General features: G+C 71.8%; 51 protein-coding genes (1 of these 51 only partly in view). 37 read left to right on the top strand and 14 right to left on the bottom strand.

All coding sequences use genetic code 11. The features are described from left to right. A protein-coding gene (locus ODJ79_RS20165; protein ID WP_263025048.1) for an alkaline phosphatase family protein crosses the window boundary here: on the bottom strand, positions 1-175 show its 5' portion. Its footprint begins 401 nt before the window's first position; the window shows 175 of its 576 coding nt (coding positions 1-175); the start codon lies at positions 173-175; the stop codon falls past the left edge of the window. 52 nt (positions 176-227) lie between these two features. Here ODJ79_RS20165 and ODJ79_RS20160 point away from each other — a divergent pair, with 52 nt between their 5' ends. Continuing rightward, the gene (locus tag ODJ79_RS20160; protein WP_263025047.1) at positions 228-374 is read left to right on the top strand and encodes a hypothetical protein; all 147 of its coding nucleotides are present in this window, start codon (positions 228-230) and stop codon (positions 372-374) included. Here the strand turns inward: ODJ79_RS20160 and ODJ79_RS20155 are convergent. After that, positions 371-1,030 carry a response regulator transcription factor gene (locus tag ODJ79_RS20155; protein ID WP_263025046.1) on the bottom strand — a complete coding sequence of 220 codons (660 nt, stop codon included), beginning with the start codon at positions 1,028-1,030 and terminating at the stop codon, positions 371-373. The two genes, ODJ79_RS20160 and ODJ79_RS20155, sit on opposite strands and share 4 nt — an antisense overlap. Before the next feature lie 40 nt (positions 1,031-1,070). After that, positions 1,071-2,171: a sensor histidine kinase gene (locus ODJ79_RS20150; RefSeq protein WP_263025045.1), complete on the bottom strand. Its 1,101-nt coding sequence runs from the start codon at positions 2,169-2,171 to the stop codon at positions 1,071-1,073. Between the two features lie 86 nt (positions 2,172-2,257). Between ODJ79_RS20150 and ODJ79_RS20145 the strand changes: the two genes are divergently transcribed. The 8 genes from ODJ79_RS20145 (at position 2,258) to ODJ79_RS20105 (ending at position 14,333) form a co-directional block, all read left to right on the top strand. Beyond that, complete coding sequence (locus tag ODJ79_RS20145) at positions 2,258-2,977, top strand: ABC transporter ATP-binding protein (protein WP_411267353.1); 720 nt, start codon at positions 2,258-2,260, stop codon at positions 2,975-2,977. Beyond that, a complete protein-coding gene (locus tag ODJ79_RS20140; protein WP_263025044.1) occupies positions 2,974-4,446 on the top strand; it encodes a DUF1349 domain-containing protein in 1,473 nt (490 codons plus the stop codon). Before ODJ79_RS20145 ends, ODJ79_RS20140 begins: the two co-directional genes overlap by 4 nt. 46 nt (positions 4,447-4,492) lie before the next feature. Further along, on the top strand, positions 4,493-5,215 hold the full coding sequence (locus ODJ79_RS20135) for an ABC transporter permease (protein ID WP_263025043.1): 723 nt from the start codon (positions 4,493-4,495) through the stop codon (positions 5,213-5,215). Between the two features lie 12 nt (positions 5,216-5,227). Further along, the gene (locus ODJ79_RS20130) at positions 5,228-5,812 is read left to right on the top strand and encodes a TetR/AcrR family transcriptional regulator (protein ID WP_263025042.1); all 585 of its coding nucleotides are present in this window, start codon (positions 5,228-5,230) and stop codon (positions 5,810-5,812) included. A gap of 64 nt (positions 5,813-5,876) precedes the next feature. Then, positions 5,877-7,490 carry an MFS transporter gene (locus tag ODJ79_RS20125; protein WP_263025041.1) on the top strand — a complete coding sequence of 538 codons (1,614 nt, stop codon included), beginning with the start codon at positions 5,877-5,879 and terminating at the stop codon, positions 7,488-7,490. 220 nt (positions 7,491-7,710) lie between these two features. Continuing rightward, entirely contained in the window at positions 7,711-12,393 is a 4,683-nt protein-coding gene (locus ODJ79_RS20115) for a DUF4011 domain-containing protein (protein WP_263025040.1), read from the top strand. Between the two features lie 14 nt (positions 12,394-12,407). Continuing rightward, positions 12,408-13,805, top strand: a complete 1,398-nt coding sequence (locus ODJ79_RS20110; RefSeq protein ID WP_317620680.1) for a hypothetical protein — start codon at positions 12,408-12,410, stop codon at positions 13,803-13,805. A 120-nt stretch (positions 13,806-13,925) separates the two neighbouring features. Next, positions 13,926-14,333 (top strand): nuclear transport factor 2 family protein, encoded by a 408-nt coding sequence (locus tag ODJ79_RS20105; protein ID WP_263025039.1) that lies wholly within the window; start codon positions 13,926-13,928, stop codon positions 14,331-14,333. A gap of 112 nt (positions 14,334-14,445) precedes the next feature. Here ODJ79_RS20105 and ODJ79_RS20100 read toward each other — a convergent pair whose 3' ends face one another. Continuing rightward, on the bottom strand, positions 14,446-16,026 hold the full coding sequence (locus tag ODJ79_RS20100) for a serine/threonine-protein kinase (RefSeq protein WP_263025038.1): 1,581 nt from the start codon (positions 16,024-16,026) through the stop codon (positions 14,446-14,448). Positions 16,027-16,405: 379 nt separating this feature from the next. On the opposite strand from ODJ79_RS20100, the gene ODJ79_RS20095 reads away from it, so the two are divergent. Further along, positions 16,406-16,570: a twin-arginine translocation signal domain-containing protein gene (locus ODJ79_RS20095; protein ID WP_263025037.1), complete on the top strand. Its 165-nt coding sequence runs from the start codon at positions 16,406-16,408 to the stop codon at positions 16,568-16,570. A gap of 27 nt (positions 16,571-16,597) precedes the next feature. Continuing rightward, positions 16,598-18,097, top strand: coding sequence for an alkaline phosphatase D family protein (locus ODJ79_RS20090; RefSeq protein WP_263025161.1), 1,500 nt, complete (start codon positions 16,598-16,600; stop codon positions 18,095-18,097). Between the two features lie 96 nt (positions 18,098-18,193). Here the strand turns inward: ODJ79_RS20090 and ODJ79_RS20085 are convergent, their stop codons facing one another. From ODJ79_RS20085 to ODJ79_RS20075, 3 genes are all read right to left on the bottom strand, one after another. Continuing rightward, positions 18,194-18,757 carry a hypothetical protein gene (locus ODJ79_RS20085; protein ID WP_263025036.1) on the bottom strand — a complete coding sequence of 188 codons (564 nt, stop codon included), beginning with the start codon at positions 18,755-18,757 and terminating at the stop codon, positions 18,194-18,196. Between the two features lie 20 nt (positions 18,758-18,777). After that, positions 18,778-20,088 carry an MFS transporter gene (locus ODJ79_RS20080; RefSeq protein ID WP_263025035.1) on the bottom strand — a complete coding sequence of 437 codons (1,311 nt, stop codon included), beginning with the start codon at positions 20,086-20,088 and terminating at the stop codon, positions 18,778-18,780. A 93-nt stretch (positions 20,089-20,181) separates the two neighbouring features. Then, a complete protein-coding gene (locus tag ODJ79_RS20075; protein ID WP_263025034.1) occupies positions 20,182-21,090 on the bottom strand; it encodes an AraC family transcriptional regulator in 909 nt (302 codons plus the stop codon). Positions 21,091-21,266: 176 nt separating this feature from the next. On the opposite strand from ODJ79_RS20075, the gene ODJ79_RS20070 reads away from it, so the two are divergent. From ODJ79_RS20070 to ODJ79_RS20035, 8 genes are all read left to right on the top strand, one after another. Then, the gene (locus ODJ79_RS20070; RefSeq protein ID WP_263025033.1) at positions 21,267-24,053 is read left to right on the top strand and encodes an alpha-L-rhamnosidase; all 2,787 of its coding nucleotides are present in this window, start codon (positions 21,267-21,269) and stop codon (positions 24,051-24,053) included. 1 nt (position 24,054) lies between these two features. Continuing rightward, entirely contained in the window at positions 24,055-25,365 is a 1,311-nt protein-coding gene (locus tag ODJ79_RS20065) for an ABC transporter substrate-binding protein (protein ID WP_263025032.1), read from the top strand. Between the two features lie 11 nt (positions 25,366-25,376). Next, complete coding sequence (locus tag ODJ79_RS20060; RefSeq protein ID WP_263025031.1) at positions 25,377-26,294, top strand: carbohydrate ABC transporter permease; 918 nt, start codon at positions 25,377-25,379, stop codon at positions 26,292-26,294. Then, positions 26,291-27,133: a carbohydrate ABC transporter permease gene (locus ODJ79_RS20055; protein ID WP_263025030.1), complete on the top strand. Its 843-nt coding sequence runs from the start codon at positions 26,291-26,293 to the stop codon at positions 27,131-27,133. Before ODJ79_RS20060 ends, ODJ79_RS20055 begins: the two co-directional genes overlap by 4 nt. Before the next feature lie 89 nt (positions 27,134-27,222). Beyond that, complete coding sequence (locus tag ODJ79_RS20050; protein WP_263025029.1) at positions 27,223-27,645, top strand: hypothetical protein; 423 nt, start codon at positions 27,223-27,225, stop codon at positions 27,643-27,645. A gap of 94 nt (positions 27,646-27,739) precedes the next feature. Further along, positions 27,740-28,183 (top strand): GNAT family N-acetyltransferase, encoded by a 444-nt coding sequence (locus tag ODJ79_RS20045; protein WP_263025028.1) that lies wholly within the window; start codon positions 27,740-27,742, stop codon positions 28,181-28,183. A gap of 10 nt (positions 28,184-28,193) precedes the next feature. Beyond that, positions 28,194-29,081, top strand: coding sequence for a hypothetical protein (locus tag ODJ79_RS20040; RefSeq protein WP_263025027.1), 888 nt, complete (start codon positions 28,194-28,196; stop codon positions 29,079-29,081). Between the two features lie 52 nt (positions 29,082-29,133). Then, complete coding sequence (locus tag ODJ79_RS20035; RefSeq protein ID WP_263025026.1) at positions 29,134-30,438, top strand: zinc metallopeptidase; 1,305 nt, start codon at positions 29,134-29,136, stop codon at positions 30,436-30,438. Here ODJ79_RS20035 and ODJ79_RS20030 read toward each other — a convergent pair whose 3' ends face one another. Next, the gene (locus ODJ79_RS20030; RefSeq protein WP_263025025.1) at positions 30,439-31,224 is read right to left on the bottom strand and encodes a phosphatase PAP2 family protein; all 786 of its coding nucleotides are present in this window, start codon (positions 31,222-31,224) and stop codon (positions 30,439-30,441) included. Positions 31,225-31,586: 362 nt separating this feature from the next. Between ODJ79_RS20030 and ODJ79_RS20025 the strand changes: the two genes are divergently transcribed. The 5 genes from ODJ79_RS20025 to ODJ79_RS20005 all read left to right on the top strand — a co-directional run bounded on the left by ODJ79_RS20025 (position 31,587) and on the right by ODJ79_RS20005 (position 36,609). Further along, positions 31,587-31,856: a hypothetical protein gene (locus ODJ79_RS20025; protein WP_263025024.1), complete on the top strand. Its 270-nt coding sequence runs from the start codon at positions 31,587-31,589 to the stop codon at positions 31,854-31,856. Beyond that, the gene (locus tag ODJ79_RS20020; protein ID WP_263025023.1) at positions 31,853-34,474 is read left to right on the top strand and encodes a transglycosylase domain-containing protein; all 2,622 of its coding nucleotides are present in this window, start codon (positions 31,853-31,855) and stop codon (positions 34,472-34,474) included. Before ODJ79_RS20025 ends, ODJ79_RS20020 begins: the two co-directional genes overlap by 4 nt. A gap of 88 nt (positions 34,475-34,562) precedes the next feature. Further along, a complete protein-coding gene (locus ODJ79_RS20015; RefSeq protein WP_263025022.1) occupies positions 34,563-35,081 on the top strand; it encodes a VOC family protein in 519 nt (172 codons plus the stop codon). 43 nt (positions 35,082-35,124) lie between these two features. Next, positions 35,125-35,964, top strand: a complete 840-nt coding sequence (locus ODJ79_RS20010) for an AraC family transcriptional regulator (protein WP_263025021.1) — start codon at positions 35,125-35,127, stop codon at positions 35,962-35,964. Positions 35,965-36,027: 63 nt separating this feature from the next. Further along, complete coding sequence (locus ODJ79_RS20005) at positions 36,028-36,609, top strand: dihydrofolate reductase family protein (protein ID WP_263025020.1); 582 nt, start codon at positions 36,028-36,030, stop codon at positions 36,607-36,609. On the opposite strand, the gene ODJ79_RS20000 is transcribed toward ODJ79_RS20005, so the two are convergent. Then, complete coding sequence (locus ODJ79_RS20000; RefSeq protein WP_263025019.1) at positions 36,591-37,418, bottom strand: N-formylglutamate amidohydrolase; 828 nt, start codon at positions 37,416-37,418, stop codon at positions 36,591-36,593. The two genes, ODJ79_RS20005 and ODJ79_RS20000, sit on opposite strands and share 19 nt — an antisense overlap. Positions 37,419-37,449: 31 nt before the next feature. Next, entirely contained in the window at positions 37,450-38,457 is a 1,008-nt protein-coding gene (glnII, locus tag ODJ79_RS19995) for a glutamine synthetase (RefSeq protein ID WP_263025018.1), read from the bottom strand. A 243-nt stretch (positions 38,458-38,700) separates the two neighbouring features. Between glnII and ODJ79_RS19990 the strand changes: the two genes are divergently transcribed. Beyond that, positions 38,701-40,176: an APC family permease gene (locus ODJ79_RS19990; protein ID WP_263025160.1), complete on the top strand. Its 1,476-nt coding sequence runs from the start codon at positions 38,701-38,703 to the stop codon at positions 40,174-40,176. Beyond that, positions 40,173-40,601 (top strand): hypothetical protein, encoded by a 429-nt coding sequence (locus tag ODJ79_RS19985; protein WP_263025017.1) that lies wholly within the window; start codon positions 40,173-40,175, stop codon positions 40,599-40,601. The genes ODJ79_RS19990 and ODJ79_RS19985 overlap by 4 nt, the downstream gene beginning before the upstream one ends. A 21-nt stretch (positions 40,602-40,622) precedes the next feature. Here ODJ79_RS19985 and ODJ79_RS19980 read toward each other — a convergent pair whose 3' ends face one another. Both ODJ79_RS19980 and ODJ79_RS19975 read right to left on the bottom strand, forming a co-directional pair. Continuing rightward, positions 40,623-41,177, bottom strand: a complete 555-nt coding sequence (locus ODJ79_RS19980; RefSeq protein ID WP_263025016.1) for a hypothetical protein — start codon at positions 41,175-41,177, stop codon at positions 40,623-40,625. A 4-nt stretch (positions 41,178-41,181) separates the two neighbouring features. Beyond that, the gene (locus tag ODJ79_RS19975; protein WP_263025015.1) at positions 41,182-41,589 is read right to left on the bottom strand and encodes a hypothetical protein; all 408 of its coding nucleotides are present in this window, start codon (positions 41,587-41,589) and stop codon (positions 41,182-41,184) included. 107 nt (positions 41,590-41,696) lie between these two features. Between ODJ79_RS19975 and ODJ79_RS19970 the strand changes: the two genes are divergently transcribed. From ODJ79_RS19970 to ODJ79_RS19920, 11 genes are all read left to right on the top strand, one after another. Continuing rightward, positions 41,697-42,233 (top strand): hypothetical protein, encoded by a 537-nt coding sequence (locus ODJ79_RS19970; protein WP_263025014.1) that lies wholly within the window; start codon positions 41,697-41,699, stop codon positions 42,231-42,233. Further along, positions 42,230-42,727 (top strand): hypothetical protein, encoded by a 498-nt coding sequence (locus ODJ79_RS19965; protein WP_263025013.1) that lies wholly within the window; start codon positions 42,230-42,232, stop codon positions 42,725-42,727. Before ODJ79_RS19970 ends, ODJ79_RS19965 begins: the two co-directional genes overlap by 4 nt. 117 nt (positions 42,728-42,844) lie before the next feature. Beyond that, the gene (locus ODJ79_RS19960; RefSeq protein ID WP_263025012.1) at positions 42,845-43,939 is read left to right on the top strand and encodes a YbdK family carboxylate-amine ligase; all 1,095 of its coding nucleotides are present in this window, start codon (positions 42,845-42,847) and stop codon (positions 43,937-43,939) included. Between the two features lie 152 nt (positions 43,940-44,091). After that, complete coding sequence (locus ODJ79_RS19955; RefSeq protein WP_263025011.1) at positions 44,092-46,785, top strand: LuxR C-terminal-related transcriptional regulator; 2,694 nt, start codon at positions 44,092-44,094, stop codon at positions 46,783-46,785. A gap of 1 nt (position 46,786) precedes the next feature. Then, positions 46,787-48,016 (top strand): YihY/virulence factor BrkB family protein, encoded by a 1,230-nt coding sequence (locus ODJ79_RS19950; protein ID WP_263025010.1) that lies wholly within the window; start codon positions 46,787-46,789, stop codon positions 48,014-48,016. A 184-nt stretch (positions 48,017-48,200) separates the two neighbouring features. Next, on the top strand, positions 48,201-48,710 hold the full coding sequence (locus ODJ79_RS19945; protein WP_263025009.1) for a DUF6069 family protein: 510 nt from the start codon (positions 48,201-48,203) through the stop codon (positions 48,708-48,710). 23 nt (positions 48,711-48,733) lie between these two features. After that, entirely contained in the window at positions 48,734-49,174 is a 441-nt protein-coding gene (locus tag ODJ79_RS19940) for a hypothetical protein (protein ID WP_263025008.1), read from the top strand. Position 49,175: 1 nt separating this feature from the next. Continuing rightward, a complete protein-coding gene (locus ODJ79_RS19935) occupies positions 49,176-49,670 on the top strand; it encodes a hypothetical protein (protein ID WP_263025007.1) in 495 nt (164 codons plus the stop codon). A 176-nt stretch (positions 49,671-49,846) separates the two neighbouring features. Further along, the gene (locus tag ODJ79_RS19930; RefSeq protein ID WP_263025006.1) at positions 49,847-52,600 is read left to right on the top strand and encodes a cation-translocating P-type ATPase; all 2,754 of its coding nucleotides are present in this window, start codon (positions 49,847-49,849) and stop codon (positions 52,598-52,600) included. Continuing rightward, the gene (locus ODJ79_RS19925) at positions 52,597-53,055 is read left to right on the top strand and encodes an RDD family protein (protein WP_263025005.1); all 459 of its coding nucleotides are present in this window, start codon (positions 52,597-52,599) and stop codon (positions 53,053-53,055) included. The genes ODJ79_RS19930 and ODJ79_RS19925 overlap by 4 nt, the downstream gene beginning before the upstream one ends. 54 nt (positions 53,056-53,109) lie before the next feature. Then, positions 53,110-54,951 (top strand): hypothetical protein, encoded by a 1,842-nt coding sequence (locus ODJ79_RS19920; protein ID WP_263025004.1) that lies wholly within the window; start codon positions 53,110-53,112, stop codon positions 54,949-54,951. Positions 54,952-55,077: 126 nt separating this feature from the next. On the opposite strand, the gene ODJ79_RS19915 is transcribed toward ODJ79_RS19920, so the two are convergent. Then, entirely contained in the window at positions 55,078-56,235 is a 1,158-nt protein-coding gene (locus tag ODJ79_RS19915) for a hypothetical protein (RefSeq protein ID WP_263025003.1), read from the bottom strand. Then, positions 56,232-56,396, bottom strand: a complete 165-nt coding sequence (locus ODJ79_RS19910) for a hypothetical protein (protein WP_263025002.1) — start codon at positions 56,394-56,396, stop codon at positions 56,232-56,234. Before ODJ79_RS19910 ends, ODJ79_RS19915 begins: the two co-directional genes overlap by 4 nt. Positions 56,397-56,802 lie beyond the last annotated feature (406 nt).

Here is a 56,802-nt window from a genome sequence, read left to right as displayed (position 1 = left end):
TCCGGTCGACGAACCCGGCCGGGATCAACGGCGAGATGGCGACGGCCGGAACGCGTACGCCGGCGATGTTTCGCGAGGAACCCGAGGACCGAGATCTCGCCCGGCCGAGGTGGTCGAAGGACCGGTTCTCCATCATCAGGACGACGATGTGCTTGATCTGTTCCCGTCCCGGCAAAGCAGCCTCCCGGTGGACGCGCGGGGTCGTCGATCGGGCGTAGCGTACGGGCATGAGCAGGCCGATGCGCTGCCGCCTGGGCTGGCACCAGTGGCGTACCAAGTCCACCGAGGACGGTGGGCGCTTCCAGCAGTGCACCCGGTGCGACAAGGTCGACGACCGTAGCAAGCTACCGCCCATCGCGGGCGGCCTCGGCTAGTCCGCGATCCGGTAGCCGACACCCGGCGTGGTCGTGATGACCGGCGGGTCGCCGAGCTTGCGCCGAAGCCGGCCGATCGTGACGGTGACCGTGTTGGTGAACGGGTCGGCGTTCTCGTCCCAGACCTCCTCGAGCAGGGCCTCACTGCTCAGGAACGCCGGTGCCGCGCGCATCAGCGCCTCCAGCACGGCGAACTCCTTGACCGACAGGTGCAGCGGCACGCCGTCGCGGCTGGCCGTGCGGGTGATCGGGTCCAGTTCGAGGCCGCCGGCCCGCAGGGTGCGTGGCCGGGCGGCCGGCTGCCGGCGGGCCAGGGCGCGGATCCGCAGCACCAGCTCCGGGAAGTGGAACGGCTTCGCGAGGTAGTCGTCGGCGCCGAGGGTGAGCCCGCGAACCCGGTCGTCCGCGGAGCCGGCCGCGGTCAGCATCAGTACCATCGACCGGTCCTGGCGCGAGGTGATCATCTGGCACAGCGTGTCGCCGTGCAGACCGGGCAAATCCCGATCAAGGACCACGACGTCGTACGGGTTGAGGTCCAGCTTCTCGGCCGCGCTGAGCCCGTCGTACGCGAGATCGACGGCCATGCCCTGGTCGCGCAGCCCCTCGGCGACCACCTCGGCCAGCGACCGGGCGTCCTCCACCACGAGCACCCTCATGCCGGCACCGCCACCGCGAGCGGAAGGTCCACGAGCAGCCTCATGCCGGCACCGCCACCGCGAGCGGAAGGTCCACGGTCACGGTCAGGCCGCCGGCCGGCAGTGCGGTCAGCGATACCGACCCGCCGTGCGCCGACGCCACCGCCGCGACGATCGAGAGCCCGAGCCCGGTCCCGCCGTCGCCGGTCCGCTCCGCCCCGAGACGCTGGAACGGCCGCCCGAGCCGCGCCACCTGCGACGGGTCGAGCACCGGCCCGCTCGACTGCACGACCAGCCGGGCCACGCCGGAAACCCCGGACACCGACACCCGCACCCAGCCGCCTGACACGTTGTGCCGGATGGCGTTGTCGATCACGTTGCCGACGAGACGGGCGAGCAGGACCGGGTTCCCCTCGGTCACCACGTCGGCGTCCAGGTCGGCGTACACCTCAAGGTTTGTGCTTGAAGCCGGCAGCGCCTCCCGCGCCAGCGCGCCCAGGGAGACCGCGGAGCGGTCGTCGAGCGCACCGTGCTGAGCCCTCGCCAGCACCAGGAAGCCTTCCAGGAGCCGGTCGACCCGGTCGAGTTCGGCCCGGATCCGGTCCGCCAGCACCGCCGTCTCGGCCGGCACCGGCGAGGGCTTGGCCATCGCCACGTCCAGCGACGCCCGCATGGTCGCCAGCGGCGTGCGCAGCTCGTGCGACGCGTCGGCGACGAACCGGCGCTGGGCGGCGAACGACTCCTCGAGCCGGCCGAGCAGCCCGTCGATGGTGTCGGCCAGGTCCTTCACCTCGTCGGCCGGTCCCTGCACGGCGAGCCGCTGGTGCAGGTTGTCCGCGGAGATCCGCCGGGTCGCCGCGGTGATCACCCGCAGCGGCTTGAGCACCCGGCCGGCCAGCAGGCGGCCCAGCACCAGCGACAGCAGCAGCGCGACCACCATGCCGACGACCAGGCCGAACACCAGCTGCTGGGAGTGCGCCTCGTCGGACTGGGCGAGCCGCCGCTGCAGCCGCTCGATCTGCTCGGCCGCCGGCGCCGGGTAGTCACCGCCGGCCCGGGTGGTGCTCCGGCTGCCGAACGCGCCGATGATCGCGATCAGGCCGAGCCCGGTCACCAGGATCATCGCCCCGTACAGGATCGTGTACCGCGTCCGGACGCCCATCGGCCAAGCATGCCGTCCCCGGCCTAACAAACACATGACGTTCGCCGTAGCGCCCGCGTTAGGCCCGCCTCCGTAGAACTTCCGGCATGGCATCCATCATCGAAGTCAGCGAATTGCACAAGCGGTTCGGCCCGGCGGTCGCCCTCGACGGGATGACCTTCACGGCCGGGCCGGGGCAGGTCACCGGGTTCGTCGGGCCGAACGGCGCGGGCAAGTCGACCACCATGCGGGTGATCCTCGGGCTGGACCGGCCGGACTCCGGGACCGCGCGGGTCGGCGGCGCTCTTTATAAAGATTTGAAGCAACCGCTGACCCACCTGGGCGCGTTGATCGACCCGGGCGCGCTGCATCCGGGCCGGTCGGGCCGCAATCACCTGCTGTGGCTGGCGCACTCGCAGGGGCTGGGCGCACGGCGGGTGGACGAGGTCCTCGACCTGACCGGGATGCGGCCGGTCGCGCGGCGCCGGGCCGGCGGCTACTCGCTGGGCATGCGGCAGCGGCTCGGGATCGCGGCGGCGATGCTCGGCGATCCGCCGATGCTGATGCTGGACGAGCCGTTCAACGGGCTCGACCCGGAGGGCATCGTCTGGATGCGCGGCCTGCTGCGGTCGCTCGCCGCCGAGGGCCGCGCCGTGCTGGTCTCCAGCCATCTGATGAGCGAGTTGCAGGACGTCGCCGGGCACGTGGTGTTCGTGGGGGCCGGGAAGGTGGTCGAGGCCGCGTCGACGGCCACGATGATCGCACGGTACGGGTCCCTCGAAGCCGCGTACCTCGAGCTCACCCGCGGGACGGGGGTGCTGCGGTGATCCGGGCCGAGTGGACGAAGTTCCGCAGCGTGCGGGGCTGGGTGGCGGGGATCGTGGTGGCGTTCGCGGCGATCATCGGGCTCGGGCTGGCCGGCGCGTACGGCATCCAGCAGGACTGCATGGGCCAGATCTGCCCGGCGCCGCCGGTCGGGCCGGGCGGCGAGGCGGTCCGTGACAAGTTCACCTTCGTGCACCAGCGGCTCGACGGCGACGGCGAGCTGACCGCGCACCTGGCCGCCTTCACCGGGATCATCACCTATCCCCCGCCGAACCACGACTCGATCGTGTCCGGGCTGGTCCCCTGGGCCAAGGCCGGGCTCATGGTCAAGGACGGGACGAAGGAGGGCGCCGCCTACGCCGCGGTGATGATGACCGGGCACAACGGCGTGCGGCTGCAGCACAACTTCACCGGGGACGAGGCCGGGCCGGCGACGGCGCAATGGCTGCGCCTCGCCCGATCCGGTTCGACCGTCACCGCGTACTCGTCGGCCGACGGCGCGGCCTGGACGACCGTCGGCTCGGTCACGCTGACCGGCCTGCCGGCGTCCGTGGACATCGGGTTCTTCGTGACCTCGCCGAGCGACATCACCAGCAAGGACAGCCCGCGCGGCGGCAACATCGTCCAGGCCCGCTTCACCCAGGCCACCGCGGTGTTCGACCGGGTCGACCGGACCGGGGCGTGGACCCTCACCAAGGTCGGCGACACCGGCGAGCAGACCGACTGGCAGAAGTACCACAAGGCGGACGGCCTGACCCAGGCCGGCGGCCGGCTGTCGGTGACCGGCAGCGGCGACATCGCCCCGGCCGGCCACGAGGGCGGCCCGACGATCGACTTCACCCTCACCGGCCTGGTCGTCGCGCTGATCGCGGTGATCATCGTGGGCGCGCTGGTCATCACCGGCGAGTTCCGGCGCGGCCTGATCCGCACCACCTTCACCGCGATGCCGGACCGCGGCCGGGTGCTGGCCGCCAAGGCCGCGGTGCTCGGCGCGGTCACCTTCGTCCCGGCCCTGGTCGCGACCGCCATCGTCGTGCCGGTCGCGTCGCGGGTGCTGCACTCGCACCACGTCACCCTGCTGCCGGCCTCCGCCGGCACCCAGATCCGGGTCGTCGTCGGCGCGGCCTTGCTGCTGTCGCTCGCGGCGATTTTCGCGTACGCGCTGGGGGCCGCCCTCAAGCGCGGGACGATCGCCATCGCCCTCGCCGTGGTGCTGGTCGTGGTGCCGTATCTGCTGGCCACGACCTCGCTGCTGCCGGCCGGGGCGGGGCGCTGGCTGCTCCGGGTGACGCCGGCGGCCGGGTTCGCGTTCCAGCAGGTCCTGCCCGCGTACCACCAGGTGACGCTGCCCTACACGCCGTCGGACGGCTACTTCCCGCTCGCGCCGTGGGCCGGGCTGGGCGTGCTGGCCGCGTGGGCCGCCGCGGTGCTCGGGCTGGCCGTGCTGCGGGCGCGACGGAGCGACGCGTGAGGGCCGGGTGGGCCGCCGCTGTGCTGCGGGCGCGACGGAGCGACGCGTGAGGGCCGCGCTGCGCGCCGAGTGGACGAAGCTGCGCACCGTCCCCGACGCGGCCGTCGCGCTGGCACTGATCGCCCTGTGCACGGTGGTCGTCTCGGTCGCGGCGAGCACCGCGGCCAGCGCCGACGTGGTGCGCTCCAGCCTGCTCGGCGTCCAGCTCGGCCAGGCCGCGGTCGCCGTCTGGGGGGTGCAGATCCTGGCCGGTGAGTACGGGTCCGGCCTGATCACGGCGACCTTCACGGCGCTGCCCCGCCGGCTCGACGTGCTGGCGGCCAAGGCCGTCCACCTGACGGCCGGGGTGCTGGCGGCGAGCGTGCCGGCGGTGCTGATCTCGGTGCTGGCCGGGCACCGGCTGGCGACCGGCTACCCGTCGCCGGCCGGCGGCGCGGTGCTGCGGGCGGCCGGCGGCGCGGTCGCGTACCTCTGCCTGATCGGTCTGCTCGGCCTGGGCATCGCGGCGCTGGTCCGGAGCCCGGTGGCCGGCACCGGCGCGGTGCTCGGGCTGCTGCTCGCGCCCACGGTGATGCAGGCGCTGCTCAATCCGCACTGGCAGCGGTGGGTCTACAAATTGTCGCCGTCGATGGCCGGGCAGACCATCCAGTCCACGGTGGACGTGCGGGCACTGCCGATCGGCCCGTGGGCCGGGCTCGGGGTGGCCGCGGCCTGGGCGATCGTCGCCCTCGGGGTGGGAGCGCTCACACTGCGGGTCCGGGATGTGTAGCCTGACAAGCCCATGGAGGTCCGGTCGGCGTCCGCCCGCGAGGTGCATCGCGCGCTGCTGCGCGAGGCGCTGATCCGTGCCGCGCGCGAGCTCACCGTGGAGCGCGACTGGGACGGCGTGCGGATGGCCGACGTGGCCGCGCGGGCCGGGGTGAGCCGGCAGACCGTGTACAACGAGTTCGGCGGCCGGGCCGGGCTGGCCGAGGCGCTCGCGGTCAGCGAGGTGCAGCACTTCGCCCAGCGGGTGCGGGCCGCGCTGTTCGCGCACGGTGCCGACGCCCGGGCCGGCTGCTACGCCGGGATCCTGCTGACCCTCGAGGACGCCACCCGCAACCCGCTGGTCCGGGGCATCCTGACCGGCAGGCACGACGGCCTCCTGCCGTACCTGACGATCCGCTCCGACATCGTGCTGACCACGGCCGGCGCGGTGCTCACCGAGTGGGCCGGCGTGTACCTGCCCACGGTGCCGCCGGCCACGGTCGCTCTGGCGGTCGACTCGGTGGTCCGGCTGACCATCAGCCACGTCATCCTGCCGCGGGACACCCCGGCCGCGACCGCCGCGGCACTGGCCGACGTTTTCGTCCGCCTTCTCCGCTGACGTCCCCGGGCTTCATCCGACCGGGACGATGCAGGCCGCTCCCATCCTGGCGTGTGCTGTCCGGATGGACACGGCATCGGAGACGACCACGACCGCCGGGCAGGCGAAGGGCGCCGGTCTGGTGCTGCTCACCCTCGCCGCCGGGCAGTTCCTGATGACCCTGGACAGCTCGGTGATGAACGTGTCGATCGCGACGGTCGCGAAGGACATCGGCACCACGGTCACCGGCATCCAGACCGCGATCACCCTCTACACGCTCGTGATGGCGATGTTCATGGTGACCGGCGGGAAGGTCGGCTCGATGCTCGGCCGGCGCCGCGCGTTCGCCATCGGCTGCGTCATCTACGGCGCCGGGTCGCTGGTCACCGCGCTCGCGCCGAACCTGCCGGTGCTGCTGCTCGGCTGGTCGCTGCTGGAGGGCATCGGCGCCACCCTGATCCTGCCGGCGATCGTCGCGCTGGTGGCCGGCAACTTCCCGCCGCGCGGCCGCCCCCGCGCGTACGGGCTGGTGATGGCGGCCGGCGCGATCGCGGTCGCGGTGGGGCCGCTGATCGGCGGGTTCGCCACCACGTACTTCTCCTGGCGCTGGGTGTTCGCCGGCGAGGTGGTCATCGTCCTCGGCATCCTCGCGCTGGCCCGCAAGGTGCAGGACGCGCCGGCCGAGGGCCGCACGAAGCTCGACCTGGTCGGCGCCGCCCTGTCGGCGGCCGGTTTGGGCCTCGCCGTGTACGGCATCCTGCGCTCCAGCGAGTGGGGCTGGCTGCTGCCCAAGCCCGGCGGCCCGTCGGCGTTCGGCGTCTCCCCGGTGGTCTGGCTGGTGCTGGGCGGGATCTTCGTGATCTGGCTGTTCCTCGGCTGGGAGCGCCGCCTCGAGGCCCGGGACGGGTCGCCGCTGATCCGGCCCGAGCTGCTGCGCAACCACCAGCTCACCGGCGGGCTGCTGATGTTCCTCGCCCAGTTCCTGATCCAGGCCGGGCTGTTCTTCGTGATCCCGCTCTACCTGTCGGTGGCGCTCGGCCTGACCGCGATCGAGACCGGCGTACGGATCCTGCCGCTGTCGCTGACCCTGCTGGCGGCGGCCGCCGGCGTCCCGCGCTTCCTGCCGAACGCCTCCCCCCGGCGTACGGTCCGGATCGGTCTTCTGGCCCTGCTGGCGGGCATCGTGGTGCTGTTCTCGGCCATCACGCCGACCGCCGGTGCGGCCGTCGTGACCGTCCCGCTGCTGCTGGTCGGGCTGGGCATCGGCGCGCTCGCCTCGCAGCTGGGCGCGGTGACCGTCTCGGCGGTGCCGGACGAGCAGAGCTCCGAGGTGGGCGGCCTGCAGAACACGGCCACCAACCTCGGCGCGTCGATCGGCACCGCGCTGGCCGGATCGGTCCTGATCGGGGCGCTGTCGATGTCGTTCATCCAGGGCGTACAGCACAACCCGAGCATCCCGGACTCGGTGAAGACGCAGGCCAGCGTGCAGCTGGCGCCCGGCGTCCCGTTCCTGTCCGACGCCGACCTGTCCGCCGCCCTCGCCGGCGCGGGGATGAGCCAGGAGGGCACGCAGACCGCGCTGGACATCAACCGCCAAGCCCGGCTGGACGGTCTGCGCGCCTCGCTCGTGGTGCTGGCCGCGGTCGCGCTGCTGGCGCTCTTCGGCGCCCGGCGCATCCCCCGCAAGCAGCCCGAATAACCTCCGCCGGCCTCCGCTCAGCCGAAGCTGGGATTCGTGGCGTGGTCGCCGCGGCCCTTGGGCAGCTCCCACTCCTCCTGCCGGCCCAGCGCGGTCATGCCCAGGATCCCGTACGCCCCGCCCATCTGCTCGGTGCCCCGGGCGAGGTGGACATCTGCCGCTGGCCAGCCTTTCTCGCGAAAAGCCAGCGGTTACCGCCCGTCGTTGGTGAAATCGGAACATGAAGCCCGAAAACGGCACGGCGGCCGCCCTGCGAGCCTGGCGGGACGGCCTGGTGAACCTCGATGCCGGCAATCGGCTGATCAGACACCGGCCGTCGGTGACGGGCACCGTGGAGATCGTCGGACCGCCGCCCCAGGTGATCGTGGGGGCGTTGCGGACCGGCGGCGAGCACGGCTTCACCGGCGAGGGCGAGTTCTTCCGTACCGCAATGGCGGCGCAGCCGCTCGGGAACGCGCTGCGCCGGCTGATGCGCAAGTCCCGTCAGGACTTCCTCGACCGGGGCGTCGACGCGCTGCACCTGGCGATCGGCGTGCTGCACTGGCGGGACGAGCAGGACGAGCCGTTCGTGAGCCCGCTGTTGCTGCTGCCGGTCGAGCTGACCGCGGCCGGGCCGGCCGACCTGCCGAGGCTGCGCGGCCGCGACGACGACCCGGTGGTCAACCCGGCGCTCACCCTGCGGCTGCGGCTGCTCGGCGTCGACCTGCCGGAGGTGAAGTCGCTCGCCGAGCTGGACCTGCCGGAGTTCCTGACCCGGGTGCGGGCGGCGATCGCCGGTCGCGGCGGCTGGCGGGTCGCGGAGTCGATGCTGCTGTCCATGTTCAGCTTCCACAAGGAGGCGATGTACCGCGACCTGCAGGACAACGAGCAGCGCATCCTCGATCATCCGATCATCCGGGCCCTGGCCGCGCAGGACGGCGAGCCGGCCTTCGAGCCGATCGCCGCCGCCGACGTGGATCGGCTGGCGCCGCCCGAGGAGGTGCCGCTCGTGCTCGACGCCGACGCCTCGCAGCGGGCCTGCATCGCGGCCGCGACCGCCGGGCACAGCTTCGTGCTGGACGGGCCGCCCGGCACCGGCAAGTCGCAGACCATCGCCAACATGATCGGCTGCCTGCTGCACGCCGGGAAACGGGTCCTGTTCGTCTCCGAGAAGGCCGCCGCGCTGGAGGTGGTCCGCAACCGGCTGGCCGGCGCCGGCCTCGGCGGATGGCTCCTCGAACTGCACAGCAACAAGGCCACCCGCAAGGAGGTCGCCCGCGGTCTGGCCACCGCCCTCGACGATCCACCGCAGGCGACGGCGCCGGGCGCTGCGCCGGGTGACGTGCGCGATTCGAGGCAGAGACTTTCCGCGTACGCCGAGGCCATGAACGAGATCCGCGAGCCGCTCGGCGCGAGCCTGCACGACATCCTCGGCCGGTGCGCCCGGCTCAAGGACGTGCCCGCCGCGCCCGCGCCCGCCCCCGACACACTCACCGCCGACACGCTGCGCGACGTGCGGGCGGCCGCCGATCGGCTCGCCCGCTCGTGGCGCCCGGCGGTCGAGGGCGACGACTACGCCTGGCGCGAGGTCATCGACCGCGATCCGCTCGACGGCCGCCTGGATCGGGCCGAGCACGCGTTGCGCGAGCTGTCCCGCGCCGCCGCCCGGGAGGCCGAGCTCGCCGACGCACTCGACCTGTACCGGCCCTCCGGCGCGGCGGCACTGGCCGCGCTGGCCGCGCACGCCGCCCAGCGGCCGCCGGGCGTGGCCGACGAGTGGCTGACCGCGTCCAGCCTGCGCCCGGTGCGGCACGCCGCCGCCGAGCGCGGACGCAAGCTCGCCCGGATACGCGAGGCCCGCGACGCGGTCCGCGCCGCGGCCGGCGTCGAGTGGGACGACCTGCCCGGCGCGGACCTGCCCGAGGTGAACGTCCCGTCGCTGCGCCCGGCCGCCGTCGACCCCGGCCCGCTGACCGCCGAGGCCGCGGGCGGCCTGGCCCACCGCTTCGACGAGGACGCCACCCTGCTCGAGGACCGGATGCGCGACCTGGCCCAGGTCGCCTCGGCGCTCGCCCTGCCGGCCGCACACACGTTCGCCGACGTCGGGCGGGTGGTCGCGATCGCCGAACTGGGCGCCCGGCCGAACCGGCCCGAGCCGATGTGGTTCGGGCCGGGCACGCTCGCCCGGGCCACCGCGGCGGCGGCCGCCCTGCGCCGGGGCGCGGCGGCGGTGACCGCGGCCGAAGGGCAGGCCCGCCGCTACTTCCACCCGGCGATCGTGGACCAGCCCGTGGAACAGCTCGCCGACCGGCTCACCCGGGTGCACCGGGGGCTGCGCAAGCTGTTCGGCGCGTACCGCCGGGACTACGAGGCCGTCGCCTCGTTCGCCCGGCCCGAGGTCTCCGCCGCGGACGCCGTGGCCCACCTCAACCTGGCGATCGCCTGGCGGGCCGCGGTCGCCGACCTGGCCGCCCTCGAACGCGAGCACGCCGCCTCGCTCGGCCGCTACTGGCGGGGCGCGGCCACCGACCTGACCGCCGTCGACGACGCCCTGCAGGCCGCGAACGACCTGCTTCGCTGGACCCCGCCGCAGGCCGTGCCCGCGGTCATCGACCACGTCTGCGCCGCCCGCCCGGACGAGGGGCTGCTCGGCGCGGCGGCCGCGGTGCGGGTGACGGTGGCCCGGTGGCAGGCGGCGCTGCGGGACGCGCCCGAGCCGGCCGCCCGGCCCGAACTGGCCCAGGGCACGGTGCAGGACGCGATCGGCTGGCTGCGCGCGAACGTGGCGCCGCTGCGGGCCGCCGCCCGGGTGGTGACCGCGTACGACGAGGCCACCGGCTGCACCCTCGACCTCAACCGCGCCCGGCGGCTGGGCGACCTGCGGGAGGCGGTCGTCGAGGCTCGGCGAGCCCTGCCCGGGTCCGCCGCGGACGCCGACGAGCGGGCCGAGGCGGCGGCGATCGACTGGGCCGACCTGGCCCGTGCGCTCGCCGGGCACCCGCTGACCACCGCCCAGGCGACGGCGCTCACCTCCTGCTCGCCGCGCCTCGAATCGGGCGTCGGCCTCGCCGAGAAGGCCGCCGCCTGGCTGATCGCCCGGGACGCGGTGGTCACCGCCTTCTCGACCCGGCGGCGGGGTCAGCTGGCCGAGGCGCTCGACGACTACGACCGGGGTCCCGCGCTGCTGCGGGAGCTGCGCGACGACTCGCGCGGGCAGGAGGAGTGGTTCAGCCACGTCGCCGCCCGTGAGGTACTGGCCGGGTACGGGCTGGACGCCGCGGTCGGGTTCTGCGCGGACACCCGGGTGCCGCCCGGGCAGCTGCGCGACGTGCTCGAACGGGCGACGCTGCGGGCCTGGGCCGACGACGTGCTGCACCGGGACGACCGGCTCAAGCCGCTGCGCGCCGCGGAACGCGACCACCTCGTCGACGAGTTCCGCGCGCGGGACGAGGAGCTGGAGGCGGCCGCACCGGCCCGGATCGCCGCGGCACTCGCCGCACGCCGGGCCGCCGGACTGCCGGCCGCGGAGACCGCGCTGCTGCGCCGCGAGGGCATGAAGGAGACCCGGCACCTGCCCGTACGCGAACTGATCGGGAAATGCCGGACCGCGGTGCTCGCGATGAAGCCCTGTTTCCTGATGTCGCCGCTGGCCGTGAGCCAGTTCCTGCCCCCGGACATCGGCTTCGACGTGGTGATCTTCGACGAGGCCTCGCAGGTCACACCGGCCGACGCGATCAACTGCATCTACCGCGGCACGGCGCTGGTGGCGGCCGGCGACGACAAGCAGCTGCCGCCGACGTCGTTCTTCGAAACGGTCACCGAGGGCGGCACCGACGTCAGCGACTTCCAGTCCATCCTGGAGCTGGCGAAGGCCTGCGGCGCGTTCCCCAGCCTCGGCCTGACCTGGCACTACCGCAGCCGGGACGAGGCGCTGATCGCGTTCGCGAACCAGGCGTTCTACCAGGGCCGCCTGGTCACCTTCCCGGCCGCCGACCAGGAGCGGTCCGACACGGGCGTCCACCTGATCCCGGTGAACGGCATCTACCGGCGAGGCAGCACCCGGGACAACCCGGCGGAGGCCGCGATCGTCGCCGATCGCGTGGTGGAGAGCCTGATCGCCCGGCCGGACCTGTCGCTCGGCGTGGTGACGTTCTCGGTCGCGCAGGCCGAAGCGATCGAGTACGCGCTCTCCGAGGCGGTCGCCCACCATCCCGGGCTCGACCGGCTGCTCGACGGCGACCGGTTGCACGGCTTCTTCGTGAAGAGCCTGGAGGCGGTGCAGGGGGACGAGCGCGACATCATGATCTTCTCGATCGGCTACGGTCCCGACGAGCACGGCCGGATCAGCGCCAACTTCGGCGCCCTGAGCCGGCCCAACGGGTGGCGGCGGCTGAACGTGGCGATCACCCGGGCCCGCCGGCGGGTGGAGATCGTGTCGTCGATCCGCTCGCACGAGGTGCCGGAGAGCGCCAACGAGAGCGTCCGGCATCTGGCCGCGTACCTGGAGTTCGGTGAACGCGGCGGAATCCGGCGCAGCGAGAGCGACCAGCCGCTCGGCCCGCTGGAGGAATCGGTCCGCGCCGCGGTCGAGTCGTGGGGCTACGTGGTGCGCACCCGGGTCGGCTCGGCCGGTTACCGCCTCGACCTCGGCGTGGTGCGGCCCGGCACGAGCTCGTTCATGCTGGGCATCGAGTGTGACGGCGCGATGTATCGGGCCTGCCCGGTCGCGCGCGATCGCGACCGGTTGCGCGCGAAGGTGCTCGGCGGCCTCGGCTGGGATCTGTACCGGGTGTGGGGCGCGGCCTGGTATCGCGACCGCGCCGAGGAGGAAACCCGCCTCCGCGACGCCCTGAAACGGGCGGAACTGCCCACTCGCCGCAGTTCGCTTTACATCTCGCCGGTTTCTGTCAAAGTCGCGTATTGACTCACGCTCCGTCGATGTCCAGCATGGTTCGGGTGACGGTCGGATCGAGGGGACCGGCGCATGCCGCGCCGATCAGCTGTGTCGCCTTCCGAGCCGACGGACTCCGTCTGGCCAGCGGTTCGCACGATCGCAGTGTGATCGTGTGGGACACCACGGACCCGCAACGGCCGGTCCTGGTGACCGAGTTCGGCCATAACGCTGCGGTGCTGTCGGTCGCCTTCAACCCGGCCGCCGCCGACCTGCTGGCGACCGGCTCCGCCGACGGGACCGCCGCGGTGTGGCGCGTGGTCGACGACCGGCCGCCGTCGCTGATGAAGGTCCTCGCCGGACACCCCGGCCCGGTCACCTCGGTGGCCTGGATGCCGGACGGGCAGCATCTGCTCTGCCAGATCGCCGAGTCGCGGGCGGCCGTGTGGAACGCCTTCGGCGAGACCTACCTCGGCGAGCTCGACGACGCGGTGCGGATGACCGTCAGCCCGTACGGCCTGGTCGCGACCGTCGGGTCGGACGGGCTGGTGGCCGTGCGTGACCTGTGGCGCGACCCGGGCCGCATCACCTACCTGCCGGGCGCGGCGGTCGAGGACTGCGCGTGGTCGCCGGACGGGTCGACGCTCGCGCTGGCCGGCGAGGACGGCGCCCTCGAACTGCTCAACCCGGGACTGCTGCCGATCCGCTCGGTGCGGCTGGGCGATGCACCGCTGCGCGGGATCACCTGGTCGGCCGACGGGGGGTCGCTGATCGCGGGGACGTACGACCCGGCGCTGGTCGCCCTCGACGCGGCCGGGCGCCCGCAGTGGCGCAGCACCGATGCCCGGCTCTGGCCCCGTTCGCTGGCGGTCGCCGGGTCGCTGGTGGCGGCGGCGACCTTCGGCGGCCGGCCGCACCTGGTCGACCTGGCCACCGGCGCCGGGATCGACCCGGGCATGCCGCCCGCCGAGCCGGCGGCGCCGTTCCGCGGCGGGGTGCTGGCGGCCACCGGGCGCATCGTGACCGCCGGGACCACCGGCGACCGGCACCCGCTGTGGGAGCACGAGACGAGGGTGACCGCGGTCGCGGCGCTCGGCGACCGGGTGGCGGTGTCGGCGGCCCACAAGGCCGTACGGGTGATGCTGGTCGGCGACGGCTCGACGGTCGAGCTCGGCGTCACGCTGCACGCACCGGAGCCGATCAAGGCGGTCGAGGTGCTCGGCTCCCCCGACGAGCCGGTGGTGGTGGCGGCCTCGTTCGACTTCCGGCTGTACTCGTGGACCCTCGACTGGACCGGCATCCCGGCGGGACCGCGCGTCATCGGCGAGTTCGGGTACGGGATCGCGGCGCTCACCCGCCTCGACGACCACCGCCTGACCGCAACCGATCACCACGGCGAGCTGGTGATCCTGGCGCTCGGCGCGGACGGCGCCCTGTCCGCCTGACCGACTCCCCGCAAAACGGTCGGATCAACGACCGTCCGCCCTCGTGCCTCGCCGGGCGGCGACAGACTGGATGGTTGCGGGGGCCGTGCCGATCAGCGCCGATCACCGAGGAGGTTCCCGATGTCCCAGGAGACGACCGCGAAGACCATGCACGCGTATCTGGATGCGCTGCTCGCCCGCGGCGACTTCGCCCGACACCTCGCGGCGGACGTCACCTTCGAAATCATGGGAACGCCGCAGCTGGTACGTGGCCGCGACGCCGTCCGCGACACCATCACCTGGCTGCACGCCGGGGCGTTCGACGCCGAGCCCAAGGTGCGCACGCTGCTCACCGGCGCGAGCCAGGCGACGCTGGAGGCCGACTTCGTGGGCACCCACATCGGCGACTACATGGGCATCGCGCCGACCGGGCGACCGGTGAACGTCCCGTACTGCATGGTCTACGACTTCGAGGACGACATGATCACGGCGTTGCGCGCCTACTTCCCGATGGAGTTGCTCGCCCAGCAGGTCCGCGGCGCCGCCTGAGGCCGCGGCGCCGGGTCAGGTCGCGGCGCCGGGTCAGGTCGCGACGCCGGGTCAGGTCGCGACGCCGGGTCAGGCCCGACGCCGGGTCGCGGCGCCGGGTCGCGGGGCCGGGTCAGCGGAACATCGGCGTCCGGCTCTCCCCGTCGGGGGAACCGGCCAGGCAGTGCAGCAGCGTGCCGCCGCTGCCGGGCTGGTCGATCGGCCACGCCTCGCGGCGCCACGACTTCGTCCTGATCGGGCTGCGGCTGTGGGCGGCCAGCACGTCGGCCGAGCACGCGGCGGCGATGTCGGCCTGCTTCATCAGGTCGTCCGGCGGCAGCTGCTCGGCCCCGGCCGGGAACTCGATCGCGGCGAAGGTCTCCCAGTAGTGGTCGGCGGTGCACTCCACCTGCCGCGGCGCGAACGCCTTGCCGCTGACCTCGGTGAGGCCGGCCCAGCACATCGGCTCGGCCGGGCACAGGCCCTTCCCGCACGCCACGAAGCCGACGGGGACCGCCGGTCTCGCCCCGGCGCTCGGCGCCCCGCCGGCCACCGCGGTCGACGCCCCGCCGGCCGCGGCGGTATCCGGCTTGGCCCGGGTGAGCAGCCACGCCCCGAACGCGACGACCAGAACGGCGACGAGCCCGGCCGCGACGAGTAGCTTGCGCCGGCCGGGCTTGGCCGGCGGCAACGCCGCTCCCTGCGACGCCGCTCCCTGCGACGCCGCGCCCGGCGCCGATCCAGGATGCGCCCATCCGGGGTGCGCCGATCCTGGGTGCGCCGATCCTGGGTGCACCGGCCCGGGATGCGCCGGCCCGGGATGCGCCGATCCTGGCGGCGCCGATCCGGGATGCGCCGATCCGGGGAACGGCGCAGCCTGGCCGGCCCCGGACCGGGCGCGGCGGGCCGCGTCGGCCAGCGCCGCGGCGGTCGGCCAGCGCCGCGCCGGGTCGGTGGCCAGCGCACCCTCGACCACCGCCAGCACCGGCGCGGGCAGCGTGATACCGATCGTGCGCGGCGCCGACTGCAGCCGCTGCAGGGCAACCGCGTACGGGTTGTCCCCGACGAACGGCTTCTCCCCCGCCAGGCACTCGTAGGCGGTCAACCCCAGCGAGTAGATGTCGCTGAGCGGCGTCGCCGGCTGCCCCAGCACCTGCTCCGGCGACAGATAGCTGGGCGTGCCGAGAATCGCCCCCGACGCGGTCAGCTGCCCGGCGCTCTCGTGCCGGGCGATGCCGAAGTCGGTGAGCACCACCGACCCGTCCCGGCGGAGCAGGACGTTGGCCGGTTTGACGTCCCGGTGCACGATCCCCTGGTGGTGCACGGCCTGCAACCCGTCGGCCGCCTCGGCCAGGACCCGCATGGTCTCGGCCGCATCCAGCCGGCCGACCCGCCCCAGCCGTTGCGCCAGCGACTCGCCGTCGACGAACTCCATCACCAGGTACGCGAAGCCGTCCCCGCGCCCGAAGTCGTGAATCGCCGCCACCGACCGGTGATTGACCCGGGCCATCGACGTGGCCTCGGCCAGGAAGCGCCGCCCGAATTCCGGATCCCCCGCCACCGACGGCAGCATCACCTTCACCGCGACGATCCGCCTCAGCAGCTCGTCGACGGCCCGCCACACCTCGCCCATGCCCCCGGCGCCGATCCGCTGGTCCAGCCGGTACCGCTCGCCCAGCCGGCTCCCGGCCCGCAGCCCTCCCCCAAGTTCCACGCGCGACAGCTTAGGCCCTCCGCCCGGCCCGCCCATCGTGCGAGCAGGCGTCCCCGCCGCCGTCCGGGCACCGGGCCGCCCGCCGCACCCGGCGGCGCACCGGCACGTCCACGTCGCGGAAGGCGGGCGGGCCAGGGCACGGAAGGCAGGCGGGCCAGGGCACGGAAGGCAGCCGGGCCAGGGCACGGAAGGCGGCCGGGACAGGGCACGGAAGGCAGGCGGGCCAGGGCACGTCGGAGAGGCCCGTGAAGTGCGGGTTTCGTGCGGAACATCGCCGCGGGAACAGTCGTCGGCCACCCGGCGTTCAGCCGCGGTCCATCTTGGACCGCCAGGCTCCGGTTCGAAAAACGTCGAACAGAGCCAGCACAGGAGCGTGAACATGGCCGTCTCTCGTCGCCAGATCCTCACCGGTGGCGCCGCCGCCGGGGTCGGGCTGTCCGTCGCCGGCGTTCTGCCGAGCCTTGCCGCACCGGCGGCCGCCGACCCGGCGGGGGCGACCAGCGCCGCCCGCCGGGGGATCGCCCGTTTCCTCACCGCCGGATAAATATCGATTTACCCTGAGAACGTGCACATGGTCAACCGCCGCACGTTCGTTCTCGGCGGCCTCGGCGCCGTAATCACCACTCCCCGGCGGGACGCGGACCCGTTCACCCTCGGCGTCGCCTCGGGCGAGCCGGCTCCGGACAGTGTGGTCCTCTGGACCCGCCTCGCCACCGACCCGATCGCGGCCGACGGTCACGGCGGTATGGCACGCGCCGACGTCCCGGTCGAGTGGCAGGTGTCCGCCACCGCATCGTTCGCCCGCGTCACGGCGAGCGGCACGGCCGTCGCCCGCTACGACGAGGCGCACTCGGTGCACGTGGTGGCCGGCGGGCTCGCTCCCGGCCGCGAGTACTACTACCGGTTCCGCAGCCGGGGCCGGCTCTCGCCGGTGGGCCGCACGCGCACCGCCCCGGCGACCGACGCCGCCGTACGCGATCTGGTGTTGCTCTTCGCGACGTGCGCCAACTTCGAGGCCGGCTACTTCACCGCGTACCGGCGGATGGCCGACGAGCGGCCGGACCTGATCCTGCACCTGGGCGACTACATCTACGAGGGCGGCCCCAAGCCGGGGCACGTGCGCCTGCACCTGGGTCCGGAGATCCTCACCCTGGCCGACTACCGGCGGCGGTACGGACAGTACAAGGTGGACCCCGATCTGCAGGCCGCGCACGCCGCCGCGCCCTGGGTGGTGGTGTCGGACGACCACGACGTGGAGGACGACTACGCCGGCGGGCACCGGCTCGACGACATCCCGCCGCTGACCGCCGCGCAGTGGACCACCCGGCGGACGGCCGCCTACCAGGCCTACTACGAGCACCTGCCGCTGCGGCCGATGAGCAAACCGGCCGGTACGAGCATGCAGCTGTACCGCCGGTTCGGCTGGGGGCGGCTGGCCACCTTCCACATGCTGGACACCCGCCAGTACCGCGACCCGCAGGCGTGCGGCGGCCACTGGAAGGTGTGCGCCGACGCGGCCTTGCCGGGCCGCACCATGACCGGGAGCGCGCAGGAGAAGTGGCTGTTCGACGGCCTCGCTCAGCATCGGGCCACCTGGGACGTGATCGGCCAGCAGGTGTTCTTCGCCGGCCAGCTGGACAGTCACGGGCGCGGGAACATGGACGCCTGGGACGGATACCGCGCCGCCCGGGATCGGCTGCAGCGCGGCTGGGTCGAGCGCGGCGTCCGCAACCCGGTGGTGCTTTCCGGCGACATCCACACCGCCTGGGCCAACAACCTCAAGCTCGACTACGCCGATCCGGGCTCGGCGACGATCGGCGCCGAGCTGATCTGCACCTCGATCACCTCGCGCGGCAACGGCACGGCGGCCACCGCGGTCCCGACCGCGGACGTGAACCCGCACCTGAAGTTCTACTCGGACCGGCGCGGCTACACCCGGGCCCACGTCACGCCCGGGCGGATCACCGCCGACTTCCGCGGGGTCGACGCGGTCAGCGTACGGAACTCTCCGATTCGGACCCTCGGCTCGTTCGCGATCCTCGACGGCCGGCCCGGCCTCCAGCGGCTCTGACCGGCCGGCTCGGGCTTCAGCGGGCCCGATCGGCACCGGCCCGGGCTTCAGCGGCCCCGATCGGCGCCCGCCCGGCGGACCCAGCAGCCGGCGTGGTCACTTCCCGGCGGTGCACTCCTCGCCCTGGTCGTCGAGGACGAGCGAGACGAACCGCACGCGGTCGGCGTCGAAGACGAAGCGGTAGCTGGCCGCCGCGTTGCCCGGCACCGGCGCGGCGTACCGGCCGGCCACCCGCACCGGCAGATCGGCCGTGCCCACGTCGAGCTGGTGGACCTTCGGGTACGCGGCCCGCACCTGCGCGATGGTGGCGCCCGCGCCGATACCCTCCGGCGTCCGCACCGCATCCGGGGCCGTGATGATCGCGAGCCCGAAGGTGCGCGAGAAGTGGAAGACCGCGTCCTCGGTCATCAGGATCGCGCAGTTCCGCTCGCCCGCGGTGGGCCAGACCGGCTGGTACCGGATGTTGCCGGTGGCGCTCGCCTCGGCCGCGGTCATGCCCAGCCGGATCCGGGCGATCCCGGCCGGCCCGAGAACCAGGTTCGTCCCGAGGGAGGCGGCCGCGGCCGACGCCTCCCGCTGGGCGCGATAGGCCTGATAGCCCACGGCCACCAGCACCACCACCACGGCGACCTGCACGGATCGGATCATCAGCGTTCGCATCGGCGGTGATCATAGTCGGGTCAGCGCCGCAGCTCCGCCTCGCTCTCGGCCACCGGGGTGGTTGCCCGGCGCGGCATCAGCAGCAGCGCCGCGAAGCCGAGCACGCAGCAGCCGATGATGTACCAGCTGATGCCGGTGCTCGAGTTCGTCTCCTGAAGGATCTTGGTGGCGATCAGCGGGGCCGGGCCGCCGGCGATCACCGAGGCCAGCTGGTAGCCCAGGCCGGCGCCCGAGTACCGCAAGTTGGTGCCGAAGCCCTCGGCGATCAGCGCCGCCTGCGGACCGTACTGCATGTCGTGGAAGATCAGCGACACCACGATCGCGATCAGGACCAGCACCGATTCCTTGGTGTTGAGCAGCCCGAAGTACGGGAACGCGAACAGCGCCGTCAGCACGATGCCCGTACCGTAGACGCGGCGCCGTCCGTATATATCGGATAGATGGCCGAAGAGGGGTACGGAGATCAGGCCGATCGCCGCGGCGACCAGGATGTAGTCGAGAACCTTGTCCCGGGTCAGATCCAGGTGCTTCGTGGCGTACGTCAGGACGAAGCTGGTGAAGAGGTAGAAGGGTGCCTGTTCCCCCATCCGTACGAAAGCCGAAGTTAGAATTTGCTTCCACTCCGTGCGGATCACCTCGATCAGCGGGCGCTTCACGATGTTCTCCGTCTTACGAACGGCCTCGAACTCGGGGCTCTCCAGCACCCGCAGCCGCACGTACAGGCCCACCCCGATCAGCACGATGCTGAGCAGGAACGGGATCCGCCAGCCCCAGTTGTCGAAGGACGCCCCGGTCCAGTCGGTCATCAGCCGCACCACGCCGGTGGACAGCACCAGCCCGAGCGGCACGCCCAGCTGCGGCCACGAGGCCATCAGCCCGCGCCGCCGCCGCGCTCCCCACTCCATCGACAGCAGGACCGACCCGCCCCACTCCCCGCCGACCCCGATGCCCTGCAGAATCCGCAGCAGGGTGAGCAGCACCGGAGCCGCGTACCCGATCGAGGCGTAGGTGGGCAGCACCCCGATCAGCGCGGTCGCGATGCCCATCAGCAGCAGCGTCGCGATCAGCGTGGCCTTGCGGCCGATCCGGTCGCCGTAGTGACCGAAGATCGCCGCGCCGACCGGCCGCGCGGCGAAGCCGACGAACTGCGTGCCGAACGACAGCAGGATGCCGGTGAAGGCCGCCTGCTTGGGGAAGAACAGGGCCGGGAAAATCAGTGACGCGGCCGTGTTGTAGAGGAAGAAGTCGTACCACTCGATGGTGGTGCCGACGGTGCTGGCGATGGCGGCCCGGCGGCGCTGTGTTCCGCCGGGCGCAAGGTCGGTGCCCATGGTTGCCTCCACCGGAAAGCCGGAGCCGGGAGCCGGAAACCGGAAGCCGGAAACCGGAAGCCGGAACTGGGAGCCGGAAAAATTGAGGGCTATCTACCCCTCGGCCGCTTTCGGCAAACCCATCCGCCGGGTGAACCTCGCCCGATACGTCGAGGCGCTCAGACCGTAGTGCGACTTGAAACGCCGGGCGAAGTAGTTCTGGTCGGGCCAGCCGACCGACTCGCCGATCCGGTTGATCGGCTGGTCGGTGTGCAGCAGCCGGTTCGCGGCCAGCTCGACGCGGTGCCGGGAGAGGTACGCCATCGGCGGCAGCCCGGTCGCCGACTTGAACAGCCGCACCAGGTAGCCGGGCGCGAGGTGCAGCTCGGCGGCGAGCGACGGCAGCGTCCAGTGGTACGCCGGCCGCTCCTCCATGATCCGCATGCCTTCGAGCACGGCCGGATGGATCTCCGAGCCGGGTGCGCCGGCCGGGGCGAGCGCGCGGGCCAGGCAGCTCAGGAACAGGGTGAGCCGCCCGATCAGGTCGCCGCGGTGGGTGGCGACCTCGACGCCGCGCAGGTCGTGCAGCCGCTCGAGATGCTCGACGCACTCGTCGTAGGCCGGCTTCGCCAGGTGCCCGGTCAGGATGCCGCGACGCTGCTCGGCGTACGGCCCGGTCCAGAGCAGGTGGCCGAGCTGCGGGTCCTGCCTGGTCCAGGCCAGCTCGCGGCGCAGCAGCTCGGTGGAGAACCCGCAGTTGTACAGGTCGAGCCCGCGGCAGTCCTCGTACCCGTGCCAGACGCCGGGCCGCAGCACCAGCACGTCGCCGACCTCGAGCGGCGTGCGCCCGGCCAGGCTGCGCTGGGCGCCCTCGCCGCCGATCACCACGGCGATCTCGACGAAGCTGTGGGTGTGGATCGGGTGCACGTCCTCGTGCACGTAGTGCCCCGCGAACGTCAGCGACCCGTCGATGATATGCAGCAACGTGCGGGTCTGCTCGATCGGGAAGACGTCCACGTCCATGCCCCACGGTAAGACCCAGGTGAATTTCGTGCTACCTCCGGTGCACATCGGGCTATGTCGTGACGCACGCCACGCCGCAGGATCGGGTGCAGGCGAAACGTCCCCGCCATCAAGCCGAAACTTTGCGATCGGCCCGCTCGGGCCGGTTCTTGAATCGTTTCACCCCCTGGAGTGTCATGCCCGAGCTCGCCGCACCGACCGACCTTCGCTTCGACCACCATCCGGCCGACCGCCCGGTGCTCGGCATCGGCACCGCGACCCCGCGCCTGTCCTGGCAGGTCCCGGCCGCGCCACCGGACTGGGCGCAGGCCCGCTACGAGATCGAGATCAGCCGCGGCGCGGCCGCCCCCGAGGTGCGGTCCGCCGCCTCCGGCGAGCAGATCCTGGTTCCCTGGCCGGGCGAGCCGCTGCGGGCCAAGGAGCAAGCCTCGGTACGGGTCCGGGTCGGCGACGCCACCTCGTGGAGCGAGTGGTCCGCCCCCGGCGTGGTCGAGGCCGGCCCGCTCACCGCCGCCGACTGGACCGCCCGCCCGATCAGCCCCCGCGACAACGCCGGGATCGGCGACCCGGCCCCGCTGCTGGCCGCCGAGGTGGTGCTCCCCGGCGACATCGTCAAGGCCCGGCTGTACGCGACGGCGCACGGCCTCTACGTCGCGAGCCTGAACGGCAAGCGGGTCGGCGACCAGCAGCTGACCCCGGGCTGGACGGCCTACCAGCACCGGCTGCGCTACCAGACGTACGACGTCACCGACCTGGTCACGGCCGGCCCGAACCGCCTGGAGATCCTGCTCGGCAACGGCTGGTTCCGCGGCCGGCTCGGTTTCCAGGGACGACACGCGGTCTACGGCGACCGGCTCGCCGCCCTGGCCCAGTTGGAGGCGACCACCGCCGACGGCACGGTGCACGTGCTCGCCACCGACGGCTCGTGGACCGCCCGGGCGAGCCGCATCGTGGCCGACGACCTCTACGACGGCCAGCGCACCGATCTGCGTCGCGCACCCGGGCCGGCGGGCGCCGTGGACGTGCTCGACGCCGACCTGGCCCTGCTGGTCGCCCCGGACGGGCCGCCCGTCCGCATCACCCAGGTCGTCCCGGCGGTGGCGGTGACCAGGTCGCCGAGCGGCAGGACGCTTGTCGACTTCGGCCAGAACCTGGTCGGCCGGGTCCGCCTGCGAGTCCGCGGCGGCGCTCCCGGCGACGAGATCACCATCCGCCACGCCGAGGTCCTCGAGCACGGCGAACTGGGCGTCCGCCCCCTGCGCACGGCGCGGGCCACCGACACCTACCTGCTGGCCGGGCCGGCCGAGACCGTCCTCGAGCCCGAGCTCACCTTCCACGGCTTCCGGTACGCCGAGGTGACCGGCACGACCGTCGAGCGCGCGGACGCCGAGGCCGTCGTGGTCGGCACCGACCTGCGGCGGACCGGATGGTTCGAGAGCGACCACGAGTTGCTCGACCGCTTCCACGAGAACGTCGTCTGGGGGATGCGCGGCAACTTCGTCGACGTGCCCACCGACTGCCCGCAGCGCGACGAGCGGCTCGGCTGGACCGGCGACATCCAGGTCTTCTCGCCCACCGCAAGCTTCCTGTTCGACACCGCGGGCTTCCTCGGCGGCTGGCTCGCCGACCTCGCCGCCGAGCAGCAGAAGGACGGCTCCGTCCCGTACGTGATCCCGGACGTCATCCGCCGGCCCGGCCCGGCGACCGCGGCCTGGGGCGACGCGGCCACCATCGTGCCCTGGGTGCTCTACCGCCGCACCGGCGACCGGGACCTGCTCGAACGGCAGCTGCCCAGCATGCGCGGCTGGGTCGACCGGATGGCCGCGCTGGCCGGGCCGGACCTGCTGTGGTCGGGCGGCTTCCAGTTCGGCGACTGGCTCGACCCGGCCGCCCCGCCCGAGGACCCGTTCCGGGCCAAGGCCGACCCGGACGTCATCGCCACCGCGCACCTCGCGCGCAGCGCCGAGATCGTCTCGCTCGCCGCCGAGGTGGCCGGCGACCCGGACACCGCCCGCGAGTACGGGGAGCTGGCCGCCCGGGTGCGGCAGGCGTTCGCCCGGGAGTACGTCACGCCCGGCGGCCGGGTGCTCGGCGACGCGGCCACCACGTACGCGCTCGCCCTGCAGTGGGCGTTGCTCCCGGACGCCGGGCAGCGGGTGAACGCGGGCGAGCGGCTCGCCGACCTGGTGCGGGCCGCCGGGTTCCGGATCAGCACCGGGTTCGTCGGCACGCCGCTGATGACCGACGCGCTGGCCGACACCGGGCACGACGACCTCGCGTACCGGCTGCTGCTGCAGACCGGCTGCCCGTCCTGGCTGTACCCGGTGACGATGGGTGCGACCACCGTCTGGGAGCGGTGGGACAGCATGCTGCCGGACGGCTCGATCAACCCGGGCGAGATGACCTCGTTCAACCACTACGCGCTCGGCGCGGTCGCCGACTGGCTGCACCGGCGGGTCGCGGGCCTGGCCCCGGGCGCGCCCGGCTACCAGCTGATCGAGGTGCGGCCGCTGCCGAACGCCCGGCTGTCCCGGGCCGCCGCCCGGCACCTGACGCCCTACGGGGAGGCGTCGGTCGCCTGGCAGCGATCGGGCGGCGAGCTCCACCTCACCGTCGTGGTTCCGGTGGGTGCCTCGGCCGTCGTCCGGGTGCCCGGCGAGGACCACGACCGGGAGGTACGCCACGGGCGGCACGAATGGCGCGTCCCCGACCCGTACGCGCAAGCGGTTGATCTGCCCGCGGAGCTCTCGATCCGGCAGCTGATGGACCACGCACCCAGCTGGGACCGGCTGGTCGCCGCCGCAACCGAGTCGGGGGTGGCGGCCGACGAGGCCGTGCTCGCCGACCGGCTCGCACGCTTCTTCGACGCGCCGGCGGCGTCGGTCGTCGACGCCGCCACCGCGGACGGATTCATCCCGGGCGCCGATCGGATGCGCGCCCTCTACTCCCCCGGAGGAAATTGAGATGAGAACACCCCACATAGCGATCGCCCTGCTCGCGGCCGGCTCGATGGCGCTCGCCGGGTGCAGCGCCGGCAGCCTCGGCTCCAGCGACTCCAGCGGCGGCAAGGTCACGATCAACTACCTGGTGGACAACGGGCAGGAGACCGTCAAGGTCGCGAACCAGCTGGTGAAGGACTTCACCGCGAAGAACCCGACCATCGAGGTCAAGGTGGAGACCCGGCCGCAGGGCACCGACGGCGACAACCTGGTCAAGACCCGGCTGTCGACCGGCGACATGAGCGACGTCTTCGCCTACAACTCGGGTTCGCTGTTCCAAGCCCTCGCGCCGGAGAAGAACCTCGTTCCGTACGACGACAGCCAGCACATCGGCAGCCTGGACAAGAACTTCGCCACCACGGTCACCTCGAACGGCAAGGTCTACGGCGTGCCGATGGGTGGCTTCATGGCCGGCGCGATCCTCTACAACAAAGACGTGTACGCGAAGCTCGGTCTGCAGGTGCCCAAGATCTGGGACGACTTCATCGCCAACAGCAAGAAGATCAAGGCCGCGGGCGTCGACCCGGTGATCCAGTCGTACGGCGAGACGTGGACCTCGCAGCTGTTCGTGCTGGGCGACTTCGCCAACGTGCTCGCCGCCGACCCGCAGTTCGCCGAGAAGTACACGGCCAACCAGGCCAAGTACGCGACCACGCCGGCCGCGCTGGCCGGCTTCCAGCACCTGCAGCAGGTGCACGACCTCGGCTACCAGAACAAGGACTTCGCCTCGGCCAAGCTCCCCGACGCGCTGCGCTACCTCGCCCAGGGCAAGGGCGCCCAGTACCCGATCCTCTCGGCGCTGCTCAGCCAGCTGATCGCCGACAACCCGGGCACCGGGAACAGGATCGGCCTGTTCGCGATACCCGGCGCCGACGCGGCGAAGAACAACCTGACGGTCTGGGCGCCGGGCGGCGTCTACATCCCGAAGACGACGACCGGCGCCAAGCTGGACGCGGCCAAGAAGTTCGTCGCCTACATCGCCACCCCGGACGGCTGCACCTCGCAGACCACGGCCACCGAGCCGACCGGCCCGTACGCGGTCAAGGGTTGCACCCTGCCGGACTCGGTGCCGCAGGCGGTCAAGGACATGCAGACCTACATCGACGGCGGCAACTCCAGCCTCGCGCTCGAGTTCCTCTCCCCGGTCAAGGGCCCGGCGCTCGAGCAGATCTGCGTCGAGGTCGGCTCCGGCATCAGCAAGGCCGACGCCGGCGCCAAGCAGTACGACGAGGACGTGAAGAAGCAGGCCCAGCAGCTCGGGCTGCCGGGCTGGTAGGAGAGCAGCCCGTGGCAACCACCACCGTGACCCGGTCCGCCGGGACCGAAGTCTCCTCGGCGGGCCGGGTACGGGCCAGGAGCCCGTACCCCACCTGGTTCTATCTCCCGGCCGCCGTGATCTACGGCGTGCTCTTCATCGTGCCGACCGTCATCGCGTTCTACTTCAGCCTCACCCGGTGGAGCATCTTCGACTCGAAGTTCATCGGGTTCGGCAACTACGTGACGTTCTTCAAGGAGCCGGCGCTCGTCACCAGCCTGTGGCACACCCTGATCTACGCGGTGGTCACCTCGGGGCTGAAGGTCGTCCTCGGCCTGCTGCTGGCGATGCTGCTCACCTCGCAGATCCTCGCCCGGGGCTACCTGCGCTCGGTCGTGTTCTTCCCGGTGCTGGTCTCCACGATCGGCGTCGGCCTGACCTTCACGGTCCTGATGAACCCGGAGAAGGGCCTGATCAACCAGTCCCTGGCCGTGCTCGGCGTCCAGGGGCCGGGCTGGCTGACCGATCCCTCGTACGCGCTGCTGTCGGTCGCCCTCGTCGACGTCTGGAAGGGTGTGGGCCTGGCGACGCTGATCTACATCGCCGGCATCGTCTCGATCCCGCAGGAGTACTTCGAGGCGGCCCGAGTCGACGGCGCGGGCGCCTGGGCGAACTTCCGGCACATCGTGCTGCCGCTGGCCCGGCCCGCGACGGTCACCGTGATCACGCTGTCGCTGATCGGCGGCCTGCGCTCGTTCGACCTGATCTGGGCGATGACCCGGGGCGGCCCCGGCTTCACCTCCGACGTGATCGCGTCGGTGATCTACAAGCAGTACCAGGCCGGCTTCTACGGCCTGTCCACCGCCGGCAACGTGGTGCTGTTCCTCGTGGTGACGGCGATCGTGCTGCCGTTGTCCCGGTTCCTGAACCGCAAGGAGGTCGAGCTGTGACCGTGCTGACCTCGCGGCGCCGCAAGAACTACCTGCTCAGCTCCTTGGCGATCGTGCTCTCGGTGATCGTCTTCCTGGTCCCGTTCGCGTTCGTCGTGCTGACCGCGGTCAAGGACCGGCAGCAGGCGTCGCTGCTCGACTTCTCCTGGCCGCACCAGTTCCGCCTGGTGCAGAACTTCGTCGAGGTGCTCCAGGCTCGCGACTACATGCTCATCATCGCGTTCATCAACAGCACCATCCTGACCGTGGCGAGCGTGACGCTGATGGTGGTCTTCGGGGCGATGGTGGCGTTCGTACTGCAGCGCCGACGCAGCCGGTGGAACGGGCTGATCAACGCCTTGGTGCTGGCCGGCCTGATCATCCCGCCCGCGGTGGTGCCGACGATCTGGGTGCTGCAGAAGCTCGGCCTGTTCCGGACGATGCCCGGCCTGATCCTGGTCGAGGTGGCGTTCGGCCTGGCCTTCGTGATCCTGCTGTTCCGGGCCTTCATCGGCACGATCCCGCGGGAGCTCGACGAGGCGGCGATCATCGACGGCGCCGGCCCGGCGCGGCTGTTCTTCCGGGTGATCCTGCCGCTGCTCAAGCCGGTCATCATCACCTCGGTGGTGGTGCAGTCGGTCTTCGTGTTCAACGACTTCACGAACCCGCTGTACTTCCTGCCGGGCGATCAGAACGCGACGGTGCAGCTGACGCTCTACAACTTCGCGAGCCAGTACAACACGCAGTACAACCTGCTCTTCATGAACATCCTGCTGATCACGATCCCGCCCCTGGTCATGTTCCTGTTCTTCAACCGCCAGATCGTCGCCGGCATGACCGCCGGCGCCATCAAGGGCTGAACGGTACCTGGAAGCTTTCAGGTACCGGCCATTGTGGATCGGTGTTCCTCTTGCCGGGAATTGCTCACCGCATTCTGACCGGAGGAATCGTGAAACGCAGAATTTCCTACCTCGGCGTGGCCAGTATCCTGAGTGCACTGGCGACCGCGGTCGTCGCTCCCGCGCCCGCGCAGGCCGCGTCGGCGCCGACCACGTCACCGGCGGCGGCCTCCCGCGTGTACCACTCGACCTGGGGCTTCACCTGCGAGTCGGGCTACGCCTGCGCGTCGGTCCCCTACGGCAGCGGGTGGTACGTCTTCAAGTTCTACAACTACGGCACCTACAGCCTGAGCAACTGGTTCGGCACGGACACCGCAATGAACGACCAGACCGGCGGCGCGGCGATGCGGCTCTACAACGGCAGCGACGTCCAGGTGGAATGCATCGCCGGGCAGACACCCGAGGCGCATTACGACACGGACGTCAATTGGACGCCGATCTACAAGATTCGGCTGACCGCCAGCACCTGCTGAGGTGAAGACCGCACCCTGCGGCTCCTCGGGTCGTTCCGGGCGGTCACACCGCAGCCCCCTCCGGTGTGACCGCCCCCGGTTCTATGATCCGGACGTGGACGGCGTGATCGTGCGAGCCGGTGCGGTGGACGAGAGTCTGCTGCTGCCCCTGGTCCGGGAGTTCTGCGAGGTGGATCGGCACCCCTTCGAGCGGGAGCGGGTGCTTGCCGGGCTGCGGCCGCTGCTGGCCGACGACCGCCACGGGCAGGTCTGGCTGATTCGGGACCCGGGCGGGGAGCTCGCCGGGTACGCCGTGCTGACCTGGGGCTGGTCGCTCGAGTCGGGCGGCCGCGAGTGCCTGCTCGACGAGATCTACGTGCGGACGCCGGGGCGCGGGCTGGGCGGCAGGGCGCTGGCGGCGCTGGTCGAGGCGGCGGCCGCGGCCGGGGCTTCGGCGATGTTCCTGGAGACCGAGGCGCACAACGAGCGGGCCCGGGCGTTCTATCGGCGCGGCGGCTTCGAGGCGGAGGACTCGATCTGGATGAGCCGCAGCTGGTAGTAGTGACACCGTGGACGATGACGTTCGGGAATGGCTGCTCGACGGCGATCCGGCGGTGCGCTGGCGGGTGCTGCGCGACCTGACCGGCGCCGGCGACGACGAGGTGGCTCGGGAGCGCGGGCGCGTCGCCGCTCAGGGGTGGGGAGCGCGACTGCTCGCGGAGCAGCGGGACGACGGCGGCTGGGGCGAGGGGGTCTACTCCCCCAAGTGGACGTCCACGACGTACACGCTGCTGCATCTGCTCTGGCTGGGACTGCCGGAGCGGCATGACGCGGCGCTGCGCGGGTGCGAGCGGCTCTGGGCGTGGCAGCGGGGCTGGCGGGTGCCGGAAACCTGCATCGCCGGGATCGTGGTGCGGCTGACCAGCGCTTTCCGGTATGACGCCGACCGGCTGGACGGGCTGGTCGAGCATCTGGCCGGAGAGCAGCTCGACGACGGCGGGTGGAACTGCAAGTCGCACGGCAACCGGGCGATGCACGGCTCGTTCCACACCAGCATCCAGGCGCTCGAGGCGCTCGACGCCTACCGCCGCGCGGGCGGGACGGTCGGCGTGGACGCGGCGATCGGGCGGGGGCACGCGTTCTTCCTGCGGCACCGGCTCTACCGGTCGCACCGCACCGGGGCGGTGGCAATTCCGGCGAGTACGAAATTTCCGGCGTTTCCCGAGTGGCACTTCGACGTGCTGCGCGGGCTCGAACACTTCGCCGACGCCGGCGAGCGGGACGAGCGGCTGGCGGACGCGATCGAGGTGGTGCGCCGGGCGCGACGGCGGGACGGGCGCTGGTCGACGTACACCGGATACGCCGGGAAGCAGTTCTTCCGGCTGGAGGAGCCCGGCGCCAGCCGCTGGAACACCGCCCGGGCGCTGCGCGTAATGCGATGGTGGGAGGCGTCTTGACGGTTGCGACGGTTGGGTACTCCTGAGGTTGTCCGATGCCGAGGGAGGGCCGATGCGGGCGCTGCGAATCGTCGCCGGGGTGCTGGTGCTGTCGCTCGCCGGGTGCGGGGTGGTGCCGGCGCCGTCCGAGCCGGGGAGATCGGCCGGCCCGACGGCGACCGCCACCGACACGGTGACCAGGTCATTGAGGGACGTCGAGCGGTATTGGAAGGCCGAGTTTCCCGCGCTCACCGGCGGAAAGCGATTCCGGCCGATCACCGGCGGATTCCATCCGTACACCGAGCGAAAACCGGCGCCGGACTGCGCCGGAGAGGCGACCGTCTATCAGCCGAACGCGTTCTACTGCCCGGACGGGGACTTCATCGCCTGGGACGCGCAGAAGCTGATCCCGCAGTTGCAGCAGGATTACGGGCCGCTGCTAGTCGGGGTGGTGATGGCGCACGAGTACGGGCACGCGATCCAGGTGCGGCTCGGCCGGACCCGCCAGCCGACCGTGGTGCTCGAACAGCAGGCCGACTGCTACGCCGGGGCCTGGCTGGCCGACGTGCGGGCGGGGCACTCGACGGCGTTCCGCAAGCCGACCTCCGGGCAGCTGGACAACACCGTGGCCGGCCTGCTGATGCTGCGCGACCAGCCGGGCACCTCGGCGCGGGCGCAGGGCGCGCACGGCAACGCGTTCGACCGGATCCGGGCCTTCCAGGAGGGCATCCAGCAGGGCGCGAAGAAGTGCGCCGGCTACGACGCGAACAACCTGCAGGTCACCGAGGTGCCGTTCAGCGACGCGCGGGAGGCGGAGAGCGGCGGGGATCTGCCGTACGACAAGGCGATCACGCTGCTCGCCCAGGACGCTCAGGCGTACTGGACGAGGACCTTCCCGGATCTCGCCGACCGGCAGTGGCAGCCGGTCCGGGTCGAGACGTTCGACGGGCGGGCGCCGAGCTGCGCCGACCCGGACACGACCGCGGGCGGTGCGGCTCTCTACTGCCGCTCCGGCGATTTCATCGCCTTCGACGGGCAGAACCTGGGACCGCAGCTGTACGACCGGATCGGCGACTTCGCGGTCGGGATGCTGCTGGGTGACCTGTTCGCGCGGGCCGCGCAGGATCGGCGGGGCGCCTCGACGAGCGGCCGGTCCGGGCAGCTGGCCGTCGACTGTCTCGCCGGATCGTGGACGAACGATCTGCTCACCCGCGATCAGAACGGCAACGACCTGCGGCTTTCTCCCGGCGACCTGGACGAGGCGGTGGCGGCGCTGCTGGCCTTCGGGCGGGGCCGGGACAACGGCGGGGTGTCCGCGTTCGACCGGATCTCGGCGTACCGCAAGGGGGTCCTGGAGGGTCTCGGGATCTGCGTGTGATCAGATCTGGCCGACGCGCGGGCTCGGGATCGCCGCCTTCGCCGTGACGCTCTTGGCGTTGAGCACGGCGGCGACCACACCAAGCAGGGCGCTCGCGACGACCGCGTCCAGCCAGTAGTGATTACCGGTCACCACGACCACCAGCAGGGTGAGCGCCGGGTGGGCCAGCCAGAGCCATCGCCACCGGCCGGCGGTGGCGCCGATCAGCGCGATCGCGACGGCGAGGGCCCACCCGACGTGCAGCGACGGCATCGCGGCGTACTGGTTGGTGAGCGTGTCGGTGGTCGGCGAGCCGTAGACGGCCGGGCCGAAGAGGCGGCCGGTGTCGACCATGCCGACGTCGGCGAGCATGCGCGGCGGGGCGAGCGGGAAGAGCAGGTGCACGACCAGCGCGGCGGCGGTCAGCCAGGCGAGCAGCCGGCGGGTGGCGACGTAGCGCGCCGGGCGGCGGACGTACAGCCAGATCAGCGCGGCCGCGGTCGCCGGGAAGTGGACGTACGCGTAATAGCAGTTCGCCGCCTTGATCAGCCACCCGTGGGCGATGACCAGGTGCTGCAGGGCGTACTCGTTGGGCAGGTGCAGGGCGCGCTCGAGGTTCCAGACGTGCCCGGCGTTCGCCAGCGCCTCGCCGACATGCCCGTCGGCGGCGACCCGGCCGATCTTGTACGCCAGGAACAGCACCGCGACCAGCAGGATCTCGTACAGGGCCCGCCGTACCGCCTGCCGGCGCCGCGGGCGCGGCCCCGCCGGGGCTTCGGCGGTGGGCTCCTGCTGGATCAGGCTCATCGCGTCTCCCCCGGTCTCGGCTTCGCGATCCCCACGGAGCAGCGGACCGATCTGCGATCTTCGCAGATGGTGGCAACCGGACGGTATGACGTCCTTCACCTGCGGGTTTGATGTCGTTAATCTGTAACCGTCCGCGGCCCCGGCCGCGCCTGGCGGCCCGGCGATCGCCACCTTTCGGGTGACCTGACCTCGCCATCGCCCCGATTTGCGCGGTCGAGGTACGGTGGTCGATGTCCTGTATTGACGGCACGCACTGCCGTCGGCGTTCGGGTGAGCGCTGTCGGACCACCGCGGATTGTTCGACGTCCGCCAAGCGATTCAGGCCGACGGCATTCCGGCCGATGGTCCGGTGGGACGGGTGCGTGATCTCGGTTCCGGCGCTGGTGGCAGCCATTGTCGGGGCAATTCCTGTGGATTTCCTGAATCTGGGTTTTGAGTCGAATTTCACTGCCACCGCGTTTCGAGTAGCCAGCAAAGGGAGATCCCGCGTAGTGTTCGCCGCCATGCGTGCGCAGCCGAAGATCGACGGACGCTTGCTTCCGGAACGAAAGAGGACCCGCCCCATTCTCTGCGGTGTGAATGTGCTCACGCACCGTATTTACCGAATGGCACACCGGGGGACGGCGGCATGAATTCGTACGGACGGGCCGGCGTGCCCGGGCAGGGGAACGCCGCATCGGGCCGCGCGTCCGCCAAGGGCAGCGCGTCGGTGGGCAGCGCCTCGGTGGGCAGCGCTTCGGCGGGTGGCCGGGCCTCGGTGGGCAGCGCCTCGGCGGGTGGCCGGGCCTCGGTGGGCAACGCCTCGGCGGGTGGCCGGGCCTCGGTGGGCAACGCCTCGGCGGGTGGCCGGGCCTCGGTGGGCAACGCCTCCGTCGGCAGCGCCTCGGTGGCCCGTGCGGCCGTGCGGCCGGCCATCGACCTGTCTGCGCCGCCACCACCGACCGATGGCCGGCCGAAGACCGCGAAACGCCGCCGGCGCAGGAACTTCCTCACCGCGGCGGCCGCCGTGCTCGTCATCATGCTGGGCGCCGGCGTGGTCGGCGGCACCTACTTCTTCGACGACGTCGCGCTGCCCTCCCCGGTCACCGAGGACCAGTCGAACGTGATCCTGGACAGCACGGGCGCCGTGCTGGCCCGGCTGGGCGACGCGAACCGCACCGTGGTGCCGGAAGCGCAGATCAACAAGGTCGTCGAGCACGCCGTCGCGGCCGCCGAGGACAAGAATTTCTACACCCACCACGGCATCGACGTGAAGGGCATCGTCCGGGCCGCGTGGAACAACTTCACCGGCGGCGCGACCCAGGGCGCCTCGACGATCACCCAGCAGTACGCGCGGCACGCGGCCGACCTGAAGGCGATCAGCATCAACCGCAAGCTGCGGGAGGCGGTCATCGCCCGCAAGCTCGAGTCGACGTACAACAAAGACCAGATCATGGGCATGTACCTGAACTACATCGACCTCGGTGAGGGCAGGTACGGCATCGAGGCCGCGGCGCAGGGCTACTTCGGCAAGTCGGTGACCACGCCGGCCGGGCAGAAGAACGCCATCTCGGCGTCCGAGGCCGCGGTGCTCGCCTCGATCATCAAGCAGCCCTACCCCAACTCCGCGGACCGGGGCTACGACCCGAACTACAACCCCACCGGCGCCAAGGACCGGTGGGAGTACACGATGAAGAACATGCTCGAGATGGGCTGGATCAGCCCCGCCGAGTATGCCGCCCGGAAGTACCCGACGGTCCGTAAGCCCACCGCGAACTCGTGCAAGACCTGCGCCGCGAACAAGCCGGTCGGCATGATCTTCCGGCACGTGCAGAACGAGCTCGCCGGGCTCGGCATCTCCCAGGCCGACTTCGACAAGGGCGGGCTCACGATCACCACGACGATCGTCCCGGACGTGCAGAAGGCGGCCGAGGAAGCGGGTTCCCGGCAGAGCGAGAGCTCGCCGATGCACAAGACACCGGCCACCTATCAGGCCGCGGTGATCGGCATCGACCCGAACACCGGGCGGGTGCTCGGCTACTACGGCGGGGACAAGCCCAACGGCATCGACTACGGCGGCTACATGGCGGGCGACGGCTCCGGGGTCATCGGCGGCCAGTCCCCCGGCTCGAGCTTCAAGATCTACACCCTGGCGGCCGGGCTGAAGGAGGGTTTGTCCTTCCAGAGCACCTGGGACGACAAGAAGAAGCGGCCCAACGGCTCGGTGATCAGCAACGCGGGCGCCGACCCGGGCAAGATCTGCGGCGGCAACGGCCGGAACTGCCCACTGGAGACGGCGACGATCAAGTCGTACAACTTCCCGTTCTACTGGATCGCCGACGCGATCGGGCGGGACAAGGTGATCGCCGCGGCCAAGGCGGCCGGGCTCAAGCACATGTACACCGACGGCGGCAAGCTCGTCGACCTGACCACGACCGACAAGTCGACCTGGATGCGGAACGGCTACTTCGACAACGAGGTCGCCTTCGGGCAGTACCGGGTCCCGCCGCTCGAGCACGCCGAGGGCGTCGCCACCATCGTCGCCGGCGGCGTGCACCACCCGGCGCACTTCATCGAGAAGATCAAGCGGGTCGACCCGGACACCGGCAAGGTCTCGTACCTGAACCCGGAGAAGGCCGGCGGCAACCGGGTCTTCGACGCCGACCAGATGGCCAACCTCGACGGGGTGCTCAAGAAGATCGTCATCGCCGACAACCGGGATCTCGACGGCGGCCGGGAAAGCATCGCCAAGTCCGGCACCTGGGAGTACACGACCGCGAAGGGCGACGACGGCGGCTCGGGCGACTGCTGGTTCGTCGGCGGCATCCCGCAACTGGCCGTCACGGTCTGGGTCGGCGGCAAGGACAAGCGGGTGCCGCTGAAGGATCCGCTCACCGGCAAGAACATGTTCGGCGCCAACACTCCGTCGCGGATCTGGAAGCAGTTCCTGGACACCGCGGCCGAGAGGATGAACTGGAAGAACCAGGACTTCCCGGCGCGGGTGACCACCGGCGAACCGGACAAGTTCGGCAACGGGATCAAGCCGGCCACGCCGCCACCGACCCCGCCGGTGACGCCGCCGACCTGCGCAGTGCCCGTGGTCAACGGCACCTGCGACGGCACCGGCAAGAACGACGGTGGCGGGCAAGGCAACAACGGCGGCCAGAACGGCGGCGGGACGCCGACCACCACCGAGCCGACCGTGGCACCGACGGTGACGCCGACCGTGACCGTACCGACGACCGTGCCGACCAGGCCCACGCGCGGGTAGGGCGCCGAGCCGGGTCGTTCCGGACAGAAACTGGCAACAATGCGGCTTAGCGTGGTGCGCATCCGCTACCTGAGACAGGAGAGCTGTCGTGGAGAGCACCGCGCCCGCCGGGTACACGAGTGTCGCGCCGTGGGTGGTCACGCCGGACACCGGGAAGCTGCTGGAGTTTGTGGCCGCCGTGTTCGGCGGGGTTGAGCTGGGGCGGGTGCCGCTCGAGGACGGGTCGATCGGGCATGCCGAGATCCGGGTGGGCGACACCGTGCTGCTGGCGTTCGATCGCCGGGACGGCTGGCCGGCGATGCCGTCGCTGCTGCGGGTGTTCGTCGACGACGCGGACGCGGCCGTCGAGCGAGCCGTCGCGGCCGGTGCCGCGGTGGTGACGGCGCCGGCCACGCAGGCGTTCGGGCAGCGGGGCGGCCGGGTGCGGGATCCGTTCGGGAACATCTGGTGGATCAGTGCCGTGGTCGAGGACGTGCCGGTCGAGGTCGGCCTGCGGCGGCTGGCCGAGCCGCGCTACGCCGAGGCGATGCGGGAGGCGCAGGAGACCCTCGATCGGGAGCTGAGCGGCCGGGCTTCCACCGGCGTCAGCCGGCCGGTCACCGGCTGACCCCGAGCCGATGCTCTCGCGGGGTGTCGGCGATGCTGTGGGCGTGGAGTACGTGTCCAGAGTGCCGCGACCGCCGCTGGACGGGCTGATCGACGACCTCTACTACCTGGCGGGTGCGCCGCCGTACGCCCGGCTGACGCTGCCGCCGATGCCGGCGGCGTTGCTCATCGTCAACCTCGGGCCGCCGTTCCGCATCCGCGCCGGCACCGACATCGAGACGGCCGAGTATGCCGACGGCTGCGCGGTCACCGTGCCCACCCGCGCGTTCGAGTTCGGCTACCCACCCCGGACCCGGTCCGTCGGCGTGCACCTCAAGCCGTGGGGGCTGGCGCCGTTCCTGCCGATGCCCGCGGCCGAGCTGCGTGACCGGCCGGTGACGGTGGAACAGGTTTGGGGCCGCCCCGCCGTTGCCGAGCTGCGCGACCGGCTGGCCACGGCGGCCGGACCGCACGAGATGCTGACGCTGCTCGAGGAGGAGCTGATGCGGCGGCTCTGCGCGACCGCCGGCCTGGGGCTGGTCCGCCGTACGAGCAGCGTCATCGCGGCGACCGGCGGGACGGTGGCGATCGGCGACCTGACCGTCGCAGCCGGTGTCAGCAGCACTCATCTGGCACAGCGGTTCAAGGAGCTCGTCGGCGTCACGCCGAAGCGGCTGGCCCGCACCCAGCGCCTCGCCGCCACCCTGCTGACGATCGACTTCGCCGGACCGATCGACTGGGCCGACGTCGCCGGTGGCGCCGGCTACTTCGACCAGGCCCACTTCGGTCACGAGTTCCGGGCGTTCACCGGGCTCACGCCGACCCGCTACGCCGACGTCCGGCGGCGGTTCCTGCGCGAACATCCCGGCCACGTGCTGGACGGCTGGTCGCTGCCGGCCGATTGATTACCTACAAGAGCGACCGCTCACGAGACGCTAACTTGAGGGCATCCCAGCAGAGGAGAGCCCGTGGGCAAGGTGGTCATATACAGCTCGGTGTCGGTGGACGGCTTCGTCGCGGACGACAACGACCAGCCCGGGCCGCTGTTCGACTGGTTGACCAGCGGCGACGTCCCGCTGGACGAGAGCGGCCAGCTGAAGGTGTCGCAGACGTCCTACGACTACATCCGGCCGTACTGGGACCAGATCGGGGTGACCGTCGTCGGCCGCCACGTCTTCGACATGACGGACGGCTGGGACGGGAAGCCGCCCGGCGGGATGGACCACATGGTCGTCGTGACGCACCGGCCGAGGCCCGAGGGCTGGCACCCCGAGGCGCCGTTCCACTTCGTCGACGGCGTCGAGGCAGCCGTGGCCAAGGCGCAGGAGCTCGCGGGTGACCGCATGGTCGAGGTCGCCGCCGGCGACGTCGGTGGCCAGGTGCTCGCCGCGGGCCTGGTCGACGAGGTGCGGATGGACGTCGTACCCGTCGTGTTCGGGTCCGGCAAGCGCTACTTCGGATCGGTCGACGCGCAGCACCTGCTGGCGGATCCGGACGTGGTGATTGCGGGCAACCGGGTGCTGCACCTGCGCTACCGGGTGCGCCGCTGACCCTGGTTGCCGGGCGGGCCACCGGATGGCGCTGGTCCGGACACCGAGTCGATCAGGGCGGCCAGGGCGGCGGCCAGCCGGTCCAGGCCCGCGTGCGGCGGCCCGCCGGGCTCGGTCATGTAGCCGTCGCGGCGGATCTCGATCATCAGCGCGGCGACGCGCGGGTCGGTGCCGTAGTAGTCGAGCGGCACGTAGCAGCCGGCGAACGGCGTGTTCAGCGCATGCTCCGGGAACGCCGCCTGCGCGGCGGTCAGCAGCCAGCCGGGCGTGTGGTCGCGGTCCGTGCCGAGACAGACCGCTGGGCGGGCGCCTTCGCGATGGATTTCGTACGGGAGGAGCACCGTCGCGTAGGAGTGGACGTCCACAATGACCGCCCGGCCGACCGCCGCCAGCCGGTCGGCCACCAGTCCCGCGAGGGCCGCCGAGTACGGCACGAAGTGCGTCCGGAGCAGGGCTTCATCCCGTACGCCGTCGTCGTCGCGAAGCTTGCGGCCCGCGAAGCCGGCCGTGTAGACGGCGCCCATGCCGACCGCCCGCATCTCCTCGCGGTCGTCCGGGAAACGCTCGGGATCGACCACCAGGCGCGACCAGCGGTTCGCGAACGTCCAGGGCCGCTCGTGCGCGAGGCCGGCCGCCCGGGCCGCGATCAGATCGGTGTGCGCGTCGGTGAGGTGGTCCAGCTCCTCCCCCAGCTGCGCATCGGTGACCAGCAGGCCCGCGCGCGCCTCCGGGGTGATCGCCCGGGACGCGTGCGGGACGTGCAGGATCACCGGCGACGCCGAGGCGCCGGGCGTGATGTCGAAGATCATCGCCCGGCAGCCTACGCCGCGCGCCGGCGGCTCAGGCCAGGGCCGAGCAGCAGGTGTTGATGATCAGCCGGGTGGTGACGTACGGGTCGCAGTTGGCGTTCGGGCGGCGATCCTCGATGTAGCCCTTGCCGTCCTTCTCCACCTGCCACGGGATACGCACCGACGCGCCCCGGTCGGAGACGCCGTAGCTGTACTCGCTCCACGGCGCGGTCTCGTGCATGCCGGTGAGGCGGTGCTCGATGTCGGCACCGTAGCCGGCGATGTGCTCGTCGACCTTGCCCTCGCCGCCGAGCGCCTCGCAGGCCGTGAGGATCGCCTTGTAGTCCTCGCGCATCGCGTTGGTGGAGAAGTTGGTGTGCGCGCCGGCGCCGTTCCAGTCGCCCTTGACCGGCTTCGGGTCGAGGGTGGCGGCCACACCGAAGTCCTCGGCGACGCGGTAGAGCAGCCAGCGGGCCACCCACAGCTCGTCGGCGACCTGCGGCGCGCCGACCGGGCCGATCTGGAACTCCCACTGGCCGGGCATGACCTCGGCGTTGATGCCGGACAGGTGCAGGCCGGCCTGCAGGCACAGGTCCATGTGCTTCTCGACGATGTCGCGGCCGAAGACCTCGTCCGCGCCGACGCCGCAGTAATAGCCGCCCTGCGGGGCCGGGAATCCGCCGCCCAGCGGGAAGCCGAGCGGGCGCCCGTCCTGGAAGAAGGTGTACTCCTGCTCGATGCCGAAGATCGGCTCCTGGCCGGCGAACTTCTCCGCCGTCTCGGCGCAGGCGGCGCGGGTGTTGGTCGGGTGCGGGGTGCCGTCGATCAGCAGCACCTCGCACAGCACCAGCACGTTGCCGCCGCCGCGGATCGGGTCCGGACAGGTGAAGACCGGCTTGAGCACGCAGTCGGACTTGTCGCCGGGCGCCTGGTTGGTGCTCGAGCCGTCGAAGCCCCAGATCGGCAGGTCGTCCACGGAGTCGACGATCTTCGTCTTGCTGCGCAGCTTGGCGGTCGGCTGCGTGCCGTCCACCCAGATGTACTCGGCCTTGAACGCCATGGTGTCTCCAAGCATCGAAGCGTGGCAATGGGAAATCGCCGGACGACACTGGCGCGGCTGCCGAATGATATCTAGTCGATCTTGCTGGCCGCGCGTGTCGGAGGGCGTGTGTGATGTCACGCTCCGCGTTAACACGCGCGAAACACGGACCGTTAACTCGCCAGGGATGAGGTCTCGATCAACGACCCCCGCCGATGATTCGAGAATCGGTCACTCTGTCGGAAAGGAGCCGGCGTGAGCGCGATGGACGTGCCCGCTCGAGGGGTACCCGCGGCCGCCACACCCGCGGCTGCCAAGCCGAAACCCATCCACTACATCTCCTGGATCGCGCTGGCCCTGATGACCACCAGCTCGGTGGCCAGCCTGCGCGCCGCACCGACGATGGCCGTGTACGGCCTGGCCTGCATCTTCCTGTACATCGTGCCGGCCATCGTGTTCCTGCTGCCGACCTCGCTGGTCTCGGCGGAGCTGGCCTCGGGCTGGTCCGGCGGCGTCTACAACTGGGTGAGCCAGGGCCTGTCGAAGCCGATGGGCTTCCTCGCGGTCTGGTGCCAGTTCGCGATGACGATCTTCTACTACCCGAGCCTGCTCGGCTTCGTGGCCAGCACCCTCGCGTACGTGATCAACCCGGAGCTGGCCTCCAACGGTCTGTGGACCGCGATCGTCATCATGGTCTGCTACTGGACCGGCGTCTGGGTGTCGTCCCGCGGCACCGGGTCGGTGGCCGGCCTGGCCAGCGGTGGGCTGATCATCGGCACGCTGATCCCCGGCGTGGTGCTGGTGACGCTCGGCGTGGTCTTTCTCGGTCAGGGCAACGAGTCCGCGGCGCCGATGGACGCCGGTCACCTGTTGCCGGCCTGGGCGGGCCTGTCCAGCCTGGTGCTGATCGTCAACAACTTCCTGTCGTACTCCGGCATGGAGATGAACGCGGTGCACGTCGGCTCGCTGCGGAACCCGGGCAAGGAGTTCCCGAAGTCGATGTTCCTGGCCATGGGCCTGGTTCTGCTGATCTTCATCTTGCCGGCGCTGGCGATCAGCTGGGTGGTCCCGGCCGACCAGCTGTCGCTGACCGCGGGCGTGATGCAGGCCTTCGACGCGATGTTCGCCCAGTTCGGCTCCACCTGGCTGACCCCGATCGTCGGCATCATGCTGGTGGCCGCCTCGCTGGGCGGGATGCTCACCTGGCTGGCCGGGCCGTCCAAGGGCCTGCTGCTGATCTCGCGCCAGGAGGGCTACCTGCCGCCGTTCCTGCAGAAGCTCAACAAGCACGGCGTGCAGCAGAACATCCTGGTCACCCAGGGCCTGATCACCACGGTGATCGCGCTCGGCTACGCGCTCATCCCGGACGTCTCCAGCGTGTACTGGATCTTCTCGGTGATCACCACGCAGGTGTACCTGATCGTCTACCTGCTGATGTTCGTGGCCGCGGTGCGGCTGCGCCGCAGCCAGCCGGACCACCCGCGCGGCTACAAGGCGCCGATGCTGGTCGGGCTGTGCGGCGTCGGCTTCGCGGCCTCCCTCGCCGCGCTGCTGATCGGCTTCATCCCGCCGTCGCAGTTCGGCGGCGGCAACCCGTGGATCTACTTCCTGATCGTCGCGGTCGGCGCGCTCGGCCTCGGCCTGCTCGTGCCGTTCCTGTTCTACCGGGCCCGCAAGCCGTCGTGGAAGACGGCGGACGCGGAGACGGCCGACCCCGAGGCGGAGGTGGCGCAGTCATGATGGACAAGCACCGCGAGCGCAAGGTGACCTGGCTGGTCATCGGGGTCTTCTTCCTCGGCCTGATGATCGTGTCCGTGGCGGTCTTCCACACGGACAAGAAGAACCAGGCGGCGGTCGACAAGGCCACCCAGCTCAGCACCGAGCTGGCACAGGCCGGCCTGCCGGTCCCCGACGCCCAGCAGATCTACAACGTGCTGGGCGACGACGGCGGCCCGGTCTGCGCGGCGCCGGCCAACGCGCTGGCCAAGAGCATCCTGTACGGGCAGCTCACCAACGGCGCCGCCGGGCCGGGCATGCGGCCGGTCATCGCGGACAACAAGGCCACCCAGGGCGTCCTGCTGATCGTCAAGGTCTACTGCCCGGACGAGGCCGAGCACTTCCAGGACGTCGTCAACGACCTCAAGTACGCGGACGTGGCTTCCTGACAGCGCGCCGGAGGCCGGCCCTCAGCGGTACTTGGACCACCGGGGGCCGACCTCCAGCCATTCGTCCTGCCAGGTGCGCAGCCGCTGCCGGTCGAGCAGCCGGCGGCAGAAGAGCCAGATCGCGGCCAGCGCCGCGGCGACCAGCAGGAGGGTGACCGCCCCGACCCCGGCCGCGTGCGTGGCGGGGCTGTGGTGCGGCGGCGCGGTGCTCACCGCGCCGGTCTCGTCCACCCAGATCGGCACCCACGCGCCGGCCGCGGTGCTCAGCGCCGCCGTGACCGGTCCGGTGCGCGGCGAACCGTCCGGCGCCTTCCACCGGGCCTGCGCGGTGCCCTGCGGCGCGGCCGGCTTGCTCACCAGCACCGCCCACACCTCGAACCGGTGCGTGCGGTCCCACGCCGCGGCCTTCTCCTCCGCGCGGTACGCGCCGCGCGACGTGCCGACGGCCATCGCCGAGCCGGCCAGCGCGAGCGTGATCAGCAGCACGGCGTTCAGCCATGCCTCCACCCGGTCCGACCCACGGCGCAGCGGGTTGCGGTGCCAGCCCAGCCGCCGCAGCAACGAGCGGATTCCCATCGCGTCAGCAGGCGCCGTGCATCGCGTCGCCGAGCGCCTTGACGTTGGTCTCGAGCGTGGTCACGGCCTGGCGCACGGCGTCGAAGGCGGACTTGCCGGGTGCCGACTTGGCCGCGTCCACCGACGTGCTGAGCTGGTCGAGCGAGGTGCGGATGGCATCCGCCTGCGGCTTCCACTGGGACTTCGCCGAGGCGATCAGCGCCTGCACGTCGGTGCGCAGCTGGATCAGGTCGGTACGCAGCTGGTTGAGGCCGTTCTCGGCCACGTTGGTGTCCCGGACGTGCTGTGCGGAGTTCTGCACCGCGGTCAGGTTGTCACAGACCGCCGCCGTCGGCGTTTCGCTGGTGGAACAGGCGGCCACCGGCAGGACGGCGAGCACGGCGGCGGACACGAGAAGCGCTATCTGTCGCATGACGTCGAGCATCGCCGGGCCCGGTCGCGGACACGTCACCCCAGCCGGATGAGGTGGTCTCGACGGCCCCGGCGGGAGGCTGGGCGCATCGAGGAAGGGAGCGCCTCATGGCGATCGGACCGGTCCAGCTCATCGTGCTGGGCTTCACGCACCCCGACTTCCATGGCGAGGTCATCGCCGAACTGGAGCGGCTCCGGGCGACCGACGCGATCCGGGTGATCGACGCGCTCGCCGTCTACAAGGACGCCAAGGGCGAGATCGAGGTCGAGCATCTCAGCAACCTGACCGCCGAGGAGGCGGTCGAGCTCGGCAGCAAGGTGGGCGCGCTGGTCGGGCTCGGCATCGAGGGCGAGGAGGGTCTCGAGGCGGGCGCCGCCCTGGGCGCGGCCGCGGCGGCCGACGGCATCGAGGTCTTCGACGACGACCGGGCCTGGGACGTGATCGAGGAGATTCCCGACGACAGCGCCGCGGCGCTGCTGCTGATCGAGCACCACTGGGCGGTCCCGCTGCGCGACGCGATCGCCCGGGCCGGCGGGTTCCGGCTCGCCGACGCGTTCATCAGCCCACTCGACCTGGTCGGCATCGGCCTGGTCACGGCTGCGGAGGCAGCCGAGCTGCACCGCCTGGAGGGTGCTTCATCATGACCACGTTCGTCTTCACCCAGGCGGCCCGGATGCGCGACGTCATGGTCGGCGCCGTCTATCAGGCCGGGGACGCCGGGGAGTTGGTGGTGCAGAGCGTGCGGTACACGGCGACCCGGCCGTTCACCGGCTCGACCGCGGACACCGTGCAACGCCGGCTCGGCGAGATGGCCGCGCGCGGCGCCGTCGAGCGGGAGAAGGCTCGCAGCCGCGCCGCGGTGGCCTTCGATGCGGCGATCACCGCGCTGGCCACCAACGCGGTGGTCGACAAGATGGTCGACGCCCAGCTCGACCGGGTGCTGCGTCCGCTGGTCCGGGACATCCTCGACGACGTCCTGGAGATGCTGGAGAAGGAGCCGGAGCGGGTCCAGTCGCTGGTCCGCGGCCAGCGCGACACGATGGTGGACGAACTCGTCGGCCGGATCCGCAGCGGTGCCGCGGCCGGCGACGTCGCCGTCGACCGGGTCACCGCGCGGGTGTTGCGCCGGGACGCCTGACGCCGCATCCGGCCCCACCGGACATTTCGAAGATCGAGTCACCCCCTGCGGATGAGGTCGCGCTCTCCCCGCGACCGCACGCTGGCCGCACGTGCGCAGCGAACAATGGGGGACGCGATGCTCACGATGGGGGTCGAGGAGGAGTTCCTGCTGCTGGCGCCGGACGGGGCGGTCGTGCCCTCGGCGCCGCGGGTCGCCCGGCTCGCGGCCGCCGGCGACCAGATCAAGCCGGAGTTCCTTTCCTGTCAACTGGAAACCACGACGGCGGTCTGCACCAGCCTGGACCGGCTCCGGCGGGAGCTCGTCCGGCTGCGGTCGCGGGCCGCGGACGCCGCGAGCCGGGCCGGTGCGAGCCTGGTCGCGGTGGGGACGCCGCCGTTCGCGGCCGGCCCGCTGGACGCGGTGACCGACGAGGCGCGATACCGCGACCTGGCCGGGCGCTTCCCGGGCGCGGTGGCGGCCGGTGGCACGTGCGCCTGTCAGGTGCACATCGGCGTACCGGATCGGGATCTTGCCGTCGAGGTGCTGGCACGGATCCGGCCGTGGCTGCCGGCGCTGCTGGCCCTGACGGTGAACTCACCGTTCGCCGGGGACCGGGACACCGGCTGGGCCAGCTACCGCTTTCACCTGCAACAACGCTGGCCGACCTTCCGGCCGCCCGGAGCGTGGGCCGGCGCCGTGCGATACGACCGGGTGGTGGGCTCGCTGGTGTCGGCCGGCGCGGCCCTCGATCGGAGCGGCGTCTACTTCCTGGCCCGGTTGTCCGAGCGCTACCCGACCGTCGAGATCCGGGTGGCCGACGCGTGCCTGGGCGTACCGGACACGGTTTTCTTCGCCGGGGTGGTCCGCGCGCTGGTCGCGACGCTGATCGACGAGGCCCGGCGGAACATCACCACGCTGCCGATCCCGACGGGTCTGGTCGACGCCCACCTCATCACGGCCGCGCACGGCCAGGTGCGGATACCGCGCAGCCGGACGCCCGGCGACGACTCGCCCGCTGGCGGCGCGGTGGCCCGGCTGATGGCCAAGGTGACGCCCGCGCTGGCCGCCTCGGGCGACGCCGAGGACGTCTTCGCCGGTCTCGAGCGACTACGACGCGACGGCACCGGGGCGGACCGGCAGCGCCGGGCCTGGGAGCGGGCCGGATCGCCTACGGATTTCGTCGATTTCCTGGCCGGCGCCACTACTTCCGTCGCAAAGGCACACAAATAGAACGCAGTCAACACATACCCCGTTGACCGCTTTTACGTAGTGAGAGGGTCACTCAGCGCTTAAGCTTAATCCGTTTCGGACGATGCGGGAGTCGTCTCCCGCGGACAACGATGATCCAGTCGATCAGACGCAGTGCTGCGGAGGGGGCAGTTGTGACAGCTGAGCTCGTCGTCCCGGCACCGATCTCCTCACCGGCGGCGGCCGCGGCCACCGGCGGCGATCCGTTGCTGCAATCGAAGTTCGCCCTGCCGGAACCGCCCAGTTTCCTGGTTGCCCGGCCCCGGCTCACCGAGCGCCTCGCCCGCGGCGTCCGCGAACCCGTGACCCTGGTCGTCGGGCCGGCCGGCGCCGGAAAGACCCAGCTCGTCGCCTCCTGGGCCACGAGCGGGACGCCCGGATATCCGATCGGCTGGATCACGCTCGAAGAAGAAGACAGCCAGACGGACGCGTTCTGGGCGTATGTCCTGGAGGCCCTGCGCCGGGCCGGTGTGCTCGTCCCGGGCACGCTGTCGGCGCCCCGGGCGGCCGGTCCGGCCGACCGTTCCTTCCTGGTCCGGCTCGCCGCCGCGCTGGCCGAGCAGCCCGAGCCGGTCGTGCTCGTGCTCGACGGCGTGGCCAACCTGCCCGGCGAGCACTGGGCCACCGACCTGGAGTTCGTCCTGCGGCATGCCGGCCGGATGCTGCGGCTGGTGATGGTCAGCCGCTGGGACCCGCCGCTGCCCCTGCACCGTTACCGGCTGGCCGGCCGCCTCGAGGAGGTGCGCAGCGAGGATCTCGCCTTCACCGCCGACGAGACCGCGGAGCTGCTCACCCTGCACCGGGTGCCGCTGAGCCGGGACGGCATGACCCAGCTCCTGCAGCACACCGAGGGCTGGGCCGCCGGGCTGCGGCTGTTCGCGATGGCCCTCGAGGACTCCGGCGACGCGGAAAACCTGGTCGCCACGATCACCGGCAACGAGGCGACCATCGCCGAGTACTTCGTCGACGAGGTGCTGCGGATCCAGCCCGGGCACGTCCGCCGGTTCCTGCTGGAAACCAGCATCCTGGACATCTTCACCCCGGAGCTGGCCGAGGCCGTGACCGGGCGGTCCGACGCCCGCTGGCTGCTGGCCGGCCTCTGCCGGCAGAACGCGTTCGTCCAACCGGCCGGCGACGGGCTCGGCGCGTACCGGTGCCACCGGCTCTTCGCCGAGCTGCTGCAGGCCCAGCTCAGCCGGGAGGCGCAGGACCGGATCCCCGAGCTGCACCGGCGGGCGGCCACCTGGTTCGCCGCGGCCGGGCAGATCACCGAGGCGATCACGCACGCGGCCGCCGCCGGTGACTGGGCCCTCGCCGCCTCGATCGTCATCGAGGACCACGCGGTCGGCCGCCTGCTGCTGGGCGGGCGGGACAGCCGGCTCGCCGAGCAGCTCGGCGGGCTGCCGGGCGACCTGGAGAGCCCCGAGGCGGCCGTGGTCGCGGCCGCGCTCGCGCTCGCGCTGCACGACGTGGAGACCAGCACGGCCCAGCTGGAACGGGCCGAGGAGCTGATGATGAGCCGTCCCGACGGCTACAGCCCCGCGCTGGCCCTGGCCCACCTGGTCACCGACGTCGTGCTGGCCCGGATGCGGGGCGACACCGACGGCGTGCTGCAGGCGGTCGCCGCGGCCGAGCAGATGCTCGCCGAGACCCCGCCCGAGCGGCTGGAACGGCACGGCGAGCTGAGGGCGCTGGTGCTCGCCGCGCGCGGCGACGTGCAGAGCCGGACCGGCGCGGTGGACGCGGCCGCGGTCACCCTCACCGAGGTGGCCAACGCGGCGGCGGGCAACTGCGAGAGCGTCCGGATCGACGCGCTGGCCCACCTCTCGCTGATCGAGGCGTACCGCGGCCGGCTGCGGCACGCCGAGAAGCTCGCCGATCAGGCGACCGAGCTGGCCGACCGGATCGGCGGCACCGCGTCCCGGCCGGTCGGCGCCGAGCTGGCGCTGGCCTGGGTGGCGATGGAGCGCTACGACATCGACACCGCCGGGCGGCACCTGCGGGCGGCCGACCCGCGCCGGATCCGGCCGAGCGACGGCATGGTCCACGCGGCGTTCGCGCTGATCCGCTCGCGGCGCCTGCAGGCGCGCGGCGAGCTGCGCGGCGCACTCACCGCGCTCGGCGACGCCGGGCACGTGCCGGGCGGCCTGGCCGCGCCGTGCTGGCTCAGCCGCCAGGTGACGCTCACCCAGGCCCGGCTGCTGGTCACCATGAGCCGGCCGGACAAGGCCCTCGAAACGCTCGGCAAGCTGGCCGAGCCGGACGCCGACGACGCGGTCGTGGTGCGCGCCGCGGCGCTGGCCGCGGCCGGCGAGGCCGAGCAGGCCCAGCAGCTGGTCGAGCCGGTGGCCGGCGCGGCCGGCGTGGCCGGGCCGGTCAGCCTCGAGGCCTGGCTGGTGCTGGCCACCGTCGCGGCCCGCCGCGGCGAGGTGGACGAGGCGCGGGGCGCGCTGCGCCAGGCGCTGCGGGCCGCCGCACCGGAGTCGCAGCGCCGGGCAGTCCAGCAGGTCTGGGCCGACCTGCGCCGGGTGTTGCGCGACGACGACGAGCTCGCCACGCAGTACCGCCAGCTCCAGGGCGCCGCGCACGCCACGCCGGCCAGCACCGCCGCCGCCGACACCGGCGTCGTGGTCTTCGAGGCGCTCAGCAAGCGTGAGATGGAGGTGCTCGACGGCATGGCGGCGATGCTGCCCACCGAGGAGATCGCCGCGACCCTCTACGTCTCGGTCAACACGGTCAAGACACACGTACGCAGCATCCTGCGCAAGCTGTCCGCCTCCCGGCGCAACGAGGCCGTGCGGCGGGCACGCTCGCTCGGCCTGCTCTGACATGGACGCGGAACGCGGGCTCGCCGCCCTTCCCGGGTGGCTGCGCCCGCGCGCCGCGCTCGTGCTTGCCTCCTGGTTCGGCACGCTGCTGCTGCGCTGCGTCACCGGCTTCCTGCAGGTGCAGATCTTCGACCGGGCGATGGGGCTGGCCGCGCAGGCGTTCACCTCGATCTTCCCGCTGCTGATCATGTTCGGCGCGCTGATCGGCGCGCAGCACTCGAACGAGCTGGCCGACGCGCTGGACCTGCCCGAGTCGTCCCGGCGGCTGCTCACCGACGCGCTCGGTGACACCGGGTTCGGCACCTTCGGCGTGCTCAGCGCGCTGATCGTGCTGGTGTCGGCGACCGGGCTGGCCCGGGCCATGGTGCGCGCGTACGCGACGGTGTGGAGCATCGGGAAGGTGCGCTCCGGGGTCGGGGCGGCGCTGCGCTGGATCCTGGTGGTCATCCTGCTGAGCGTCTTCGTGATCGCCAGCCGGGCGATGGGCACGCTGGCCGACGACTCGCCGTTCCCCTTCCTCACCGACACCACCACGCTGTTCGTCCTGGACGCCGCGATCACCCTGGTGGTGCCCTGGTTGCTGCTCGGCCGGATGGTGCCGGCCCGCCGGCTGCTGCCGGGCGCGCTCGCGTTCGCGCTGATCATGCTGGCCGTGCGGCCCGCCGGGCACATCTACCTGCCCCGGGCGCTGCGCTCCAGCAGCGCGCACTACGGGACGATCGGGCTGGCCTTCACGTACATCGGCTGGCTTTATGTCATCTCGTTCTGCCTGCTCGCGGCGACCGTGGTCGGGCAGGTTCTCGCCGCGGATCCCAGCCTGGTCGGCCGGGTGATCCGCGGCGAGGCGACGCTGCGCACCCTGTCAGTGGCGATACGCCCGCGTCAGCTCGGAGCCGTGCGCCACCGTGGCGTACAGGACGATCGCGGACAGGCCGATGGCGATCACCGACCAGATCGGGTAGACCGAGACGTACGCGAAATTGATCACAAGGGCCAGGACGGCCAGGACGATCGCCAGCATCCGGGCCCAGACCTGGCCGAGCATCAGGCCGGCGCCGACGATCATGAGGACCACGCCCAGGATGATGTGGATCCAGCCGAGGGTGGTCAGGTTGACATTCAGCAGCAGGTCGGACCGGCTGCCCTCGAGCGCCTCCGGCCGGACCAGGGCGAGCGATCCGATCGTCAGGTGCGCCCCGCCGAGAAGCACCAGCATCAGGCCGCCGAATAAGACCCACGCGATCCAGCCGGTCGGCTCGTCGCTCCGATGTGTTGCCACCACGCCTCCCCCTTCGAGTCGGTGACCACAGCGTCGCCTCCAGGCTCGCCGAGCCGCGTCATCTGCGGTGGATGAGGTATGTCCGCTCGCCCCGTCGCGATACTCGGGACGACAGGTTCCCCCTGGGAGGATGGCAATGACCAACGTCTATCGACCGGCGACACCTCCGCAACCCGTGCTCAACGCCGGCCGCCTGTGGGCCGGCGGCGCCGCCACCGCGCTGGTGGCCGCGCTGATCGCCGTGGTCGGCATCCTGTTCGGCCGGGGCGTCTTCGACGTCGAGGTGCTCGCGCCCAAGGGCGACGGCGTCTGGGGCGACGCCTCCACCTTCTGGTACGCCCTCGGCGCCGGCATCGCCGCCCTGCTCGCCACGGCCCTGATCCAGCTGCTGATCCTCACCACCCCGAGACCGATGCGCTTCTTCGGCTGGGTGATCGGGCTGGCCACCGTGGCGGCCATGCTCGCGCCCTTCGTCACCGACGAGTCCACGGCGTCGCGCTGGTACACCGCCGGGCTCAACCTGGTGCTCGGCATCGCCATCGGCACGCTGGTGTCCGGCGTCGCCAAGAGTGCGCTGCGGCCGCCGCTGCCGCAGCCCGGCGTCGGGCGCCCGGTCCCGCCACCGACCCCGCCGCAGTACCGCTGAGAGGGAAGCTGAGAGGGAGATTTATGGCAACGCAATATGCCCGGCCCGGTGAGGCGACCGGCCTCACCAAGTGGGTCGGCTGGGTCCTGTTCACCGGGGTCGTCATGATGGTGAGCGGGCTGATCAGCCTGATACAGGGGTTCGTCGCGCTCTTCGACGACGACTTCTACCTGGTCAAGGCGGAGTCCCTGGCGATCGACCTGAGCTACACCACGTGGGGCTGGGTGCTCGTCGCGTTCGGCGTGATGCTGCTGGGCGCCGGCTACGCGGTGATGTTCGGATACACCTGGGCCCGGTTCCTCGCGCTGATCGTCGTGTTCGTGCACGCGATGATCAACATGACCTTTCTGGCCTCCTACCCGATCTGGTCGATCATCGCGATCGCCCTCGACCTGATCGCGATCTACGCGATCGCCGTGCACGGCGCCGAGGGCAAGCTGCTCCGGCGCTCGGAACGCGAGTGACATGACGGTCCGGAGCCGGCTGCGGTTCCGGCTGCGGCACGAGACCGCGGAGGGTACCGCGGCCGGCGTCTACGGCCTCATCGTGGGCTCGTCGGTGCTGCTCACCGCTCATGCCGAGACGGCGTACAAGCTCGACATCATCGTGATCGTCACGCTGACGATCTACTGGGTGGCCGAGCGGTACGCCAAGATCGTCGCCGAGCGGATCCACGAGGGGCACCGGCCGGCCTGGCACGTGGTGCGCGAGCAGCTCACCGGCGGCTGGGAGATCATCAGCCTCACCGTGCTGCCACTGCTCACCCTGCTGCTGGCGACGGCGCTCGGCGCCGGGTTGAGCCTGGCGATCCTGCTCGCGCTGATCTGCAGCACCATCCTGCTCGGCGCGGTCGGCTGGTACATGGGCAGCCAGCTCGAGCCCGCCGAGCGGGCGGTGTCCACGCTGGTGGCGACCGCCTTCGGGGTGGTCATGATCGCCCTGAAGATTCTTCTGCACTGACCATCATCCTCATGGGATGACGCGCACCGGCCCGCCGGGCGGCAGCATCGGCGCGAAGGAGGTGCAGTCATGTTCGGAACTCGTCGCGTGGCCCGCCGTACCGGCCGCCGGACGGCCCGCCGGGTAGCCCGCCGCCGCTAAGCCACCGGATTTTCTATTCACCTCAGGAGCCTTCGATGGCGATAGCGACATCCCCACCACCGTTCCATACCCTGTCGGTCGCCGAGGCGCTGCAGGCCGAGGAGGTCGACCAGCAGTCCGGCCTCAGCACCGCGGAGGCCGAGAGACGACGGGCGGAGTTCGGCCCGAACAAGTTCGCCGAGGGCAAGAAGGAGCCCTGGTGGCGAGCGTTTCTGCGGCAGTACGCCGACCCGATGCAGATCGTCCTGCTGGCGGCCGGCATCGGCAGCATGGTGCCGCTCAAGCAGTGGGGCACCGGCATCCTGCTGATCCTGCTCACCCTGCTCAACGCCTTCCTCGGCCTGCAGCAGGAGGGCAAGGCGGCGGCGGCGATCAGCGCGCTGCAGAAGATGATGATCATCAAGGCCAAGGTGCGGCGCGACGGCCGGCTCGTCGAGCTGCCGGCCGAGGAGCTGGTGCCCGGCGACGTCGTGCTGATCGAGGCCGGCGATCTGGTGCCGGCCGACGGGCGGCTGCTGCGCGCGGCCACCCTGGAGATCGCCGAAGCGGCGCTGACCGGGGAGAGCCTGCCGGTCAGCAAGAGCGTCGAGGCGTGCGGGTCGGTCGACACGGACCTCGGCGACCGGTCCGACATGGCGTACATGAACACCAACGTCACCCGGGGCTCGGGCGAGCTGCTGGTCACCGCGACCGGCATGGCCACCGAGGTCGGCCACATCTCCGGCATGCTGCAGACCCAGAAGGAGGAGGACACCCCGCTCACCCGGCAGCTCGCCGCGCTGACCAACCAGATCCTCTTCGTCTCCGGCCTGGCGCTGATCGCGTCGATCGTCCTCAACCTGGCCCGGGGCAACGAGTTCACCGTGGTCTTCACCGCCGCGGTCGCCTTCGCCGTCTCGGCCATCCCGACCGGCCTGCCGGCCGTGGTGACCACGATCCTGTCGCTGGGCACCACGACACTGGCGAAGTCCCACGCGATCGTCAAGCGGCTGCGCTCGACCGAGACGCTGGGCTCGACCTCGGCGATCAACTCGGACAAGACCGGGACGCTGACGCTGAACCAGATGACCGCCATCGAGATGACCATCCCGGGCCGGCGGTACACGGTCTCCGGCAGCGGCTATTCCACCGACGGCTCGATCCAGCGGGTCGCCGGGCAGCCGGACACCCCGCTCGACGACTTCCTGCTGCCGATGGCGCTCGCCTCGGACGCGGTCGCGCAGGACGGGGAGATGATCGGCGACCCGACCGAGGGCGCCCTCGTGGTGCTCGCCGAGAAGGGCGGGATCGGCGTCGTCGCGACCCGCGAACAGTACCCGCGGGTGGCCGAGCTGCCGTTCGACGCCGCGTACAAGATGATGGCGACCTTCCACCGGATGACCGACGCGTCGGGCAAGGCCGTCATCCGGGCGTTCATCAAGGGCGCACCCGACCAGTTGCTGGCCCGGGCGACACACACGCTCGCGCCCGCAGACCTGTCGATCATCAACGTGGACGCCGCGTTCAAGGAGCGGTACCTGGACGAGAACAAGCGGCTCGCCGAGCAGGGCCTGCGGGTCATGGCGACCGGCCGCAAGGACTTCGACCCGGCCACCTTCAACGGCGACGGCGACCTGCTCGCGGCGCTGGACGGGATGACCGTGCTGGCCCTGGTCGGCATCGTCGACCCGCCCCGGCCGCAGGCCAAGGCGGCGATCGCCGAGGCGCACGCGGCCGGCATCCAGGTCCGGATGATCACCGGGGACCACGCGGTCACCGCGGCCGCGATCGCCGGCAAGCTCGGCATCGAGGGCCGGGCCATCACCGGCAACGACTTCGCGGCGATGACCGACGCGCAGGCCGACGAGCAGATCGACGGGATCGGCGTGATCGCCCGGGTCACCCCGGAGCACAAGGTGCGCCTGGTCGAGGTGCTCAAGCGCAAGGGGCACATCGTCGCCATGACCGGCGACGGCGTGAACGACGCGCCGGCGCTGAAGAAGGCCGACATCGGCATCGCGATGGGGATCACCGGCACCGAGGTGAGCAAGGAAGCCGCCGCGATGATCCTCACCGACGACGACTTCGCGACGATCGTCACGGCGGTGCGGCTGGGCCGCGAGCTCTACGACAACCTGAAGAAATACATCTTCTTCCAAATGGGCGCGCTCGTCGGCATGGTGGTCACATTCCTGGCCGCCAGCATCTTCAACATCGCGGCCGGCGTGCCGTTCGTGCCGTTGCAAACGCTGTGGCTGAACTTCACCACCCAGGTGTTCCAGTCCATCGGGCTCGGCTACGGCAAGGGCGACCCCGAGATCATGCAGCGCAAGCCACGCCGCTCGGACGAGCCGCTGCTGAGCCGCGGGTCGCTCGGCTGGCTCGGGGTCGTCGGCCTGGTCATGGGTATCGCCACGCTGCTGGTGATCTGGTGGGCCGACCGGGAGTGGAACATCGAGACGGGCCGCACCATGGGCGTCACCGCGTTCGCGATCATGAACCTGTTCTGGTCGTGGACCGTGCGCAGCGACATCCGGTCGGTGTTCAGCTTCGAGACGTTCAACGATCGGCGCTTCGTGATCACCAGCGGCATGTCCGTGGCGGCCATCTTCCTGGCCACCCAGCTGGACTTCCTCCAGCGCCTGCTCGGCACGGTCAGCCTCAACGCCGTCCAATGGATCATCTGCATCGGCGCGGCCCTGACCGTGATCGTGCTGACCGAGATCCGGAAGATGGTGCTGCGGCGCCGCGGTTCGGGTAACCCGCCCGCGACCGAGACTGAGCCCGTTCCTGTCGCCGTGGCGGCATGAGCGCGACTGCGGCTGACCGGCCGGCGATGGCTGCGGCCTCGCCGGCCGGTTTCGCGGGCGTCGTCTCCCGGACCATCGCGTACGTCGTGGACTCGCTGATCGTGTCGGTCGCGTCGGTCGGCACCGCGACCGGGATGAGCCTGATCGCCTCGGTCCTCGGCAGCGACGCCCATGCACTGGCCAAGACGCTCACGACCGTGTACCTGGCGGTGCTGCCGGCGGTGTTCGCGCTCTACTGCGCGGTGTTCTGGGGGCTGACCGGCCGCACCCCGGGGATGGCGCTGGCCGGGGTCCGGGTGGTCAACATGTCCCGGGGCCGGGTGCGCTGGATCGCGGCCCTGGCACGCGGAATCCTGCTGGCCTACTTCCCGATCGGTGCACTGTGGATGCTGGTCGACCGGCGGCACCGGGCGATCCACGACCTGATCGCCCGCACGCTCGTCGTCCGGCTGTAGGGACGGCTGTAGGGACGATTGCCCGGCCCACGACGGCGGCGTAAGACAAGGGACATGCGCCGATTCCTCGTCCTGGCCATCACCGCGCTCTCCGTCGTCGCGCCGTCGAGCGCGGCGGTCGCTTCGGCCGGCGACACGCTGCTTCCGTTTCCCAGCAACCGGTTCACGGTCCCCGACCGCAGCAGCCCCACCGGCCTGCGAGTGCATTTCACGGCCGACGAGCTGCCGGCCAACGTGGCCGGTGTCCACATCGACCCGACGGAGTGGAATCGGCAGGACGGCTTCAGTCCCGGCACCCCGATCCTCGTGCACGCGCCGGGGCTCTCCCCGGGCGACGTCGCGCCGGTCACCGACATCGGCCGGTCGCTGGCGCCGGCGTCACCGATCCTGCTGATCGACACGCGCACCTGGCAGCGCACGCCGTACTGGGCCGAGTTCGACGCGCACGCCACCACCGACCCGCTGCTGATCATCCGGCCGGCGGTGGCGCTGCACGAGGCGACCCGGTACCTGGTCGTCGTCCGCGGCACCCCGCGGGCGACGCCCACCCGCCTGCGCGCCGACCTGCGCCGCACCGGCGTCCACGACGCGTACCTGGCCTGGGATTTCACCGTGGCCAGCGAGCGCGGCCTGACCGGCCGGATGCTGCGGATGCGCGACGACGCGTTCGCGCGACTCGGCCGGCAGGCGCCCGCCTTCACCGTCACCCAGGTCACCGACTACACCGCCGAGCAGGACGCCCGGATCGCCCGGCAGGTGCGCGGCACGGTCGCGGTGCCCAGCTACCTCACCGGCGCCGGTGACCCCGGCTCCCGGCTGAACTACCGGTCGACCGGGGCCGACGCCCTGCCCGCCGCGACCGGGCAGACGCTGCAGGCCGATTTCGTCTGCAACCTCCCGCGCTCGGCGAGCGCCGCCACGCCGGCCCACCTGTCGCTCTACGGCCACGGGCTGCTCGGGTCGCCCACCGAGATCAACGCGGGCAACGTCAAGGACATGTCGCAGACGTACGACTTCATGTTCTGCGCCACCAGCTGGATCGGGCTGGCCGCCGCCGACGTGCCGTACGTCGCCTCGGTGTGGACCGACCTGAGCCGGTTCCCGTCGGTGCCCGACCGGCTGCAGCAAAGCTTCCTCAACTTCCTGTACCTGGGCCGGGTGATGACCGGCCGGGGCGGCTTCGCCTCGAGCCCGGCGTTCCAGGACGCCCAGGGCCGCGGCCTGCTCGACCGGGCCGGCGGCATGCACTACGACGGCAACAGCCAGGGCGGCATCAACGGCGGCGCGCTGGCCGCGATCGCCCAGGACTGGACCCGCTCGGTGCTCGGCGTCCCGGCGATGAACTACAGCACGCTGTTGCAGCGCAGCGTCGACTTCGCGCCGTTCCAGCAGCTGATGGACCGGTCCTATCCCGGCAAGGACGATCAGCAGGTGATCCTGGCGCTGCTCCAGATGCTCTGGGACCGCGGCGAGGCCGACGGCTACGCCCAGCACCTGACCCGCGACCCGTTGCCCGGCACGCCGCCGCACCAGGTGCTGATGCACGTCGCGTTCGGCGACCACCAGGTCTCCCCGGCCGCCGCGCAGGTCGAGGCCCGCACGATCGGCGCCCGGATCCACGAGCCGGCGCTCGCCCCCGGCTGGACCGACGAGGTGGTGCCGTACTGGGGCATCCGCCCGATCCCCCACTACCCGTACCACGGCTCGGCGTTCGTGGTGTGGAACAGCGGGCTGGCGTTCGCGCCGCCGCCGACCAACCTGGCGCCGGCCGGGCCGCAGTACGGCACCGACCCACACGAGTTCCCGCGGGCGCAGCCCGAGGCGCAGCAGCAGAAGGCGGCGTTCCTGCTCACCGGAAAGGTGATCGACGTCTGCGGCGGCGGCCCGTGCCCCTAGCCAAACCGGTCGACTCGTGACGGCATGCGGCAGGCTCCGCCTTCAACGCCACGCGACCGTAGCCCGCCAGGTGGTGTCGGCGGGAACGCGCCTACTGCGGCGAGTCCGGTCCGGGCAGCGATCCGGTCAGGCTCCCCCGTTGCGCAGGATCCGGGCGTTGAGCGCCATGTTCGCGGCGAACTGGCTGTTGACCACCCGATGCGAGTCGAGCCGCAGCTGCGTGGCCGGGTCGTACCGGCCGAGCTTCACGAACCCGTCCGAGAACCAGCCCTTGCCCGAACCGGTACCGTCCACATAGGCCGAGTAGGTGGCGTTGCCGGGCCAGATCACCCGGGTGAGCAGCGACGAGAGGGCCGTCATGTCGGCGTCGGTCCAGGCGTTGCCGCGGGCGCGGGCCTCCGTCACGTACGCCATGACGCCGTTGCCGTGGCTGACATCCTGCCCGGGCCGCTTCGCCCGCCCCCAGGTGTCGTCCCAGAAGTAGGCGGTCGGCTCCACCGGGTTGCGTCGCAGCTGCCGGCGCATCCGCTGGTCGAAGTCGCCGGCCACGGCCAGGTAGCGGGCCTTGCGGGTGGCGTCGGTGGTGACCTGGGCGAGGTTGAGCGCGATCAGAGCCCAGTGCGCGGACAGGTGGGTCATGCCTCGGTAGACGGTGTCCTGCGGGCCGCGGGAGTACCACTTCTCGAAGACCTGCACCTCGGCGAAGTCGAGCAGCCGCCGGTAGCGGTCGCCGGTCAGCCCGGCGTCCCGCATCGCGACCAGCAGGCCGGTCCCGTACCGCCAGAAGTAGCTCTCGTAGAGCGGCACCTCGTCGCCGTTCTGGCCGGTCTTCGACGAGGCCCAGCCGAGGTATTTGTCGTGGAACCTGCTCTGCGGCAACGAGGCCGACGGGGTCGCCGCGGCGGCCACGTTCTCGGTGAACTGGAGCGCCCGGTCGAGGTAGCGACCCTCGCCGGTGGCCCGGAACATCGCCACGCAGGAGTCGACCGAGTAGGACAGGCCGTAGTGGTCCCAGCTGTCGGTCGAGCGGGACAGCGGCAGGCCGTTCCGCAACTGGTAGTCCCAGCTCTGCTGGAAGACGCTCGTCCAGTCGGCCACCGAGCGCAGCCTGGTGACCGCCGGCCGCGAGGACGAGGGGGCCGGCAGCGGCGCGGACGAGGGGTCCGGCGGCGGCGAGGACGAGGGTGCCGGCAGCGGCATCATCGTGGCCAGCGCCTTGTCGTTCCCGCAGGCGGCGAGCACCGAGGCCGCGCCCAGCAGCAGAACGGTTCGTCGCGTCGTCACAGCGGCACCGCCTCTGCGCTGCCGGCCGCCGCGGCGTAGTCGACCCCGTCGGCGTGCGCCGGGCCGGCGTCCAGGAGCAGCCCCGCCGACGCCGCAACGGTGGTGGCCAGGACGGTGCGAAACAGGCCGCCGTGCAACCGACGGGACACAGACAGACGCATGCGTTCCTTCCCCGTTCTGGTGAACCGGCGCACACGATATTTCACTTTCAGTGATTTCGTCTATCGTTACGCTCAGTATGTGAACGTTCGGCTGAGGCCCGCGGCCCTTCAGTCTCCATCTAGGGACTCGGAGTACTCTGGTCGAGTCAACTACTTTAAGTAATGACGAATACGCGCAACATCACTTAGAGCACACACCACCGTGGGACGCCAGCGCCCACATGGTGCGCGAGGGATGCGCGGGACTCGGCAGGGGACGCGGGCGTCGCAAGCGGCGGCCCCTGCCCCTGACGGGACACCGGCCGCCGCCGCTATCGCCTAGCTCCCGGACGGGGTGACCACCGTGCCGGCCTTGCCGGCGAGGATCAGGGCGGCGTCCTGGAGCGCCCCGATCGCGGCCGTGTCG

Origin of the sequence: Actinoplanes sp. KI2, from assembly GCF_025630775.1 — a bacterium.
Lineage (GTDB): Bacteria > Actinomycetota > Actinomycetes > Mycobacteriales > Micromonosporaceae > Actinoplanes.
This window is presented reverse-complemented; position numbering and strand designations above follow the sequence as displayed.

Excerpts from the sequence above, each read along its gene's own strand:
- ODJ79_RS20160 (WP_263025047.1), top strand. The coding sequence starts at position 228 with ATGAGCAGGCCGATGCGCTGCCGCCTGGGCTGGCACCAGTGGCGTACC.
- ODJ79_RS20155 (WP_263025046.1), bottom strand. The coding sequence starts at position 1,030 with ATGAGGGTGCTCGTGGTGGAGGACGCCCGGTCGCTGGCCGAGGTGGTC.
- ODJ79_RS20150 (WP_263025045.1), bottom strand. The coding sequence starts at position 2,171 with ATGGGCGTCCGGACGCGGTACACGATCCTGTACGGGGCGATGATCCTG.
- ODJ79_RS20145 (WP_411267353.1), top strand. The coding sequence starts at position 2,258 with ATGGCATCCATCATCGAAGTCAGCGAATTGCACAAGCGGTTCGGCCCG.
- ODJ79_RS20130 (WP_263025042.1), top strand. The coding sequence starts at position 5,228 with ATGGAGGTCCGGTCGGCGTCCGCCCGCGAGGTGCATCGCGCGCTGCTG.
- ODJ79_RS20125 (WP_263025041.1), top strand. The coding sequence starts at position 5,877 with ATGGACACGGCATCGGAGACGACCACGACCGCCGGGCAGGCGAAGGGC.
- ODJ79_RS20115 (WP_263025040.1), top strand. The coding sequence starts at position 7,711 with ATGAAGCCCGAAAACGGCACGGCGGCCGCCCTGCGAGCCTGGCGGGAC.
- ODJ79_RS20110 (WP_317620680.1), top strand. The coding sequence starts at position 12,408 with ATGTCCAGCATGGTTCGGGTGACGGTCGGATCGAGGGGACCGGCGCAT.
- ODJ79_RS20105 (WP_263025039.1), top strand. The coding sequence starts at position 13,926 with ATGTCCCAGGAGACGACCGCGAAGACCATGCACGCGTATCTGGATGCG.
- ODJ79_RS20095 (WP_263025037.1), top strand. The coding sequence starts at position 16,406 with ATGGCCGTCTCTCGTCGCCAGATCCTCACCGGTGGCGCCGCCGCCGGG.
- ODJ79_RS20090 (WP_263025161.1), top strand. The coding sequence starts at position 16,598 with ATGGTCAACCGCCGCACGTTCGTTCTCGGCGGCCTCGGCGCCGTAATC.
- ODJ79_RS20085 (WP_263025036.1), bottom strand. The coding sequence starts at position 18,757 with ATGCGAACGCTGATGATCCGATCCGTGCAGGTCGCCGTGGTGGTGGTG.
- ODJ79_RS20080 (WP_263025035.1), bottom strand. The coding sequence starts at position 20,088 with ATGGGCACCGACCTTGCGCCCGGCGGAACACAGCGCCGCCGGGCCGCC.
- ODJ79_RS20075 (WP_263025034.1), bottom strand. The coding sequence starts at position 21,090 with ATGGACGTGGACGTCTTCCCGATCGAGCAGACCCGCACGTTGCTGCAT.
- ODJ79_RS20070 (WP_263025033.1), top strand. The coding sequence starts at position 21,267 with ATGCCCGAGCTCGCCGCACCGACCGACCTTCGCTTCGACCACCATCCG.
- ODJ79_RS20065 (WP_263025032.1), top strand. The coding sequence starts at position 24,055 with ATGAGAACACCCCACATAGCGATCGCCCTGCTCGCGGCCGGCTCGATG.
- ODJ79_RS20035 (WP_263025026.1), top strand. The coding sequence starts at position 29,134 with ATGCGGGCGCTGCGAATCGTCGCCGGGGTGCTGGTGCTGTCGCTCGCC.
- ODJ79_RS20030 (WP_263025025.1), bottom strand. The coding sequence starts at position 31,224 with ATGAGCCTGATCCAGCAGGAGCCCACCGCCGAAGCCCCGGCGGGGCCG.
- ODJ79_RS20020 (WP_263025023.1), top strand. The coding sequence starts at position 31,853 with ATGAATTCGTACGGACGGGCCGGCGTGCCCGGGCAGGGGAACGCCGCA.
- ODJ79_RS20000 (WP_263025019.1), bottom strand. The coding sequence starts at position 37,418 with ATGATCTTCGACATCACGCCCGGCGCCTCGGCGTCGCCGGTGATCCTG.
- glnII (WP_263025018.1), bottom strand. The coding sequence starts at position 38,457 with ATGGCGTTCAAGGCCGAGTACATCTGGGTGGACGGCACGCAGCCGACC.
- ODJ79_RS19990 (WP_263025160.1), top strand. The coding sequence starts at position 38,701 with ATGGACGTGCCCGCTCGAGGGGTACCCGCGGCCGCCACACCCGCGGCT.
- ODJ79_RS19985 (WP_263025017.1), top strand. The coding sequence starts at position 40,173 with ATGATGGACAAGCACCGCGAGCGCAAGGTGACCTGGCTGGTCATCGGG.
- ODJ79_RS19980 (WP_263025016.1), bottom strand. The coding sequence starts at position 41,177 with ATGGGAATCCGCTCGTTGCTGCGGCGGCTGGGCTGGCACCGCAACCCG.
- ODJ79_RS19975 (WP_263025015.1), bottom strand. The coding sequence starts at position 41,589 with ATGCGACAGATAGCGCTTCTCGTGTCCGCCGCCGTGCTCGCCGTCCTG.
- ODJ79_RS19970 (WP_263025014.1), top strand. The coding sequence starts at position 41,697 with ATGGCGATCGGACCGGTCCAGCTCATCGTGCTGGGCTTCACGCACCCC.
- ODJ79_RS19965 (WP_263025013.1), top strand. The coding sequence starts at position 42,230 with ATGACCACGTTCGTCTTCACCCAGGCGGCCCGGATGCGCGACGTCATG.
- ODJ79_RS19960 (WP_263025012.1), top strand. The coding sequence starts at position 42,845 with ATGCTCACGATGGGGGTCGAGGAGGAGTTCCTGCTGCTGGCGCCGGAC.
- ODJ79_RS19950 (WP_263025010.1), top strand. The coding sequence starts at position 46,787 with ATGGACGCGGAACGCGGGCTCGCCGCCCTTCCCGGGTGGCTGCGCCCG.
- ODJ79_RS19945 (WP_263025009.1), top strand. The coding sequence starts at position 48,201 with ATGACCAACGTCTATCGACCGGCGACACCTCCGCAACCCGTGCTCAAC.
- ODJ79_RS19940 (WP_263025008.1), top strand. The coding sequence starts at position 48,734 with ATGGCAACGCAATATGCCCGGCCCGGTGAGGCGACCGGCCTCACCAAG.
- ODJ79_RS19935 (WP_263025007.1), top strand. The coding sequence starts at position 49,176 with ATGACGGTCCGGAGCCGGCTGCGGTTCCGGCTGCGGCACGAGACCGCG.
- ODJ79_RS19930 (WP_263025006.1), top strand. The coding sequence starts at position 49,847 with ATGGCGATAGCGACATCCCCACCACCGTTCCATACCCTGTCGGTCGCC.
- ODJ79_RS19925 (WP_263025005.1), top strand. The coding sequence starts at position 52,597 with ATGAGCGCGACTGCGGCTGACCGGCCGGCGATGGCTGCGGCCTCGCCG.
- ODJ79_RS19920 (WP_263025004.1), top strand. The coding sequence starts at position 53,110 with ATGCGCCGATTCCTCGTCCTGGCCATCACCGCGCTCTCCGTCGTCGCG.
- ODJ79_RS19910 (WP_263025002.1), bottom strand. The coding sequence starts at position 56,396 with ATGCGTCTGTCTGTGTCCCGTCGGTTGCACGGCGGCCTGTTTCGCACC.